Raw genomic sequence first — 56,608 nt, forward strand, 5'->3', positions numbered from 1 at the left:
CTGCCGGTGATCCTCAAGGGCGTCCTGACCGCCGAGGACGCCGAACTGGCCGTCCAGCACGGCTGTCATGTCTGGGTCAGCAACCACGGCGGGCGCCAACTGGACACCGCTGTCAGCAGCATCGCGGCCCTGCCCGAAATCGCCGACGCGGTGGCGGGCCGCGCCGAGATCTACCTGGACGGCGGCATCTCGCGCGGCACCGATGTCCTCAAGGCGCTGGCGCTGGGCGCGCGGGCAGTGTTCCTGGGCCGCCCCGCGTTGTGGGGCTTGGCAGCGGGCGGCGAGGACGGCGTGCGCCGGGTGCTGACGCTGCTGCGCGACGAGGTGCGGCTGGCGATGGCCCTGAGCGGCAAACAGAACATGCAACAGGTGGGCGCTGATCTGGTGAAGCTGTAGAGGCAACCCTGCAGAATGGAGCATGCCCAACGCCTTGCACCTGATGAACGCTGGCGGTCACCTTTCCCCCGTTCTGGAAGCCGAAGTGCGTGGGGTGGTGCAGGCCACTCTGGCCCGTCAGGCGGCCCGCCTGGAGCTGGATGGAGTGGACGTGGCCGTTTACGTCTCGCCCTGGGACCTGCCCGAAACGGGGATCTTTAGGTACGCGCCACTGGACCATCTGGTGGAGGTCAGGCTCAATCCTGACATCCGCATTTTGCCGCCAGCTGGCGCACCGAGCTGCCCGCCACCATGGCCCACGAACTGCACCATGCCCGCCGCTGGCAGGGCCCGGGATACGGTCAGACCTTACTAGAAGTGCTGGTCAGCGAGGGACTGGCGCAGATGAACGAGTTGGACGAGCGCGGCGGGCAACTGCCGCCCTACGCGCAGGCCGACGTTGATCTGGAAGCGTTATGGACGCGTGCCCTGCCCTTGCTGGACCGCAGCGATCACCGCTTTGAGGCGTGGTTCTACGGTTCTGAAGCTGACGGGCTGACACGCTGGAGCGGTTACAGCCTGGGGTACGAGCTGGTGCGCCGCCATCTGGCGCGGGTGGGCGGGAACGCTGCCCGCCATGTCCACACGGGGGCAGGATCGTTTCAGACCGCGTGGTAAACAGCCAAGGCGCCACCAATGTGCGGGGGCATGGACCGCCTTACCCTGAAGGCCATGCCCGTCTCAGCCCCTCCCCCGCATGAGGAACTCAAGACCGCTCGCCTGACCACCCTGGCCCACCTGGACGCCCTGCTGGAACGGCCCATGATCGTCCTGAGCTTCCTGTGGCTGGGCCTGCTGGTGTTGGACTTAGTGCAGGGGTTGCCGCCCTTCCTTCAGATCATCAGCAACGTGATCTGGGGGCTGTTTATCGTGGATTTCCTGCTGTCCCTGAGTATTGCGCCCGACAAATCCGAATACCTGAAGCGCAACTGGCTGACCGTCCTGAGCCTGCTGCTGCCCGCACTGCGGATCCTGCGGGTGTTCCGGGGCCTGCGCGCTCTGCGGGTGCTGCGGCTGACGCGTGGCACCAACCTGCTGCGGATTCTGACCAGCCTGAACCGGGGACTGCGGACGCTGCGGCGAACCCTGCGCCGCCGGGGTCTGGGCTTCGTGGTGGGCGCAACTGTTCTGGTGGCGCTGGCCGGGGCGGCGGGCATGGCGTCCTTCGAAGCAGAGCAGAGCAGTGCGCCGCAAGGTTTCGGGCAGTGGCTGTACTGGGTGGGCATGCTGCTGACCAGCCTGGGCTCCGAATACTGGCCGGTCACCGCCGAGGGCCGGGCACTGACCTTCCTGCTGGCCCTGTACGGGTTCGCCGTTTTCGGGTACATCACGGCGGCGCTGGCCAGCCTATTCGTGGGTGCGGATCAGGAGTGGCCGCCTGAGGATCACGAGGAGGTCAACGATGAAGTCTTGCGCCGCGAGTTGCGCGAACTGCGCGGCGAGATCGCGGGGCTGCGCGAGGAGTTGCGGCGCGCTCCATAATCGGGAGCATGACCTCACCTGTCGAAAGAATGCGTGCCGCCCTCCAGCCCACCGATCTGGACGGCTGGCTGATCTACGACTTCCAGAACCTCAATCCACACGCCCACCGCGTGCTGGACATGCCGGGCGGCGCTTTCCTGACCCGGCGGTTTTTCGTGTACGTGCCGCGCCAGGGACAGGCCGTGCTGCTGCATAACCATATCGAGGGCGGCACCTGGAGTGAGATCACGCGGGGCTGGGACATTGAGCGGCGGGCCTTCGGCTCCCACGCGGAACTGGACGCAGCCCTCAAAGAGGTGGTGAACGGGCAGAGAATTGCGATGGAATACAGCCCGAACGGAGCGGTGCCCTACGTCAGCCGGGTGGACGCCGGGACGCTGGAGCGCGTGCGGGCGGCAGGGGCGACAGCGATCCTGAGCAGCGCGGACCTGCTGCAATCGTTCCTGGCGTGGTCCGAAGAAGACCTGGCCGCCCACAGGCGGGCCGCCGCCCTGCTGATGCACGCCAAGGACGACGCCTTCTGGCTGATCCACGAGCGGCTGAAAGCGGGCGAGGCCGTGACCGAGCTGGAGGTCCAGGCCAAAATCATGGACGCCATCGCGGGCGCGGGGATGGACGCGGGGCATCCGGTCAATGTCAGCTTCGGCGTGAACGCGGCAGATTCTCATTACGAGCCGGGTGGGGACAAGAATGCCGTCCTGCAGGTTGGGCAGTGCGTGCTGATTGACCTTTGGGCGCAGGAGCCGGGCCGCCCCTTTGCCGACGTAACCTGGGTGGGGTACGCGGGCCAGCCGAGTGCCGAGTACCAGGAGGCCTGGGAAGCGGTGCGGGGCGCACGCGACACGGCGCTGGACGTCCTGAAGACCCGATTCGAGGCCGAGGGCTGGGGCAACCTGCAGGGCTGGGAACTGGACCGCGCCGCACGGGATGCGATGGGGCCACAGTGGGGGCGGTATTTCCTCCACCGCACCGGCCACGATCTGGGCGTACAGATCCATGGCTCGGGCGCAAATCTCGACGACTACGAGACCCACGACACCCGCACCCTGACGCCGGGCCTGGCCGTCACGGTGGAACCCGGCACCTACCCCGCCGCAAAAGGCTTCGGCATCCGCACCGAGGTCGACGTGTACCTGTCGCCAGACCGGCCCGAGGTCACCACCGATCTCCAGCGCCAGCCCTTCGTCCTGGGCACGGGCGAATGGGCGGCGGTTCGGGCGGCGGGATACGGCGAGGAATAGGTCTACTGGCACGCTTCTTTAGCGTTCCCACAAGCCCGCGCCGCCACCCCTGCGCCCCGGAGCGGTTAGGCTGAGGGCATGGCAAACCTCAGCTCCTCGACAGTAATGCTCACGGGGGCGGGCGGGGCGCTGGCCACCGCGATTGCCCAGGAACTCGACGATGCGGGCGCACAGATGGTGCTGGTGGGGCGCGGTGAGACCCTGGCCCGCGCCGCAGACCGTTTCCCCGCCACCGAAGTGATCGACACCGATCTGTCCGACCCTGCCAGCGTGGCACAACTGAAAAAAGTCAAGGTGGACATCCTGGTGCACACGGCAGGCGCGTACGCCATGCAAGCCGTGCAAAAGGCCACCACCGACGACCTGCGGGCCATGCTGGACGCCAACTTCCTGACCCTGTTCCACGCGGTTCAGGGCGTGCTGCCCAACATGCTGAAAAACAAGGACGGCATCATTCTGGGGGTCAGCGCGGCGCAGGCGGCCCGGGGCAGCGGCCCCGGCGCGGCGCTGTACACCGCCAGCAAGGCGGCGCTGGGCGCGTACCTGAACAGCCTGAACGACGAATTGAAGGCCCGGGGTGTACGCGGCTGCGTGCTGTACCCGATGGGGGCCATCGACACTCCAGCCAACCGCGACGCGGGCCTGAAGTGGGAAACGATGATCGACCCCCGTGGGCTTGCCAAGAGTGTCGCCCACCTCCTGACCCGTCCGGACCGCGCGCACATCACCGAACTGAAGGTCTACCCGGACGAGGAAGAGTAGGTAAGTCTCCTGTGCGGGGGCAGGGAGTAGCGCTTCACGCTACAGCTGCGACGAATCGCACGTAATCGGGCAAAGCTGAGCGCATCTAGGACCCAACTACTGCCTATGAACCCGGCTGGACAGCAGGCAAGAAGCCTGTACTCAGCGTGGCCAGCCACAATGTATATTCCTTCGGAGACATTGCGCTAATCCGGAGGCGCATGGAGCCAGAGTCTGAGCCCTGCTGTCGCTTGTCGCTATTCCAGTTTTCCCGTGAAATCCCCTTCCCAGGCGTTCAGGATGCGGTCACCCTGCACCAGCAGCACCGTAGGGTAGGCGCTGACCTTCAGGGCGCGTGCAAAGGCCGTGGCGCCGTCGCCACGCCAGGGGTTAAGGCCAGCCGGGGCGGGTGAAGGTGTGCCCTCGGCGTTCACGGCCCGGACGGGCAGATCGCTGTCCATCACGGCCTGCCACAACTCGCCCAGATCGCCGCAGTCGTGACTGTAGACGACCACCACCTCACGCCCCCCAGCGTCGAGGCTCGTGGCCCATGGGTGTGCAGGCAGCGTATCGCCCAGGCGCACACGGGCCTCAGCGGTGCTCAGAGACGGCACGGTGCCCAGTGCGAGAAGGAGCGTCAGCAGCGGGGCATGTCGGTGGCTCATGCACAGCATGATGCCGCGCCGCCCCGTCAAGTTGCATGACGGGGCGGTGAGGATCACTTTGGATGGACGGAATCCAGTCCATCCATGTGGCGATCAGGGTTTGGCTGGCGTCGCCGCCTTGTCTTCTGAAGCCTTGTCTTTCGGGTCAGGGATCTGCGGCACGGCGTTCTGGTTCCTCACGGCCTTCACGGCGGCAGGATCAGCCTTCTCGTCGGTCAACGGAGCCGGATTGTCATCGGGAGCGTAGGCGGGCAGTTGCTCAATGTACACCCGGCGCTGAACAATGTTTTCCGGCGGGGTGAACTCGGTGGCCTGCCGGTTGGTGGTGCGGTCCACATCGATCAGGACGGTGAGCGGGTCGTTGTAGACCGATGTGTAGCGGGATTCGGTGTACTGGACCGGAGGCGGGGTATTTTCCTGCAGATCTGTGTTGGCAGCGTCACTGTAGTTGGGGTCCAGCACCGCCATCCTCACGCCTGGCAGGAATTGCTGGTCCGGCGCGTCGACGTACTGGATGCCGGAGGGTTCGCTGAAGGCACGCACAGTCTGGCCCTGGTGCGCCAGTTCCATCATGCGCCGCCAGATCGGCCCGTTGATCAGGCCCGAGTAATAACCGCGCTCGGGCATGTCGCCACCCTGCTGCTTGCCTACCCACACGGCCCCGGTATACAGCGGAGTGGTCCCCACGAACCAGAAGTCCTTGGGACCATTGCTCGTCCCGGTCTTGCCCGCCACCGGCCAGTCCCCAAACTTGGCGGGCCAGGCCAGGCCGCCCTGTGCCGCAGTCATATCGTTAACTACACCCCGGATCATGTCCAGCCCCAGCCAGGCGATCTGCGGGGTCCACACGCGGGTGGGCTTGACCGGATTCAGACCGTCGTCGTACAGCACCTCGCCGCGCGCGGTGGTCACCCGCGTGAGGTACCGGGGGGCGCGGTACAGCCCGCCGTTGGCAAAGGGGGCGTAGGCCGCCGCCATCCTGACCGGGGTGGTCTCAACCGCGCCCAGGGCAGCCGCCAGCCCTGTTCCGTCGTTAGGTGGAACACCCAGTTCCCGCAGCTTGCCGAAAAAAGTCTGCAATCCGATTCGGTCCGCCAGCCGCACGGTCACCAGGTTCAGCGAGCGGTCCAGCGCCTCACGAATGGTCATGTTGCGGTAGGTGGTGTTGCCCTCGAAGTTCTCTGGAGCGTACACGCCCTCCTTGCAGGTGGGGCAGGGGAAGGTGATCGGCTTGTCGTCCTCGCGGTGATCCTGGGTCAGTCCGGTAGACAGCGCCGTGGTGTACAGCAGCGGCTTGATGGTGGAGCCGATCTGGCGCTGACCCTGCGCGGCGTTGTTCCACGCGGCGGGCGGTCCCGAACCGTTCAGTTTCTGGCCGATCATGCCCAGCACCTCGCCCGTGAAGGGGTCAATGATGGTGGCGCCCAGCGTCGCGCCGGGGGGCAGGCCGGTGGCCTCGCGGCTGGCGGTTTCCACGGCCGCCTGAATTCTGGGATCCACAGTGGTGTAGACCCGCAGGCCTCCGCTACCGTAGACCTTATCGCGCCCGAAACGCCGCACGAGTTCCTGCTCGACCTGGCCCATGAAATGCGGATAGCGGACGGTGGTCACGGCCTTCAGCTCTTTCTGGGTGCGGTCCACCAGTTTGGCGCTGGTGATGTTGCCGGCCTTGTCGTACAGCACTTTCCAGCCACGCGGCTGAAGGTCTTCCCTGAGCGCCGCGTCCATCTGCGACTGGGTGATCCACCGGTCCTCCACCATACGTCCCAGCAACGTTTTCATCAGGGGCCGCATGGCCTTGTAGTCAAAGTACCGCCCTGCACTGGGCACCAACACCGTCAGGTAAGCGCTCTGGGCCAGGGTCAGGTCCCTGGGGGTGGTGCGGAAGTAGGCCTGGGCCGCCGAGTAAATGCCGTACAACTCGACGGGGCCGCCGTCGCCCCAGTAAATGGTGTTCAGGTAGTTCTGGAGGATCTCGGCCTTGGTGAAGCTGCGCTCGACCTGCACGCTCAGCAGCCATTCCTTGATCTTGCGGTCCGGCGTGCGGGCCTGCTGGTACTCGTCCAGCAGCAGGGTGTTCTTGATCAGCTGGTTGGTCAGCGTGCTGCCGCCCTGCACGCTGTCACCCGCCGCCAGGCGCTGAAACTGCCGCCCCAGCCCGTAGGGATCGATGCCGTAATGCTCGAAGAAACGCCGGTCCTCGTTGCTGACCAGCGCGGCCACCATGAAGGGGCTGATCTCGTTCAGGTTGACCAGCGTGCGGCTGATGGCCTGCTCGCCGATCTTGGGAATCAGGCTGCCCAGCGGGGTGTTGTCGCGGGCAAACACCCGTGTTTCCGCGCCCAGCGACAGGCTGTCGAGCTGGCGATAATCGGGGAGCTCACGCCACCACTTCAGGCCGTAGGTGGCGGCCACCCCGGCCCCCGCGAACAGAGCGGCGATCAGGAACGAGGTCAGAAACTTCAGGAAACGGACGAAAAAGATCATGGGCACAACCTCGTGGAAAAACGGCTGAGGGCGGTCAGGGGCGGCGGGCCGCGACGAGCTGGTTCACGCGTCCGCGCAGATTCTTGCCGGAGAGTGGTTTGTACACGATGTCGTCTGCGCCCACCAGCTTGGCGTGGTCCCGCGTCTGATCGTCGTCGAAGCCGGTCAGCAGCAGCACGGGGGTGTCGCGCAGCCGCTTGACCCGCTTAACCCGCGAGCAGATCTCGAAGCCGTCCATGTGCGGCATCTTGATGTCCAGCAGCATGACGTCCGGGGTGTGGTCGCGCAGGTAGTCCAGCGCCGCCTTGCCGTCGGGCACCGCCACGATCTCGTGTCCATCGGCGGACAGAATGACTTCCAGCATGGTGCGGATGGCTGGCTCATCGTCGGCGACGAGGATCGTATACGGCATATGTCGGGCATGATAGTGCAGGCCGCATGAAAAAAAGAGAACCGAACGGGTTTTGCCCCTCCTGTCTGGCGCAATTGCCGTTCCCCTCACCGCGCTGGCTGAGGACAGCCTGTTAGTGTCTGTGGTTGGTATGACGGCCCCGACGATAGCGACCACCAACCCCACCACGCCCCCCACTGGCGAGCGCGTGCTGTGCGCCATGTCTGGTGGCGTGGACAGCAGCGTGACGGCGGCGCTGCTCAAGGACGCCGGTTACCATGTCGTAGGCGCGATGATGCGCTTCTGGCCCGACGACAAGCGCACGGACACCTTCGACAGCTGCTGCTCGCCCGACGCCGCCTACGAGGCCCGCCGCGTGGCCGAGCAGGTGGGTGTGCCGTTCTACCTGCTGGACTACCGCGAACAGTTCCAGCGGCACATCGTCGGCCCCTTTATCGAGGAGTACGCCCACGGACGCACGCCCAACCCCTGCGTGAACTGCAACACCAAGGTCAAATTCGACGAGCTGGTCAAGAAAGCGAAGATGCTGGGCTGCCGTTACGTGGCGACCGGTCACTACGTCAAGCGCGTGGACAACGGTGAGAGGGTTGAATTCCACCGCGGCGATGATCCGCGCAAAGATCAGACGTATTTCCTGTGGGGCACGCCGCGCGACGCCCTGCCGTACATCCTGTTCCCGGTGGGCGAGCTGGAAAAGCCCCGCGTGCGCGAGATTGCTGAGGAACGTGGTCTGCTGACCGCGCGCAAGCCCGAGAGCCAGAACATCTGCTTCGTGCCGGGCAAGGTGCAGGACTTTGTCGCCGAACACCTGCCGCAGGCCACCGGATTCATCCGCGAAATCGCCACGGGCGAGATCGTGGGCGATCACCTGGGCACGCAGTTCTACACGCTGGGCCAGAAGCGGGGGATGGGGCTGTACCAGTCGCACAAGGTGCGCCACATCGTTCACCTGGACCCGGCCACCAACACGGTCTGGGTCGGCGATTACGACGACTGCCTGTGGAGCGGCCTGAGGGCGTCGGAGGCCAATTACCTGTGCGATCTGGCAGAGTTGCCGCAGGAGGTGGAGGTCCAGGTGCGCTACCGCACGAAGCCGGTGCGCGCCACGGTGCTGCGCGCCGACGAACACGGCTTCGAGTTGCAGTTCCACGAGCCGCAGTTCGCTGTCGCACCTGGCCAGAGCGCTGTGCTTTACAGCGGCCCGCGACTGCTGGGCGGCGGACTGATCAATGACCACGCACGGCACCTGCCAGCACTCTGAGAAAAGAAAAAGTGAGGGGTCCAAAGAGTCTGCAATGGCTCTCTAGACCCCTGACCTTTAGTGCCGTTACCCCTTGACACTCCCCGCCAGCAGACCGCGCACGAAGTACCGGCCCAGCACGATGTACACGAGCAGGGTGGGCAGTGCCGCCAGAATGGCCCCGGCCATCGGCAGGTTCCACGACACCGCCTGTCCACCGGCCAGCTGCGACAGTGCGTAGGTCACAGGCTGGCTGCCCGTGTTGGTCAGGGTGGCGGCGAACAGGAATTCGTTCCAGACCTGTGTGAACTGCCAGATGATCACCACCACGAAGCCAGGGATGCTGATCGGGAAAATCACGCGGGCGTAGATCTCCCAGAAGCCCGCACCGTCAATCGTGGCGGCCTCCACCAGCGCGTCCGGCACGTCGGCGTAGAAGTTGCGGAAGATCAGCGTCGTGATGGGAATGCCGTAGACCACATGGGCCAGGATCAGCCCCCAGATGCTGCCGTACAACCCCAGCGCCTTGATGAACTGGAACAGCGGGATCAGCACTGCCTGGTACGGAATGAACATGCCGAACAGCATCAGCGCGAACAGGGTATTGGCCCCACGGAAGCGCCACTTGCTGAGCGCGTAGCCGTTCAGACTGCCCAGCAGAGCGCTCAGGAGCGTGGCGACAACGGCCAGAAACAGGCTGTTGAGCATGTTGCCGCCCACCTTGTCCCAGGCCTCGGAGAAGCTGGCCCAGTTGAGCTGCGCGGGCCAGTACCAGGCAGTGGCCAGTTCGATGGACTCGGGGGTTTTGAGAGCGGTGGCGAACACCAGATAGATGGGAATCAGAAAGAAGAGCGCGGCAACGATCAGCAGAAAATAGGTCAATACCCGCCCTGCCCCACCCACTCGCCGGGGGGGGGCTGCGACGGTCGGCTGTGGAACGGCAGTCATGGAAGCCTCCGGAACATCGAAAGAAGCGGCTTAGGGGCCACAGCCACCGGCCAGTCACGGGCCGCCCTCATGCGTGGCCCTCCTCGCCCCTGAACTGATTGGCCAGATACGGCACGATCACGAAGGCCACCAGGATCAGCAAGATGGTGCCGATCGCGGCTCCCAGCGCAAACTGGTTCTGGCGGAAACTGGTCAGGTACATGTTCAGCGCCGGGACGCTGGCAGCGACGTTGTCGGGGCCAGCCATCGCGTAGACCAGATCGAAGATCTTAAGGCTGATGTGCCCCAGGATGATCATGGCGCTCAGGGTAATGGGCGACAGCAGCGGGAAGATGACGTGGCGGTACATCTGAGAGTCGTTCGAGCCGTCCACCTTCGCCGCCTCGCGCAGCTCCTCGGGAATGCCGCGTAGCCCGGCCAGATACAGCGCCATGGTGTAACCGCTCATCTGCCACACAGCAGCGATGATGATGCCGATGATGGCGAAGTTGAAGCCGTGCAGTTCCGGCGTGGGCAACATCTTGACGCGTGGGCCGATCAACACCGCCCACCCGATCAGCAGCGCCGCACACACGGCAGCCACCAGCATGCGGGCGCGGTTGACCTCGCGGGCGGCGCGCACGGCCACCACGATCAGCACCACGCCCACCACCGACGCGGTGATCAGCGGCAGGGCGTTCCAGTCGAACTTCAGCGCGGAGTCGTTGCTGCTCAACCACGCGAAGGTGGAAGGCTGGCCGCCCAGCAACGTGGGGGCCTGGTTCACGCCGCCCTGTGGCTGCAGCATCCAGCGCCAGATGGTGCCGGTCACGATGAAAGACAGGCTCATGGGAAACAGGAAGATGGTGCGCCACAGTCCCTCACCTTTGGGGTTGCGGTCCAGCACCAGCGCCAAGCCCAGGCCCACACCCAGGCAGCCCAGAATAAAGAAGAGAGTGAAAAACAGCGTGTTCACCAGCTCCTGCCGGAAGCGGCCCTGCAGGAAGCCGCCGAACAGCTCAGAATAATTTTGCAGGCCCACCCAGCGGATAATCGGGTTCAGCGCCAGCGCCTGCGCCGGATCGTTGCCCCAGTCGGTCAGGCTGACGTAGATCGTGCGCCCGATAAAGTAGTACACGAAAATGCCGATCAGCAGAATGCTGGGGGTCAGCACAGCGATGGCCCACAGGCGGTCTTTGCTCAGGCGTTTCACAGTGGAAGGCCTCCTTTTGTGGGAACGCAGGAAACGGTACGCGGTACGCAGTCCTCACACCGCGTACCGCGCACCGCCCTCTGCGGCTCCCGGGTTGTTACTTGCCGAAGCCCGAGCGAACGGCCAGCGCCTGCGCGGCGGCGGCGGCCCCGGCGCTGTTCCTGGTGGCGACGAACTGATCGATCACGGCCCCGAAGGCGCTGGTGAAGGTCTCGGGCGCGACGGCGCCGTGGGCCATGCTGCCGACGATCTTGCTGTTCTTCCAGTCGGTGGCGGCGCTGCGCGAGTAGGTGTTGTACTTGCTCAGGTCACTGTCGATGCGGGCGGCGATGCTGCCCTTGAGGGGGTTGAAGGTGTCCTGACCTGCTTTGCTGCCCAGCAGCTTGAGCCAGTTGATGGCCTCGGCGCGGTCCTTGACCCCTTTGGGCAGTCCGAAGGAGTCGGCCAGCATCACGAAGGTCTTGGAGGTGCCCGGCGCGGTGGCCCAGGCGAAGCCCTTGCCGGGGGCCAGCTTCTTGGTGGTGGTGAAGTACCCGGCAGCCCAGTCGCCCATGATGTTGAAAGCACTCTGGCCGCTGACGATCCGGTCACTGGCCTGCTGCCAGCTCAGGCCGCTGGCGTCCTTGTTGGCACAATCCATGACCTTGCCAAAGGTGGTAAACGCCCCCACGACCTTGGGATCGGTGAACTTGAGCTTGCCCGCCCACAGGTTTTCCCAGTTCTGGGTGCCCAGCGTGCCGATCATCACGTTCTCCCACAGGTGCTGCTGGGTCCAGTTCTCGCCTACCACCAGTGGCGCGGCCACGCCCTTCTTCTTCAGGGTGGCGCAGGTGCTGATGAATTCGGGCCAGGTCTTGGGCACGCTCACGCCCCAGGCCTTGAGCTTATCGGGGTTGTACCACATGACGTTGCTGCGGTGAACGTTGACGGGCACGCTCCAGATGCCGCCCTTGGAGCTGATCAGCTTGACCACATCGGCGGGGAACGCCTTGGTCCAGCCCTCGGATTTGAACAGGCTGCTCAGATCTTCCATGCGCCCGGCCACCACCCAGGTGCCGATGAGTTCCTGTCCGGCGTGCACCTGGAAGGAATCAGGGGGAGTACCGCCCAGCATGCGGGTCTTGAGCACAGCCCGCGCGTTGGTTCCCGCGCCGCCCGTGACCGTCGCATTGTCCACGGCCACGCTTGGGTACTTCTCCTTGTACAGCTTGACCAGGGCTTCAAGGGCCGGACCCTCGTCGCCGGCCCACCACGAGAAGATTTCCAGCTTCCCGGCGGCCAGGGCGCTGGTGGTGGTGGCGAGGGCGGCGGCGATCAGAAAGGCTTTTTTGAGGGATGACGTCTTCACGGGTGCTTTGCTCATGTGTTCCTCCGGGGAGAATAGGGATGGGACCGAGGGGGCGACGGATGCGGGGTGTAAACCGCAGAAACGGCAGGGGGCGCACGGCTTGCCGCGTCCTGTGCCAGGGGGGTGGCCTCTGCCACCGGCTGTCCCGCGCGCCGCGCAATGCTGTACAGCAGCGGCAAACCGCGTGGCGTCAACAGGTGATCAACCATCATGGCGCCGGCTCCCAGCACGCCCACCTCTGCGCCCAGCGTCCCCAGGGCAATGTGGGCGCGGGCGGCATTGATGTGCATGGTGCGCCCCACGGCGCTGGCACGCACGGCGTCCAGGAAAACCTCGCCCGCCAGTGCCAGACGGCCCCCGATCACCACCGCCTGTGGATTGAACAGGTTGAGCACGGTGCTGACCGCCACCCCCACATGATGCCCGGTGGTTTCCCACACGGCGCGGGCCAGCGGGTCGTGGGCCGCGTGCGTCAGCAGGTCCTGCAGGCTGGCCGGATCGGGCAACCGGGTTTGGAGGCCTGTGGCCCGCAGCTGCGCGGCCAGTGCCGGCACCACCTGCGCGGCGGCGTAGCTTTCCAGACTGCCCGGATTTCCACTGCGGCCCACCGGTCCCTGCTCGTTGATGCTGATGTGCCCGATCTCGCCAGCCCCGCCACGCACGCCCCGGTGAAGCTGCCCACCCAGCAAAATGCCAGCGCCAATCCCGGTGGCCACCTTGATGTAGATCAGGTCACTCAGGCCCGCGTGGGCGCCAAAACGGGATTCCGCCAGTGCGCCCAGATTGGCGTCGTTGTCCACCAGCACCGGCAGCGCCACCAGCCGGCCCAGTTCAGCGGCGATATTCTCGCTGTCCCAGCCCGGCATGTTCGGCGGCTGAACCACACAGCCCGTATCGTGGTCTACCGGGCCAGGGACGCCGATGCCCAACAGTGCGATCTGGCTGCGGTCGATTCGGGTCTCGAGAAGCAGCTGCTCCAGCAGTCCGGCAAGCAGGCTGTACGTCGCGCCAGGACCCCGCGTGATGTCATGCGCCACGGTGCGCGTGCCCAACGTGCGGCAGCGCAGATCCAGCAGATCCATCCGCGCGTGACTGGCGCCCAGATCAACGGCCAGCAGCGCCGCAGCGCAGGCCTTGAGCCGCAGCAGGGTCGCGCGGCGGCCCACACTGCCGTCCTCACGCTGCCCCACTTCCTGCACCAGGCCCGCCGCCAGCAACTCGTTGACGATGTTGCCGGTGGCGCTGCGGGACAGACGCAACTCGTGAGCCAGATCTACCCGCGCGCGGTCCGCATCCCACAGCAGCGCCAGCAGCATCAGCGTGTGCCTGACGCGGATGGCTGCCTGATCAAGGGGGGCGGGAGCAGAGCACATAGCAACAAACCTCATACGGACTCCGGGGGCAAGGTTGACACATCAACCTGAACTCCGAGCCGACGTCAGGGCGGGGAAATCTGGGGCAGGAACACAGCGGATTGTGAGCGGCAGATGGAAACAGGACCATCCTGCACCTGCCCTATTGATTTGTCAACTGAGCGAATTAATGCCTGCGGCTCTTACCAGTGTGAATTCCATCACAGGACGTCGCGGCTCTCGCCCTGGTGTCGGATGGATTCCGGTAAGTAGGTTGATCCGTCAATTTGAACTCCGGGCGGACCTGCAAAGCCACGCTGCGGAGTGAACAGGAGAAGCAAGCAATTGGGGCGGCCCTCTCGTCTCAGAGGGCCACAAGTCGCGGTTGGATTGCGCCTTCCCGTTTACGTGTCTGCCCTCTCCTCTGCCCCATGGCCCTCTGGACGCAGCAGCGGGAACAGCAACACGTCGCGGATGCTGTCCGAGTCGGTCAGCAGCATGGCCAGCCGGTCCATGCCCATGCCCATGCCTGCCGCCGGGGGCATGCCGTATTCCAGCGCCAGCAGGAAGTCCTCGTCCTGCTCGTGGGCCTCGTCGTCCCCGGCGTCCCGCCGCGCGCTCTGTGCCTCGAAGCGGGCACGCTGATCCAGGGCGTCGTTCAGCTCGGAGTAGATCGGGGCCAGTTCGAAGCCGGCCACGAACAGATCGGCGCGCTCGCTCAGGTCGGGGCGGCTGCGGTGCGCCTTGACCAGTGGGCTGATCGCCAGCGGCACGTCCGCGACGAAGGTGGGCTGGATCAGGCTGTCTTCCACGTACTCGCCGAACAGTTTGTCCAGCAGCTTGTAATCCGGAACCTTGCGGAGTTCGGGGTGCTTCGCGTCGGTCCATTCGCGCAACCGGGCAAGGTCCGTCGGCTCGAAGTCCAGCCCTGCCGCCTCCTTGAGGGCGGTCACGAAATCCAGTCGCTTGAAGGGCAGCGCAAAGCTGATCTCGTGGCCCCCGTAGGTCAGCTTGTCGGACCCAGTGACCTCCTGAACCAACCCGGAGAGCATCTCCTCCACCAGCCGCATCATGTCCTGGTAGTCGCCGTAAGCAAAATAGGCTTCCAGCATGGTGAATTCGGGATTATGGGTGCGGTCCACGCCCTCGTTGCGGTAGTTGCGGCCAATCTCGTAAACGCGCTCGAAGCCGCCCACCAGGAGCCGCTTGAGGTACAGCTCCAGACTGATCCGCAGGCTGAAATCGTGCGACAGCGCGTTGTGGTGCGTCTTGAAAGGCTTGGCCTCGGTGCCGCCCGCCACGACCTGCAGCGTCGGCCCTTCTACCTCCATGAACTCGCGCTCGTCCAGAAAATTGCGGATGTAGCGGATGGCGCGCGAGCGGGTCCGGAAGGCCGCGCGGCGCTCGGGATTGATCATCAGATCCAGGTAGCGGCGGCGGGCGCGCAGTTCCTCATCCTGCAAGCCGTGAAACTTGCTGGGCAGTGGGTGCAGGCTCTTGACGAGGGGCTGCCAGGAGGTCACCCGCAGGGTCAGTTGCCCGGTGCGGGTCACGAAGGGCACGCCGCGCACGCCGATGATGTCGCCCAGGTCGATCTTTTTGGTGGGATCGAAGTTCTCGGTTTCCTGCCTGGAAAGATGCAGTTGCAGGCTGCCGTGTTCGTCGGTCAGGTCGGCGAAGGCCGCCTTGCCCATGTGCCGCAGCAGCGTGACTCGCCCGGCCAGCGCGTAGGTTTCTTCCGGCCACTCCTGACCGGCCTCCAGCTCACCGGGATGTGCCGCTAGCACGTCGCGGGTGGAGTGCGTGCGCGGATACGAGTACGGCGACGCCTCGAAACCCGCTGCCACCTGCGCGTCCAGGTTGTTCAGGCGGCTGACGGTCTGCTCGTGCAGGTTGTCGGGACGCGGCGGCGCGGCGCGGACAGCGGTGGGGGCAGGCGTGGCGGGAACATCAGACATGTGGGCGAGTATAGACGCCGCTGTGGAGGCCCACTGCGAGGAGCAGAGAGTTTGTGACCTCGCCTTCAGCTCCCTTCCCAGACGCAGGCCAATACTCCACCCATGAAACTGAGCGACGATCTGCTGATCCTGGAACTGACCACCGATTTCGGGACGGGCCCCAGCATTCTCCATGCTGCCCTGATCCTGGATTCGCAGGCCGGGCATACCCTGGTGGACACTGGCGTTCCCGGAATGGAGGGCGCGATTGAGGAGGCGCTGGCCGAGGTTGGCGCAACCCTAAAGGACATCCGGCAGGTGATCGTCACGCACCACGATCTGGACCACATTGGCAGTCTGGAAGCGGTGGTCAGAGCCAGCAGCGCGCAGGTCTGGGCCTCGGCACGCGAGACGCCCTTTATTCAGGGCGAGGAATGGCCCCAGAAAATGCCGCCGCAGAATCAGGTGGCCGCCCTGCTGGCCGATCCGCAGACGCCGCCCCACGTCCGCGCACGCCTGAGCCTGCCGCGGGTGGCCGTCAAAGTGGACCGCGCCCTGCAAGACGGCGAGGAACTGCCCCTGGCCGGAGGCGTACGTGTGATCATGACGCCGGGCCACACCCCCGGCCACCTGAGTCTATTCCTGGAGCGCACGGGAGCGCTGATCACGGGCGACGCCCTGACCTCGGACGCGGGGCAACTGCGCTCCCCAAGCGAACGGGTCACCCCGGACATGCACACGGCAGGGCAGTCGGTGGAAAAAATGGCCGGACTGGACGTGCAGACCATCGTGACCTACCACGGCGGCGTGGTCTATGAGGACGCGAACGGTCAACTGGCACGGGTGGCGTCGGAGATGACGGGCAGCTGAAAGGAAGGGCAGGGGCAGAGGGTGCGTGGTAACACCCTCTGCCCCTTAGTCCACGCCCTCAGTAATCGATGCTCTTGACCTTGTATTTCATCTGCTTGCCGTTGTCCAGATTGACCACGAAGGCCTCGCCCTTCTTGCGGCCCATCAGTTCCTTGCCCACCGGGCTGTCCTCACTCACGCGTGGCAGGCTGCCGCCCGTGACAGTGGCTTCCGGGGCGCTGACGACCATGACCTTCGTCTCTTTCTTAGTGGTCTCGTTGCTCAGGACCACGATGGCTCCGAGTTCCACCCGGCCGTCGTTCTCATGGTCCTCGATAATGGTGGCCAGGCTCAGGGTGTCTTCGAGCTCATCGATGCGCGCCTCAATGTTCATCTTCTCGCGCTTGGCGTCTTCCAGGCCGGTGTCCTCGCTGTCGGCACTGGTTTCCATCTGCTCCTGCAGGATGCGGGTGGCCTCCGCGAGGCGGGCCTGTTCCTGTCCCAGGGCGCGTTGCAGGCGCTCGTAGCCTTCACGGGTCAGTTTGACTGTCTTGGTCGCTTGCGTCATTGTGGGTCCTCCGTTACGCCGCTGGCCTTGGCCTGCGGGAGTGGAATAAATCGACGAATGTGAGAAGTAGCGCGCATTGTGGCATACCCCCTGCCAAGTGGCAATTCATGGTCATGCTGCGGACGGAGAAGCTGAGGCCGGACGGGTCACGCGCAGGGTTCCCCAGACCACCGCCACCAGCGCGGCGGCCAGCCCTGCCAGGGTCAGTGGAATGGCCTCCTGGCCGAAACGCGCCGCCAGCACGCCCAGCCCGTAAGGCGCCACGATGCCGCCCACGCTGCCGGATGTCAGCAGGAAGGGCACCCAGCGCGCGGGCAGGCTGCGGGTGGTCCACACCAGTGTGGTGCCGAACACCGGCCCCAGCGCCAGCCCCGCCAGAATGTACGCGGCGGGGGCCAGCGCCGCCTGGGTGGCCGCCAGTCCGCACAGGACCGTCAGTGCCGTGCAGACCAGCACCAGGCGTTCCGGACGCACCCGCGCGCCCAACAGGCCCGTCAGCACGCGGGCCACGGTCATGCCGCCCCAGTACCCCGCGACAATTACGGCAAACGAGGTGTAGCCCAGGCTTTGCAGGTGACGGCCCGCCCACGCACCGAAGCCCACCTCCAGGCCCACGTAACACGCGAGCAACACCAGGAAAAAGCCCACCTGCACCCCGGCCCGGCCCGGCCCGGGCGGCAGCGCCTGCTCGCGCATAGCCGGAAACCCCCAGATCCGCGCGCTCAGGAGCGTCAGGCCGCACAGCGCGGCGACGGTCAGGAAGGGGACCGACAGGTTGCCCCCGGCCCCGGCCACCAGCAGCGGCGACAGGATGCTCCCCAAACCGAAGACCGCGTTGACCAGATTCACCGCCCGCGTCCCAATACTGGCGTAAGCCGCGTTGAGGCCGCCGCTGACACCGCCCAGGCCAAAGCCGCCCAGCAGCGCCCCAGCAATGGCCAGCGGCCAGCTGGGAGCCAGCGCCACCAGCGTGACCCCCAGGGCCAGCATCAGCAGCGCGGCCACCACCACCCGGCGCAAGGTGAAGCGGATCAGCAAAATCCCCACCAACGGCGGGGCCAGCGCTGAGCCCACGAAATGCGCGCTGGCGATGAGCCCTACCCCCGCCGTGGACACCCCGAAGCGATCCTGAAACAGCGTGAAGGCCGGGCCGTACATCGCCTGAATCACGCCCAGCGTAAAAAATGCCGCCGTGCCCGCCGCCAGCAGAACCATCGTCAGCGGCGGCGAAGGGGGGGTGTGGTGGGCAGTCATAGGGGAATCACAGGGCCATCACGGGGGAGAAGGTAGCACGGCCCGCCCGCGCCCCTGCGCTTCTCTACTTGGGCAGCGCCACCAAGCTGATCATCCAGTGGCCGTCCTTGCCACCCGGCCCCCACCAGTAGCCGACGCTGGGACCAAGCATGCTAGGCAACGCAGAACTCCGCAGGAAGATGTCGCCGACCACCGAGGTGGTATCGCCAGTCCAGTTGCGGGCCACCCGGCTACGGACCGCCCCCAGCCGCAAGGCCGTCTCCGGGCCGGCCAGACGGTAGGTCACCGCGAAATTGCTCGCCTGCACCCGGCCCAGACCGAAGTCACCGATAGGTACGCTGCCCGCCACCCCGCGCTCCAGGTGTGACGCTTCCAACACCAATCCCGGCAGGGGCGAGTAATTGGCACTCAGGTTGAGATCGAAGCTGGCCTGGGCGTCCATCTGCAGGGGGAAGGTATACAGTCGCCCTGTCAGTCCCACCGCCGTGTTCAGCTTGCCAAAGGACCGGGGGGCGAAGTTACTGACTTCCGAGTAGCTGTAGGTGGCGTCGATGCCCGACACGGCGGCCAGACCCACTGCATTAAGGATCCGGAACCGCCCATCATTCTCGGTGTGGCTGTAGCCGAGGGCAAAACGCGACAGCGCCCCCTTGCCCTGGACCAGCCCGGTCCACTGGAAGCCGGACGGCAGGTACTGACTCATCTCGGCCCTGGGAACGCCGCCGAACACGCCCACCGAGACGCTGAGGTTGCCTATCTGTGTGCCCAGGCCGTAATTGAGCGCTGTGGGCGTCTTGACCAGCGTGACACGCAGGTCCGCCGCGATCGGCACCGGCAGATAGCGGGCCCCGTAGCCGTCCGTGTTGGAGGCCACCACCTCCATACGATCGAAGCGGTTGAAATAGCCGGAAGGGAATTTCAGACCGAACAGCGAGTTGTTGGCTGGCGCGGCCTGTGCTCCGGCAACGGAAACGACCCCCAGGCTCAGCAGACAGGTACCGAGCAACGTGCAGGAGACGCGGGACCGCAGAGCGGCGAAGGTTTTGAACATGGGGCGGTGAAGGCTCACCTCCCCATCTTGCCGAATTTCTATTTCGGCTGCATGACACCTTGCGTGCTCCGGGCGCAAAAGCTCACAGCCAGCTGCTGGATCATTCGTCAGAACAGCGGCCCCCTTGTGGCCCAAAGGCGTAAAGAAAGTTCAGCGGTTCCCTCAGGGAATAACAGTGTCAGGAAGAGATTTCCGCCGCATCACCCAGACGAAGACTTTAAACCCGGATATTTACCACGGTGACCCCGTGCCCACCCTGGTTGGGTTCGGCGTCGTGGAAGGATTCCACCTTCTTGTCGTTCTTGAGGTACTCACGCAGCAAGCGGCGCAGCACCCCCTGACCCTTACCGTGGACCACCCGCAGCGGCGTTTCTTTAAGCGCAGAAGCTTCCAGGATGGCCGTCCGCAGTTCCTCGACGGCTTCCTCCACCCCCAGGCCGCGCAGTTGCAGCTCGGCAGCAAAGTTGTTGGGCGTGGTGCCCGCAAACGCCGTACGCTGGCCGCGGCTTTTTGGGGTCGTGACCTTAGGTTCGGGACGCAGCCTCACGTCGCGCCGCTTGACGCCCACCTTCATGACACCCAACTGCACCACCAGATCGTCGCCCCGCAGTTCCAGAACCTGGCCCCCGGCGTTATAGGCCGGCACATCCACCATGTTGCCCACCCGGATCGGATCACCGCGTTCCTCGCGCACGGCGGGGGCGGGACGAGCCTTCTGGGCGGCGGTTCGCAGCTCGCGCAGTTCCTGCATCACGCGGGGGCGGGCGCTGTCCTCCTGGGCGCGCGCACGCAGTGTCCGGACACGCTCCACTGCGTCTGCGTACAGGGATTCGGCCTTCTGCGCCGCCTCGGCCAGCATTTCGTTGCGGCGAAGGTCCAAAGTCTCGCGCTCCTGACGGACGCGGCCCAGTTCGGCCTCGGCCTCACGGCGGGCGGAGGCGGTGCCCTCAAGCTGAGCCGCCAGTTCGGCCCGTTCGCGTTCCAAGCCCTCCAACATCCGTTCCATGATCCCGGCGTCCTCGCCCAGCAGCGAGGTGGCCCGCTCCAGCACCTCTTCGGGCAGGCCCATGCGCTGGGCTATCGCCAGGGCGTAGCTGCGGCCCGGCTGGCCCACCTGCAGGGCGTAGGTGGGGGCCAGCGTCTCCAGATCGAAGCCCATGCTGGCATTCTTAAGACCGGGGGTTTCCAGCGCAAACAGCTTCAGCGGCGACAGGTGAGAGGTCACGATGCCGCGCGCGTCCTGCGCCAGCAGCGTCTCGATGATGCTCTGCGAAAGGGCGGCCCCCTCGTTGGGATCGGTGCCGCTACCCAGCTCGTCCACCAGCACCAGGGTGTCCGGCGAGGCGTAACGCAGCACGTAGCGCAGGTGCTTGAGGTGAGAGGCAAAGGTACTCAGGGACGCCTCAATGCTCTGCTCGTCGCCGATGTCCACCAGGACGTCGCTAACGATAGGGAGTTTGGCGCTGGCAGCGCCCACGTACAGCCCACACTGGTGCATTAGCACGGCCAGTCCCAGCGTTTTGAGGGTGGCCGTCTTGCCCCCCATGTTGGGGCCGGTGATCAGCAGCACCTTGGTGTCGCCCAGTTGAATATCGTTGGGAACAGGGTTATCGATCAGCGGGTGGCGCGCCTCACGCAGGTCATATGTGCCGTCCGTCACGGCTTCCGGGCGGTTCAATCGCCAGTCGCGGGCCAGCCGGGCGCGGGCGGCAATCAGATCCAGCTCGCCGACCGTGGTCAGGGTCATCGGCACGTCGGCGTCGGCGGCCAGCAGGCCCGACAGCTCGATCAGGATGCGGCGAACTTCGGCCTCCTCGTCAAGAATCAGGCGGGTCAGCTCGTTGTTCAGCTGCGTCACCGCGGCCGGTTCCACGAAGTAGGTCTGGCCTGTCGCGGAAGCGTCCACAATGATGCCCTGAACCTGCCCCACCCGGCTGGCCTGCACCGGCAGCACGTAGCGGTCCCGGCGAATGGTGACGATGTTCTCCTGAAGAATGTCGGCCCATTTTTCCAGCGTGGCTGCCAGCCGCTCGCGGATGCGCCCCCGGAGCGGCTCAATGCGTTTGCGCAGGTCGCGCAGGCGGTGGCTGGCGTCGTCGCGGACGCCGCCGTCGCGGTCCAGGGCCGACAGGACGCGGCGAATCAGTTCGGAGTGTTCGCCCAGGCCCAGCGCCACCTCGCGCAGCGGCCCGCGCGAATTGGCGTTGATGGCCCGCTTGACGGTCATCGCGCCGTCCAGCGAGTAGGCGGCGGTCAGCAACTCCTGGCCGCTCAGGACCCGGCCCTCCTGCGTGCGGGCGTGCAATTCACGGATGTCCTGAATGCCGCCCAGGCTCAGGCTGACGCCGAACAGGGCGTCTTCCACTTCATCGAGTTCGCACGCAATCCGACCCGGATCGGCGGAAGGAGACAGACTACGTGCCCGCTCCGCGCCCAGCGAGGTACTGCTGCGCTCCGCGAGGGCTTCACGAATACGGGGAAAATCCAGGGCGGTCAGGGCGCGGGCATCGAACGGCATCTCACTGGGGAGCATAACAACGCGGGGGGGGGAAAATCGTGCGCGTTGTGGCTTAGGCCAGCACAACGCGCTTTACCATGCCGTCATGAAACTGGTCTAGGCACTGATCGAACGCGCCGACCTGCAAAAACGCGCCGCTCAGCTTGAGGAACGGATCGTGCGGAACATGCTGGTGCACGAAGGCGAGGAACCCGCCGAGAATCTACAACAGTTGCTCTGAGAGTTCATGGCCGTGACATGCTGGACCTGTGCGCCGCGCCGCAGATATTGTCTCACAGCGGCAGACGCGCTACAGCAACAGCGAGGTACAAATTCTGCCGGTCATCCTCAGCCGCGACTTGCAAAAACAGGTGGAGCGCTGGCAAAGGCCGCCGGGAACTGGAGACAGAGACTCAGCAGGCCAACCCGTTGACCGAACTGCCCGCATAGGCCGCCATAACGGCGGGGGCGCACCTGCGCGGGTGGAAACCTACCTCATAGCAGGGAAAAGGCTGCGCCTTGTGTAGACGGACAGGGCGGCATCTGGGGTTTGGCTCCCCAACCCCTCACCGGGCATTCTCAGCACCTAACACCTCTGAGACCGCCCATTTCACCTTCCTACGGCTTCGACGGACAGCGCCCCATGCACGCCCCTTCTCCGGAAGTGGCATCGTGGTTTTTCAGGTCTTCAAGCGCTCCACCAAGCTGAAAGGCCCCCCCCGGATCTCGTCTGCCCCCGGCGCACGCCCCAGCCGCAGCAATTCTTCAAAGGCGGCGAGATCCTGATCCATGCCCATGCCGCTGGCGGCCACCGCTTCGCCCTCCTTGAAAGCGAATTCAATGAATTTCAGCTCGTCCGGGTTGCCCCAGATGTGGGTGTCGTCCAGGCTCGCGGCGTGACCCACGTAGCGCAGGCTCTTGCCGTACTGCTGGGTCCAGAAAAAGGGCACCCGCCGATTCATGGGCTCCAGATCGGGGGATTCCAGAATGCTCTGAGCGGCGGTCATACCCTCCTGCAGGGCCACGCGCCAGTGCTCCACGCGCATCTCGCCCAGCGCGGTGGGTGCCAGGGCAATGTCTCCCACGGCATAGACGTTCGGCGCGGCCTGCAAGTGGGCGTCCACCGGCACGGCTCCCTTCTGATTGGCGAGATCAGCCAGCAGATCAGAATTGGGGCTCACGCCGATGCCCAGCAGGATCAGGTCGGCGTTGATCCGCTCGCCACTCTTCAGGCGCACCGCCTCGGCCTTCTCCGAACCCTCTATGGCCTGGACCTCTGCGTCCAGATGGAACTTCACGCTCTGATCCTGGTGCAATTGGCGGAGGGCGCGGCCCACCCTCGGGGTAACGGCACGGCTCATGATCTCGGCGTCCTGCCCGATCACCGTGACCGATCTGGCCCCCTCGATCAGGCTGGACGCCGCTTCCAGCCCGATGAAGCTGGAGCCGATGATGACGATGTCCTTGTCCTGCGCCGCAGCTTTCAACCGTTGAGCGTCATGGAGGGAGCGCAGTTGATACTGTCCGTCCAACTCCGCGCCGGGAAGGTCCAGGGTGTGGGGTGTTGCGCCGGTCGCCACAATGACTGCATCAAAACCCAGAGCCTCGCCGTCCAGATGCACTGTGCGGGCGGCCCGGTCCACCTCCGTGACCTTTGTACCCTCGCGCAGATCGATCTGATGGTGCTTGGCCCAGTCGGCACCGCCCAGCGGTAACCCATCGGCGGGCTTTTTACCACTCAAATACGCCTTGCTGAGCGCGGTGCGGTCATAGGGAGCGCGGTGTTCGGCAGTCAGCAGGGTGACCCTGCCCGCGTAACCGCCGTCGCGCAGCGTCTGCGCCGCCATGAAGCCGGAGGCACCGCCGCCGATGATCACGGTGTGGTGACCTTCGTGCTTGGGCTGGGGAGGCTGAGCTTTGATCTCGTCGTTCAGATCGACGCTTACATCCTCGCCGTCGCGCTGGACCCGGTACTGTTTCAGACCTTCGAGCGCGGGCGGTTCAATCAGGGAACCGTTGTCCGCGTGGAAAGTCGCGTGGTGCCAGGGACAAACGATGCGAGAGCCGCAGCGCACACCGTCGCCTAGATTGGCCCCGGCGTGCGGACAGATGCCCTCGAAGGCGCGAAAGTCGTCGCCGTCGCGGGTCACGAGAATTTTCTGATCGCCCACCTCAAAGGTGTGCATGCCACCGTCCTGCACGTCGCCGGGCTTGAATTTCAGGCTCATGGTCTGCCCTCCGTTGTTTGAAGGAGAGCCACGACCGCTTCCGGCTGCTCCAGGGGAATCAAATGGCCACTGCCCTGAAGAGGAAGTGCTCTTGCCTCCGGCAGTCGCGCCAGCACCTCTGAGCGGATGGTGGTGCGCGAAATGGCAGGGTCATCCTCCGAATACAGGACCGTGATGGGCAGCCTCAGGCCGTGCAGCTCTCCAGAAATGTCCTCCCGACTGCCCACGTCCGTCCAGGCGGTCCAGGCCTCGCAGCTGGCACGCAGACCGTCCTGAATCAGTTGCTCGAAATCCTGCTCGGGGATGGGCTGGCGGGTGATGTCCTGGTACTGCGCGCCCAGAGCAGCGGGCGTCCCGTAAGCCGCGCGCAGCGTGGCGCGGCCCTCCGGTGTCATCGGCTCAGGGGTGGGCGGTGAGGGCGCGAGTAGGAACAGTTCGGACACCAGCCCGGGATCCCGGGCAGCCAGGAGCAGGGCCACCTTGCCGCCCATCGAATGCGCTGCTATACGGTAGGGCGCGTCTCCCGACTCGCGCAGCATGTTCGCCAGCGCCCGCGCCCCGTCCCCCACCGTCTGTCCGGCCCGGCCCATCTCCGCCGCGTCGCCAAAACCGGGAAGGTCCACCGCCCTCGCCTCCACATCCTTCAGCACCCGCCGCCAGACGTGGCGTGAGGTGCCGAAGCCGTGGACGAGAACAGTGGCCGTCACCTGGGGCCCGTTCGCATCTCAGGCCCTCCCGGCGAAATCCTGGCTGGGCAGCGAACCCCGGAAGGCGTCCTTTTTCCCTTCCCCCTCCAGCTTGATGGGCTGGCCCTCACGCGCGGACTGGTAGATGGCGGCCATCAGCCTTTGATCCTGCAGGCCCTCCTCGCCGGGGGTGAACGGCTCGCGGTCTTCCGCGATGCAGGCCGAGAAATGGTCAATTTCCAGCGCGAACTGATCGGTTTCGGGCAGGCGGTGTTCGGTGAGGGTTGCGGGCGTCTGAACGTTCAGGCGCAGGTTGGTGTAGTCGAAGGCCGGGTCCAGCGTCAGGCGGGCCTCGGCTCCGAATACATCCAGCGTGCGGGCCTGCGCCGTGCCGTAGGAGCATGAACAGTGGGCGATCACGCCGCTGGGGAAGGTCATCTGCCACGCCACCGTTTCCTCCACCTCCTTGAAGCGCGCGTCACCCGGCGTGCTGAAGGTCTGGGCGTAGATGGACGACGGTTCCTCGGCCAGCAGGAAACGGATGGTGTTCAGGCAATACAGGCCCACATCCAGCAATGAGCCGCCACCCGCCAGTTTGTCCTTGAGGCGCCACTGGCCCTCGTCCGGCTCCACCTGCACATTGACGGAGTGAATCAGCTTGATGGGTCCCAGATCGCCGTTCTGGATCAGGTCACGCGCCCGCCAATGGTGTGGGGTGTACTGGCAGCGGTAGGCGGTCATCAATTTGACGCCGTGTTCGGCGCAGACCCTCACCATCGCCTCGGCGTCTTCGGGATTCGCCGCCAGCGGCTTCTCGCACAGCACATGCTTGCCGATTTTTGCGGCCCGCTCGGTGTATTCGCGGTGCAGGCTGTTGGGGAGCACGATATAGACCGCGTGCACGTCGTCACGGGCCTGAAGTTCCTCGAAGCGGTCATAGTCGTAGGCGTCCGCGTCGGTCAGGCCGTAAGCCCGGGCCGCCGCCACCGCTTTCTCGTGGTCATCGCTGACAACCGCCGCCAGTCTGGAGCGCTGACCCACCGCGAAGGCGGGCAGCAGTTCGTCAATGGTCAGTGTGCCAACCCCCAGCACGGCGTACCCAATCTGCTCCTTCCGGGGCTCAGGCAGGGGTTGAAGATCTTTGCGTTCGGCAGCGTTTTGCTTGGTCATGGAACTCCTTGGGGTGCACGGTGGCTCGGAGGGGTGTCTGAGATTCACATTTCAACGCAACCGGCGCGTTCAGTGACTTCAGACTCGCTTTAACTCTTTCAGCAGCGCGTCCGCTGTCCGCAGGCTCAGGGCCATCTGGGTCAGCGCGGGATTGACGCTCAGAGAGCTGGGATAGGTGGAATTGTCGCAGATCCACAGGTTTTCAATGTCGTGGGTGCGGCCAGAAGGATTGACCACACTGGTTTCGGGGTCCGCGCCCATGCGGGCCGTCCCCAGCGTGTGCGCGGCGCGCGGCAGCGCCCACACGTCGCGCGCGCCAATCCGGTCCCACAGGTCACGCATCAGCGCCTCGGCGTGATCGGCCATCTTCCGCTCGTTCTCGCCGAAGGAAAAGTGAACGCGCGGCTTGGGCAGCCCGCGCCCGTCGAGTTCGTCGGACAGTTCCAGATAATTGTGCTCGGAGGGCAGGCACTCGCCCAGCATGTTGATTCCGGCGACGTGGCGGTAGCCGCTCAGGTGCCGCACCAGTTCGGGCCCCCACTGGTGCGTTCCACGGGCGTACTGGACGGCGTAGGTCACGGGCATCACGCCCAGCGACTGCAGCAGGTAGCCGCCAATCAACCCCGGCACGCGGTGCGTATCCTCGCTGATCAGGCCGCCGGGAATGCCCCTGTAGGGTCGCAGATCGTCTTCTACCTGCCCCCAGACCTGCACGCCCACATGCGCCATGAAATTGCGCCCCACCTGTCCGCTGCTGTTGGCTAGGCCGTTCATCAGCAACAGGCGCGGCGTCTCCACGGCTCCGGCAGCAAGGATGACCGTCTTTGCGCCGAGGTGTTCAACCTCTCCCCCACGCATGAATTCTGCGCCGGTCACGCGTCCGTCCTTCATGGTCAGGGCCGTGGCCTGCGCGCCGTCCACGATGCGCGCACCGTGCGCCTCGGCCAACGCCAGGAAGGTCACGTCCATGCTGGCCTTCGCGCCCACGGAACAGCCCGCCTGGCAAAAACCCCGGTTGGTGCAGGCATGGCGGATGCCGTAGCCGGGTTGATCCTGCGGACGGCTGAGGGCAGCGTTGGCTGCGGGCGAGGTGCGCAGACCGATCTCGGCGCAGGCACGCGCCATCAGCCGCGCGGCCCCATTCAGCGGCAGCGGCGGGTGGCGGTAGGCCCGCCTGCGTGGCGGCCCCCACGGATACTCGGCAGGGCCGGAAACGCCCAGAAAAAACTCCAGCTCATCGTAATACGGCTCCAGATCAGCAAATTCCAGCGGCCAGTCCTGCCCTACCCCGAACTCGGTTCGCAATTTGAGGTCGTCGGCCTGGGCACGCGGGGTATAAGCGGTGTAGTGCAGGGTGCTGCCCCCCACGCCGCGCCCACTGTTGTTGCGCCCAAAGGACACCGGATTCTGGCCCGCTGACAACCGCTCATCCATCCAGAAAATCCCCGCCTGGGCGATCTCATCGGTGGCGATGCCCCCCGGGGGATGCCGCACCCCGGCCTCCAGCGCGGCCACCCTCAATCCGGCCTGTGCCAACCGCGCCAGCAGCGGTGCTCCGCCTGCACCGGTGCCGATGACCAGCACGTCCAGATCAGTGGGCAGGAGGTCAGCGGGGACCATACGCTTCCTCCTGGGCCTCCAGTTCGTTCGGGCCGGCGTACAGCCAGTTCAGCGCGTCCGCGAAGCCCACGTAGCCGAAGCGGTACTGCGTCAACGGATGAGCCATGAAGGCTTCGGTCAGCTCGGCCAGCAGGTCTTCAAAAGCGTGAGGATGGGAAATCCCCACAGCATGAATGGCTGCGTCCTGGGCCACGCTTTCCAAGGTCTCAAATCCAGCTGGCAGGGCGCTCAGCAGCGCCTGATACGCCTCCCCATCCGGCGGCGCGGCGTCGTAGCGCCAGCCGTCGCCCACGCCAGAGTGCAGACGGTGATCGACCGTCCCGGTCAGGTCCATCTCGTCGGGATCGTGGGGAACAAGACGAATGGCCACAGCCCTGAGCACGGCAAATTCTGCCTCATCAAAAAATTGCCGTTCATAGCGTGCGTCCAGGCGTTCCACCAATGCCCGTCGCGTCGGTTCCGTGACAGACGCCGAATTCAGCAGGGCGAGGATGGCGTTTCTTTCCCCCGGCGTCATGGGAGGAGCTTCTGACCAGCAGTCGTGTTGAACATCCCGGCAGTCTATGAAGGCGGTCTTCGCGCTCATGGGTGAATGCCTACGGGGTCGTCTTTAGAAAGTGTCAACAGTACGGGAAAGAAAAAGCCCTCTCCCACGCGGAGAGGGCTGGAAAGGAGACTCCCTTAGCGTCCGGCCAGAAAGCTCCAGATAGCCGGGTTCGCCACCCAGCTGTACCACACGTTCGGCAGGATGCCCAGCACCGTGATGCCCGCCACGCCCAGCCCCACCGTGAAGGTGGTGGGGAAGCGCTGGCCGTGCGCGTATTCGCGCGCCGGGGTGCGGTCGGGCATGAACATCAGCATGGCGGGGCGCAGGTAGTACACCAGCGCGGCCACACTGGTGATGGCGGCCAGCACACTGATCCAGACATAGCCGTTCTGGAAGGCGGCCTGGAAGGCCAGGTACTTGCCGAAGAAGCCCGCAAAGGGCGGCAGGCCCGCCAGCGACGCCAGGCACACCGACAGCGCGATGGCGTAGCCCGGATGGCGGTAGTACAGCCCGCGCATATCGTTGATCTCGAAGCCCGCCTCGGTGCGTTGCAGGGCCGCCACCACGGCCGCCGCCGCGCCAGTCATCAGGGTATAGACCAGCAGATAGTAACCCAGCGCCGCGCCGCCCAGTTCCGGGGTGCCCAGCAGGCACATCGCCAGGAAGCCGGTGTGGGCCACCGCCGAATATGCCAGCATGCGCTTGAAATTGGTCTGGAACAGCGCCGCCGTGTTGCCGATGATCAGTGTTGCCGCCGTCAGGATCTGCAAGGTGCTGGCCCAGCCGGGAGCGTCCGTCAGCGCGCCGCCGAACACCCGCAGCATGCCGGCAAAGGCGGCCACCTTGACCACGGTGCTCAGGAAAAGGAAGGTGGTGGTGGGCGCGCCGCTATACACGTCCGGCGTCCACTGGTGAAAGGGCACCAGGGCGATCTTGAAGCCGAAGCCGGCCAGCAGCAGCAGACTGCCGCCCACCAGAATCCCCACGTTCTCGGGGGTCAGGTTGCTCACACTGCCTACCCTGGCGGCAATGGCGGCGTAATTCAGGCTGCCTGTGGCGCCGTACACGAAGGCGATCCCGTAGATCAGGATGGCGCTGCCGACCGCGCCCAGCAGGAAGTACTTCAGGCCCGATTCCTCGGCGCGGCGCGAACCCTGGAAGGTGGCCAGGACATAGCCCGCCAGACTCATGATTTCCAGCCCGATCAGCATGACGATCAGGTCACCGGAAAAGACGATCAGCAGGCAGCCGGTGACCGCGTACATCAGCATGGCGTCGAATTCGGGAAAGGACACCCGCTCGCGCCACGCGGTGTCCAGGGAGACCAGCAGGGTCATCAGGGTGCCCACCAGCACGGTCAGACCCAGCAGGACGGCGGCGTTGTCGGCCTGCAAGCCGCCGGCAAAGGAACTCAGCCCTCCGTTCCACAGGGACACCATGCTCGCGCCTGACAGGAGCACGGCGACGATGTTGATGGCGGTCAGCGTGCGGCGGCCCACCCAGAAGCCCAGCAGCGTGCTGAGGAGTGCGCCGGCCAGCACGAGCAGGATGGGCAGCATGGGCAGAAAGGCGACGTCGGGGGCGACGAGTTGAGGCATATCAGTTGCCTCCCAGGGCAGCGAGCACAGATTTCACGGCGGGTTGCATCAAGTTCAGGGCCGGGGCGCTGTAGACCCCGAAGAAGATGGCGATCACCAGCGGCAGACCCAGGATCAGCCACTCGGTGTGGATGAGGTCGCGCACCATGACCCCCCCCAGCGGCCGCGCCTGCCAGAAGGTGGTCTGGAAGGCGGTGAGAGCGTAGGCGGCGGCAGCGATGGTGGTGATGCCCGCCGCGAAGGCCAACCAGGGCGAGACCTGATACGCGCCCAGCAGCACCGAGAACTCGCCGATAAAGCCAGCGAAGCCCGGCACGGCGATGGAGGCGAACCACAACGCCATCGTCAGGCCGCCCAGCGCCCCGGCGCCGGTCATCAGGCCGCCCACACGAGTGTCCAGGCTGCCGATGCGCTCCTGCACCATGCCCACGCTCAGGAACAGCGCCCCGGTGTACAGGTTCTGAAAAGCCAGCAGGTACATCGCGCCGATCACCGCCGTTTCGTTCAGGGAAAAGACGCCCAGCGCCACGAAACCCATGTGAGACAAGCCCGCATAGGCCAGCAGCCGCTTCCAGTCCTGCTGCCCGAAGGCGATCCAGGCGGAATACAGCGCCGTGAAGGCTGCCAGCCCCATCAGAATCGGGCGCAGTTCCAGCGAGGCGTCGGGGAACAGCGGAATGGCGAAGGTGAAGAGGCCGTAGCCGCCCACCTTGTACAGCGTGCCCATCACGTCGGGGATGCCGCTGTCGTGGTTCTGCTCATGAAAATCGGGCAGCCACGCGTGCAGCGGCCACAGCGGCAGCTTGACCGCCATCGCCGTCAGGAAGCCCAGGTACAGCCACGTCTGCGCCGGGCCCGTCACCAGATTCTGCTTGAGGTCCACCAGCGCGAACGTCGGGCTGCCGCCCAGGTAGCGCACGCCGATGATGCTCACCAGCATCAGCAGGCTCCCAAACAGCGTGTAGGCCGCGAACTTGACCAGCGCCCGCATCCGGTGCGCCTTGCCGTAGATCGCCAGCATCAGCAGCGAGGGCAGCAGGGCGTCCTCGAAGAACACGTAGAACAGGATCAGGTCACGCGCCGCGAAGATGCCCAGCAGCCCGGTTTCCATGGCCAGAATCAGCGCCAGCATGGTCCCAGGGTTGGGAATGCGCCGTGCGGCGTACAGAATGGCGATAAACGACATGAAGGCCGTCACCATCGCCAGCGCGAGACTGACGCCCGACAGTTCCACGCTGTAGGTAATCCCAAGAGCGGGAATCCAGTTCAGGCTCAGGAGGCCGGAGCCGCCCGCGTACCAGATCATCAGGCCCAGCCCCAGCGTCACGGCGGACATGAAGCCGGCCACCTCGTCGCGCCAGCGGTCGGGGAACAGGAGGATCAACAGGCTGCCCAGCAGCGGCAGGAAGATCATGATGGTGGGAAGCCATTGGGGGTCAAACATGCAGGGCCTCCGGGACATGAAGATCGGCGCTGAAGGTCAAAAGGGCTGAAGCTCTGAAAGGAATGACCCGGTTCGCTGCTTCCCACATTGGGAAGGGACGCTGCGAGGGCAGAGGGGGGCAGGGGGCCACTGCACAGGTCGCAGAAACAGGCACGCCCTTCACGCCCCACTCCCGATCATCTTCAGCGCCCAGTAGCCGATGATCCCGGCAGTGCCCAGCAGCATGCTGACCGCATAGGCCCGCACGAAGCCGCTCTGCCACAGGGTGAACAGGCCGCCTGGAGCCGCCGCGTTGCGGGACACGCTGCCGATCAGGCCATCCGTGCCCCGGTCCACGGTGTCCAGCGCCCCAGCAATCGCCTTGCTGGGGGCGCCCACCAGCCCGTCGTACACGTTGTCCAGGTACAGAGCGCTGGCGCTGAACTGGCCCAGTGGCCCGTTGTCCAGACGCTGCTTGCGGTGCTGAAGGTAGGCCCAGCCGAGCCCGGCCACCCCGGCCAGGACGGCGAAGACGGTCAGGGACCACTCGGTGGAGGCTGCGATCTCGTGCGCCTCCTGCGGAATGGCGCGGCCCAGGTAGGTGTCGAAGGCGTGGCCGCCGCCCAGGAAAGTGGGAATGTTCAGGAAGCCGATCAGGGTGGCGCCTGCGGCCAGAATACCCAGCGGAATCTTGGTGATCGTATCGGCCTCGTGCGGGTGGGCAACGCCAGTGGCCGCGGCGCCCCGGTACTCGCCGCGCCACACCAGGAAATACCAGCGGCCCATGTAGAAGGCGGTTAGCAGCGCCACGATCAATCCAATCAGGTACAGCAGCGGCTGGCTTTCAAAGGCGGCGGCCAGAATGGCATCCTTGCTGAAGAAGCCGCTCCAGATGGGAATGCCGCTGATGGCCAGGACGCCTGCGATGGACACGAGGTGCGTAAACGGCATGAATTTCCGCAGGCCACCCATGCGCCGCACGTCCTGTTCGTCGTGCAGGGCGTGGATCACTGCGCCCGCCGCCAGAAACAGCAGGGCCTTGAAAAAGGCATGACTCAGCAGGTGGAACACCCCTGCCGAGTACGCTCCCACGCCCACGGCCAGGAACATGTAGCCCAGCTGCGAGACGGTGGAGAAGGCCAGAATTTTCTTGATGTCGTGCTGGTTCAGCGCCGCCAGCGCGCCGTAGAGCGCCGTCAGGCCCCCAACCCAGGCCACCCACAGCGAGGCGTTGGGGGCCAGTTCGTACAGAAAGTGGCTGCGGGTGATCAGATACACGCCCGCCGTGACCATCGTGGCAGCGTGGATCAGCGCGGAGACGGGCGTGGGGCCAGCCATCGCATCGGGCAGCCAGGTGGTCAGCGGCAACTGACCGCTCTTGCCAATCGCGCCCACCAGCAGGAACAGGCAGGCCAGCTCTACCCCGGCGGTGGCCACCGACACGCCCTCCACCCGCGTCGCCAGTTCGGGAATGCTCAGGGTGCCGTACAGCTTGTACAGCAAAAACATGCCCAGCATGAAACCCAGATCGCCGATGCGGTTCATGATGAACGCCTTGCGGGCCGCGTTGGAGTTGTTGACACCCTCGCGCTCGCCTGCGGCGCGCAGGTCCCCGTCGGAAGACTCGCTGCCGCGCCCGTTAAACCAGAAGCCGATCAGCAGGTAGGACGCCATACCCACGCCCTCCCAGCCGACGAACATTAGCGGGTAGGAGTCGGCCAGCACCAGAATCAGCATCATGGCGACGAAGAAGTTCAGGAAGGCGAAGAAGCGCGTGAATTTGGGGTCATGCCCCATGTAGCTGATGGAATACAGGTGGATCAGGAAGCCGATGCCGGTGATGATCAGGGCCATCAGCGCGCTCAGTTGATCCAGATAGAAGCCGACGCTCAGGTTGGCGTTCAGCGCCATGTTGGGCAGCCACGTCCACAGCGTTTCCTGCGCGGGCGTGTCGGTCTGGCCCAGGTAACGCAGCACGGCGACCACGAAGGCCGCGCCGATCAGGCCAGTCGCCAGCCAGCCGCCCGTTTTGCCGGGAAACACGCGCGGAAAGACCATCAGCAGGGCAAAGCCGATCAGAGGCAGCAGGGGAAGCAGATACAGAAGGGGCAGCATGCTCGCCACTCAGCCTTTCATCGCCGCGAGATCGTCCACGTTGGTGGTCTCGCGCTTGCGGAAGATGGCGACGATGATTGCCAGGCCGATCGCCACCTCGGCGGCGGCCAGGGTCATCACGATAAACACGGCCGTTTGCCCGGTCAGGTCGCCCCACGAGCGGGCAAAGGCCACCAGCGCGATGTTCGCGGCGTTCAGCATCAGTTCCACGCTCAGGAAGACCATGATCGCGGTGCGGCGGGTCAGCACGCCGATCATGCCCAGTGCAAAAAGAATGCCCGACAGGGCAATGTAGTAACCGGTGGGCACCATTACGCGCGCACCTCCCCTTCGTCGTTTCGGTGCTGCAACACGGGCTGCGGCCCGCCCCTGGACGCTGAACCCACCTGCGGGGCCAGCGGCTCGGTCTCGCTGTCCGGCACGTTGTCTGGCTGCGGTGCGGGCCGGTTGACCAGCGCCACCGCGCCCACGATAGCGACGAGCAGCAGGATGCTGACCGCCTCGAAAGGCAGCAGGAAACGGGTCAGCAGGGTCTCCCCCACCACCGACGCCGAGCCTCCACCCAGCGCCACCGTCGCCTCGGCCACCGGACGCGGATCCTTGTACGAGAAGGCCAGTACCGTGAACGATCCGGCCAGCACCACGCCCCCCAGCCCAGCCAGCTCACGCACGAAGGGAATCGGATCGCGTCCGGTGATGGGCGAGTTGGCGTTGAGCAGCATGATCACGAACAGGAACAGCACCATGATGGCCCCGGCGTACACGATCACCTGGGTGGCCGCCAGGAACGACGCGTTCAGGGTGGCGAACAGCCCCGCCACACTGATCAGCGTGCCCACCAGCCCCAGCGCCGCGTGCACCGCGTTCCTCGCCGCGATGGTGATGACGCCGCCGACCAACGTGAGCGCGCCGAGGAGGATAAAGGCGATCATCATGGCGCGTCACCTGGGGCGTGCCTGAGCACCGAGGGAGCGTTCAGACGTCCTGTCGTTTTGACCTTTTGACCCTTGTTCAAGCACATCACCTGTACTCCACCCCTTCCAGTTCGGCGCGTGGTGGGCCGTCAAGCTGGAACCCCAGGCGGACAGGCTTGCCCGTCTTGGCGGCCTCGCGGCGCTGGGGCATGCTGCCGGTCACGCCCACCAGCATGTCTTCCTTGGCGTACACGAAGTCGCCGTAACGGTAGTCGGCCATCTCGAACTCGTTGCCCATTACGACGGCGCCGGTGGGGCAGGCCTCCTCGCACATGCCGCAGAAAATGCAGCGCAACATGTTGATCTCGTAGACCTTGGCGTAACGCTCGCCGGGGCTGTGGGGCGAGGCCGGATCGTTCTCGGCGGCCTCCACGTAGATGGCGTAGGCCGGGCAGGCGGCGGCGCACAGCGAGCAGCCGATGCACTTTTCCAGTCCCGTGCCGGGGTGACGGGTCAGGATGTGCCGCCCCCGGAAACGCGGCTGCAACGTGGCCCGCTCCTCCGGGTAGCTGACGGTCACAGGCTTCTGGAACAGCTTGCCCAGTGTCAGGCCCATGCCCTTGGCAATGTCAAGAACGCCCATGTGGAACTCCTTTGCAGGGTGAGTGAGGGGAAATCAGCAGTGCGGGCAAGCGAGAGAGGGAACGAACGACACCGTGCATGTCAGTCGCCCCCAACCGGCCGTGCACCCTTCTCGGCCACTTTCGGCGCGGCGGGCGCACTCCACAGCCCCCGCACGCGGTCGCTCATCAGGAACAGGCCCAGCAGGGCGGCCAGGCTCAACAGGCCCAGGAACCAGTAGCCCAGGCCAGCGGGCTTCAGGAAGGCCAGGTAAAAGGCCACCAGCATGGTGTTGCCCAGGGCCAGCGGCAGGATCAGCTTCCAGCCCAGACGCATCAGCTGGTCATACCGGAAGCGGGGCAGGGTGGCGCGCACCCAGATAAACACGAACAGGAAGAAGGCGATCTTGACCACCAGCCAGATGATCGGCCAGCCACTGATGCCGGGAATCAGGCCGTCTAGGAACACCGGCCCGCGGTAGCCCCCAAAGAACAGGGTGGACATCAGCGCGGAGGCGGTGATCATGTTGACGTATTCGGCCATCTGAAACAGCGCCCACTTGATCGCGGTGTACTCGGTCAGGTAGCCCGCCACGATTTCCTGCTCGGCTTCGGGCAGGTCAAAGGGCGTACGGTTCACCTCGGCAAACGAGCTGACCAGGAACAGCGCGAAGGCAAACACCTGATACAGCACGGTCCAGCCCGCCAGCGCCTGCCACTCCACGATCACCCGGAAGTTGATGGACCCGATCAGCATCAGGGTGCCCAGGATGCTCAGGCCCATGCCCAGCTCGTAGCTGATCATCTGCGCGCTGCTTCTCAGGCCCCCCAGAATCGGGTACTTGCTGCCCGAGGCCCAGCCGCCCAGAAAGATGCCGTACACGCCCATAGAGGTCAGGGCCAGCAGCGCCAGCAGTCCGGCGTCCAGGTTGTAGACCCAGGGATCGGCGCCGAACAGGCTGCCCGCCGGACCAGCCGGAATGCCCCCGAAGGCGGTCAGGGCCATCCCGATGGCGACGATCGGGGCCAGGGTGTAGACCAGCTTGTCCGCCATGCTGACCTGCAGGTCTTCCTTGAAGATGCTCTTGATGGCGTCCGCCAGGGGTTGCAGCAGGCCCATCGGCCCCACCCGGTTCGGTCCCCAGCGGATCTGCATGCGGGCCAGCAGGCGCCGCTCAATCAGGGTCATGTAGGCGAAGGTGGTCAGCAGTGCGAGCGCCACCAGCACAGCTTTGAGCAGGGTAATCAGAGCGGCGATCAGCCAGTCGGGCATCAGTCATCCCCTCCTGCGGGGGCCGCGCCCAGCATCGGCAGCGGCTGGAGACTGGCGGGAACCAGGGTCTGGATCGAGGGTTGCATGCGCTCCGTCCACAACTGTGGGGTGTGGATCTGCTCGGTGGGAGCGACGTGGGCCGTGCGGAAAGGGTGGATCACACCGCGCTCCGGCTGGCCACCGAGCTTGAGGCCCAGCTTCTGAGCCGCCAGCGCCTGCGCTCCCTTCAGGCCGCGCACCGGGGCGCGCAGACCCAGCGCCTCGGCCACGGCGGTCAGCGTGCGGATCAGGTCCGCGGCCTCGCCCGCACTCAGGGCGGCCTGCTCCAGTTCCAGGAGGCGGCCTTCCAGATTGACGGTGGTGCCGCGCTTCTCGTAATTGGTCACGGCGGGCAGCACCACGTCCGCCAGCCGCGCGGTGGCGGTCAGGTGCGAATCGTGAACGACGGTCAGGCCGCGTGCCCGCACGCCCGGATCGAGGCGGCTGATGAAGGCGGCGGGGGCCTCGGCCACGCGCGCATACGGCAGGCCACCCTCACGCGGCACCAGCCTCAGCGCGGCCAGCCCCTTGCTGTTGGCCCCGGCGGGAATCGCCATGACCTTCGCGCCCGTGCGGGCAGCCAGGGTGCTCAGTTGCGCCGCAAACGATCCCGAAGCGCCGTTCAGCACGTCTGCCCCCAGCACGATGACGGCTTGCTCGGCGTCCGTGAGCAATTTCAGCGCGGCCTGCAACTCGGCGGTGTCGGGGCGGCTCAGGCGTTCCAGAGCGTTGTACCCGTTAGACGACACCCGGATCCCCGCATGTGCCCACAGCCGCGACTCCCTGCCGATGACCGCCAGTTTTTCCGGCTTGCGTGCCGGGCGTTCCACCAGCCGCAGGTCGGCAATCGCCGTGCCGTGCGCGTACTCGGGTGGAAGGAGACCGCCGCGCAGCATTTCCAGAATGCGGAGTTCCAGCACCGGGGCTTCCTCGCCCAGATCCGCGCCGATCACCACCACGGCGTCGGCGGTGGCCACGTCGCCGAGGGTAGCGGCGCCATTCGGCATGGCGTCCAGCGCCACCTCGTAACGGGGCCAGTGATCCACATGGACGCTGCCCAGCGCTTCCGCCAGCGCTTCGAGCGCCACGCCTTCCTCCAGCGTGCTGTCGGCGTTCAGGTACAGGGCCAGCTCTGCGGTGTTGTGGCGGGTCATGCCCGCGCGGATGGCGGCAATCGCCACGTCCCAGCTCGCCTCCTGCAATTCGCCGTCCACGCGCACCAGAGGCACGGTCAGCCGCCGCTCAGAGGCAAAAGCGTGACCGAAGCGGCCGGCGTCGCAGATCCACGCCTCGTTCACCTCGCGGTTCTCGCGGGCCACGATGCGCTCCAAGCGCCCGTTGCGGGCGTCCACCGTGATGGAGCAGCCCACCGGGCACAGGGTGCAGGTGGTGGGGGTGTGGTCGTACTCCCAGTTGCGCCCCCGGAACCGCGCCACGTTGTCCAGCAGCGCCCCCACCGGACAGATGTCGGTGATGTTGCCCTGAAAGCCGGTGGGCAGACCGCCCTCTTCCGTGTCGATAAAGGTGTGCCCGCCACGCTCGATAAAGTCCAGCACTTCCTGGCCCGGCACTTCTTCGAAATAGCGCACGCAGCGTTTGCAGTGAATGCAGCGTTCCTGATCGAGAATCACGAAGTCCGAGAGTGGGTAGTGCTTGTCGGCGTGTCGGCGGTCAAAGCCGAAGCGACTGGCTCCGTAGCCGTACTCGAAGGCGCGGTCCTGCAATTCGCACGCGCCGCCCTTGTCGCAGGTGGGGCAGTCCAGCGGGTGGTTCAGGAGGGTGAACTCCATCATGCCTGCCTGCGCCTTGGCCACCACCTCGCTGCTGCGGGCGGTCCTGATATGCATGCCGTCGGTGGCCTGCATGGTGCAGGAGGCCATCGGCTTGGGGAACCAGAAGATCTTGGGTTGTCCCGTCGCCTCATCCAGCACGAACGAGCCGTCCTTTTCCTTGCGCGGCGAGCCCGTTTCCACCAGACACATGCGGCACGCGCCCACCGGACTCAGGTATTTGTGCGCGCAGAAATACGGCACGTCCCCGCCCGCCCCGAAGACCGCGTCAATGGCGGATGTTCCAGCGGGGAGGTCGAGTTCTACGCCGTCTACATGAACTTTCATGCGTCTCTCCAACGGTTGCGGGGCGGGTAGGTGGGCGTCTGGAACTGGGCCAACGAGTCGTACTCCTCGCGGAACAGCGCGATGCTGCTCAGCACTGGACCCAGGCAGGCGTCGGCCAGCGCGCAGAAGCTGCGGCCTCCGATGTTCTCGGACATGTCCAGGATCAGTTGCACGTCGCCGGGCTGACCGTGACCGCGCACCAGCTTCTCGTACATGCGGGTCATCCAGCTCGAGATCCCCTCACGGCACGGCGTGCATTTGCCGCAGGACTCGTGGCCGTAGAAGCGCACCATGTTCCAGGTGGCGTTCACGATGCAGTCGGCCTTGGGAATCACGGTGACGCCGCCCGTGCCGAGCATGGAACCGGCGGCGGCCACGCTCTCGTAATCCATCGGCGTGTCCAGCGTCTTGTCGTCCCAGCGCAGCAGCGGGCAACTGGAGCCGCCGGGGATAATGGCCTTCATCTCCTCCAGCGGGCCGCCCGCCCAGTCGTAGATCAGCTCGCGGAACGTGGTACCCAGCGGCAACTCGTACACGCCGGGCCGCGCCACCGGCCCAGACACCTGAAACAGCTTCATGCCCTTGCTCTTCTCGGTGCCCATTTCCGCGTGCCACTCGGCCCCGAACTTGAGGATCTGGGTGGCGGCGCAGAACGTCTCCACGTTGTTGATGGTGGTGGGCAGCCCGTAAAGGCCAGCGGCGGCGGGAAAGGGCGGCTTCAGTCGGGGGTTGGCGCGCAGCCCTTCCAGGCTGTTCATCAGGGCGGTTTCCTCGCCGCAGATGTAGGCCCCGGCTCCCCGGTGCAGGTGCAGCTGGAAGGCGAAACCGCTGCCCAGGATGTTCTGACCCAGCAGTCCGGCCCCGCGCGCCTCCTGAATGGCGGCCTCAATGCGCTGGGCGGCGTGGACGTACTCACCCCGGATATAGATGTAGCCCACGCTGGCGCGCATGGCGTACCCGGCGATGATCATGCCCTCAATCAACTGGTGCGGGTCTTCCGAGAGCAGGTAGCGGTCCTTGAAGCTGCCCGGTTCGGACTCGTCCGCATTGCAGATGATGTAGTGGGGCTTACCGTCGTTGAGCGGCATGAAAGACCACTTGAGACCGGTGGCGAAGCCCGCCCCGCCGCGTCCGCGCAGGCCGGATTTCTTGACCTCGTCGATCACGGCGTCCGCCCCCATGCCGAAGGCGCGCCCCACGGCCTCGTAACCGCCGTTGCGGCGATAGTAGCCGAGCGTCCAGCTGTCTGGCTGCCCGACGTGGGCGTAGAGGGTGGGGGCAAAGCGTGGGTCCTTGCCGCTGGTGATCGGCTTGGGCGGCGTGGGGGCAGTGTCTGGAAAGGTGGCGGTCACGCTTCACCTCCGTGGAAGGGCGGAAGCTGATTGAGGCCGGTGACGCTGGCCCCCACCGCCTCACCGCTCGCCAGCACCTGACGGCCCTCGGCGTTGACGGTCACAGGCACGGGGTTGTCGGGCAACGGCTGAAGATCGGCGCGCAGGGCTTTCAGAATGCTGGCGCACTTGCCCGGCGTCACTTTCTCGTAGTAGCCGTCGTCGTTGATCTGTATTAGCGGCGCGGTGCCGCAGGAGCCCAGGCATTCCACCTTCTGCACGCTGAAACGTCCGTCAGGGGAAACCTCGCCCGGCTGCACGTCCAGCTCCGAGACCAGGTGATCCCACAGTTCGTCCGAACCGGCCAGCGAGCACATCACCGTGCTGCACACCTGCAGGTGGTACTTGCCGGTGGGCAGCGTGTGGTAGGTGGAATAAAAGCTCATGACACTGCGGACTTCCGTGGCGGTGGTGCCGCACAGCGCGGCGATCTCGTCCATGCGCGAGCCGCTTACGAAGCCCTCGGCATCCTGAACCTCGCGTAGCAGGGGCATCAGCGCGCTGCGGCGGCCCTGCGGTGAGTCCGGGTAGCGCGAGAAGATATCGGCCACCAGCGTTTGTTTATCGGCGAAGTAACTCAAGCTTTGGCTCCCTTACCGGTCCACGTCCCCAAGCACGGGGTCGATGGTGGCGAGAATGGTGATCAGGTCTGCAAACTGCGCGCCCACGCAGGCGTACTCCAGCGCCTGCAGGTTGACGAAACTGGGGGCGCGAATCTTGACCCGGTACGGCATGCTGCCGCCGTCGCTGACGATGTAGTAACCCACCTCACCGCGCGCCGACTCGGTGGGCACGTAGACCTCGCCGACGGGCGGGTGAAAGCCCTCGGTGACCAGTTTGAAGTGGTGGATGACTGCCTCCATGCTGGTTTCCAGCTCCTGGCGCGGCGGCAGTGAGATCTTGCGGTTAGGATCCTTGACCGGGCCGGGCCTGAGCCGCGCCAGCGCCTGCCGGATGATCTTGATGCTCTCGCCGAATTCCCACAGGCGCATGTTGAAGCGCGCCAGACTGTCGCCGTCCTGGCTGGTCACGACGTTGAAGTCGTAGGTCTCGTAGCCGCAGTACGGGTTGTCCTTGCGGTTGTCCAGCGGCACGCCCGAAGCCCGCAGATTCGGTCCGGTCAGGCCCAGATCCAGGGCAACCTCGGGCGGAATGATGCCCACGCCGCGCGCCCGGTCCTGGAAGATAGGGTTCTCGGCAAATAGCGTGGTGTACTCCTGCACGCCCTTTTCCATCTGGTCCAGAAAGCGCGACACCATGGCAGGCCAGCCCTCGGGAATGTCACGGCTCAGGCCGCCCACACACAGATAGCCCTGGTTCATGCGGTAGCCACAGACAGCCTCGAACAGGTCCTGGCAGCTCTCCTTCTCGCGGAAGGCGTAGAAGAACGGCGTCAGCGCGCCGAGGTCCAGCAGGCCCGTGCCCACGAAGACCAGATGGCTGTGGATGCGCCCCAGTTCGTGCAGGATCACGCGGACGGTGGTGGCCCGCTCGGGCACCTCGGCCGAGAGCAGTTTTTCTACACTCAGCACGTACGCCAGCTCATGGCCGAAGCAGTGCAGGTAGTCGGTGCGCGGCGCGTAGGTCACGCCCTGCTGGTAGGTGCGGTGCTCGAAGGTCTTCTCGAAGCCGGTGTGCAGGTAACCCATGTGCGGCGTGACCTTGACCACGTACTCGCCGTCCATGTCCACCACCAGCCGCAAGACGCCGTGGGTGCTGGGGTGCTGCGGCCCCACGTTCAGCGACATGATCTCGGTGTGCAGCAGCGCTCCAGTCTGCCCCTGCATCCGCTCTCCGGAGATGGATTCCTGGTGGTCCGGGGTCATCTGGCGGCGCGGCAGGGTGCCCGAATCCGGGTTCTGCCTCAGGTCACGCAGGGTCTCGCGTTCCTTGACGGTGGTGCGGTCCTTGCTGCTGGTCATGCGAACCCTCCTTCACGCGGACAACAGGTCCGGAACAGAACCTCGCCCATCACTTCGGCCCTCCCTCCGGCATCACCGGGGGCAGGCGGTCCTCGCCGCGCCCGCGCCTCAGCTCACCCCGGTAGCCGGTCAGGCCGGATTGCTGCCCGGTGACGCCGGCACGGAAGGCGGCAGGGTCGAGGAAACGCCCGTCGCGGAATAATGTGGGCGTCTCGCCCAGCGGGAAGTCCTTGCGAAGAGGGTGACCTTCCAGATCGTCGGGGGTCAGCACCTTGCGCAGATCGGGGTGGCCGGCAAATTCGACGCCCATCAGGTCATAGACCTCGCGTTCCAGATAGTTGGCGGCCTTCCAGACCGGGTACAGGCTGTCCAGCGTCTCGCCCTCGTCCAGCCACACACGCAGGAACACGCGGCGGTGGTAATGGGGATGGTAGATGTTGTGCAGCACGGCAAAGCGCTTGGGCCGGGGCTGGTTGTAAGCCAGGTAATCGACGCCCACCGAGTCCATCAGCATGAAGCCGCGCTCCTTGAGGGCCTGCGCCACCTCACGCAGCCGCTCCGGGGGGACGAGGGCCGTGGGTTCCGCCGAGTCGTCCGCGGTCAGGCCAAGTTCGGCGATCAATCCGGTCACGTCGCGCGGATCTGCGGGTGGCGCGGAGACCGGCGCAGGCTCCACCGCGGCGGGACTGACCGTCACCACCGGGACCGAGTCCGGCGTGACCGTGATCGCCGGCGGCTGGCTGCGGACGACGGTCTGGGCCTGTGGGGGCTGTCCCTGCGACTGAGAGGACTGCATCCCTGCGTTCCGCCCGGTCAGGCGTTCAGGCTCCGGGGTGGTCCTGTCACCCTTGTCGCCCGTCATCTGGTCCACGCATCCACCATTGGGAGCTGGTGGCCCAGTTGATCGAAGGCCTCGCCGCGCACCTTCTTCTGAAGCTGCATCACGGCGTAAATCAGGGCTTCGGGCCTCGGCGGGCAGCCCGGCACGAAGATGTCCACCGGCACCACGCTGTCTACGTTCTGGACGATGGCGTAGTTGTTGAACATGCCCCCCGAACTGGCGCACGCCCCCATGCTGATCACCCACTTGGGATCGGGCATCTGGTCATACACCCGGCGCATGATCGGGGCCATCTTCTTGCTCAGGCGTCCGGCGACGATCATCACGTCGGCCTGCCGGGGGCTGGCACGGAACACCTCCGAGCCGAAGCGGGCCATGTCGTTGCGGCCGTTGGTACTGCTCATCATCTCGATGGCGCAGCACGCCAGCCCGAAGGTGGCGGGCCACAGGCTGTTGCTGCGGCCCCAGGCCACCAGTTTCTCCAGACTGGAAAACAGGATGCCCTCGGATTCCAGTTCCTGCCAGTCGCGGTCAATCAGTTCCTTGAGTGCCATGATCGCACCTCCGTTGTCCTGCTTTCCAGGTCCGGTGCAGGGCTCAAGATCCGCAGCCCTGAAGCCCACGCTGGCTCGTCGCCGCGCCTCAAACCTTTAGACGGGCCACCCTTTTGGCGGCACAGGGCGCCATTTATGCCCATTCCAGCACCCGCTTTTTCAGCACATAGACGTATCCCACCAGCAGCAGCAGCACGAAGGTCAGGGCCTCGAAGAAGGCAAAGGGAATCAGCTTCTGGTAGGCCACGGCCAGGGGATAGAAAAAGGCCGTCTCAATGTCGAACACGATGAACAGCATCGCCACCAGGTAGAAATGCACCGGGAAGCGCTGCCCGGTCCCCACGCCACCGTGTTCCGGATCGTTGCCTGATTCGTAGGCCATCAGCTTAGCGCGGCTGCCCTTCTTCGGCCCCAGGATGGCGCTGACGATGACGGCCAGCACGCCAATGCCCACGGCCACCAGCAACATGATTACGAAGTTGAGGTATTCGATAACGGCGCTCCTTTCTGCCCCGAATCTTCTCCTGATTCTCAACGACTCGTGAAAAACGGCACGAGAAGCATCAAAAAAAGAGAGGCAAATGAATAAAACGGATGGGTTGTGTTACCCCTCCGTTTTATCACGTTTGTGCTTACCGGGCGCGTTTCTGGCCCCTCACTCTCCGCGCTGCTCTAGCTGATCTGAGGGGCAATCTGCGCGTGTTCTGGCGACGACGATCCGCTCACCCAGGGAACTGCAGAGCAAGGCGGCGCGTCAGGCGCTTCCGGTGCCGTCGTCATCCCAGATTTATGGCGCTGACATGGGAGAGTGGCCCCTGAATCCACCTCGATTTCCTAGGGCCGCAGTTCTACCCAAGTTCCATGGCCTATGTCGACCGTGGACTGGGAGAGGAACGATCAGTTCAGCAGTTCCACGAAATCGTCATCGGCGTCGTCGTGGGCCAGGGGGAGGGTGAAGGCGAAGGTGGCCCCGTGGCCGCGCTCGGAATGCACCCCGATGCTGCCGCCGTGCTCCTCGACGGCCAGTTTGCAAAAGGCCAGACCCATGCCGGTGTCGAAGCGGCCATGCAGGGTCAGACGCGATTGCTCGAAGGCGGCGAACAGGTTGGGGATGTCGTCAGCGGGAATGCCCTCGCCGTCGTCCTGCACGCTGATCTGAACTGCGTCTCCCACCAGACGGACGGCGACCAGAATGTGACCGCCACCGGTGGTGTGCTTCATGGCGTTGCTGATCAGGTTGGCCATGACCCGGCGCAGGATTTCCGGATCGACGCTGGCCGGACTGAGATTGCTCTCGACTTCGATCCGGACCACGCGGTCGCGCAGGCCGCTGCCCACATCGCCACAGGCCAGGGCGATGACCTCCTGAAACATCGGCGAGAACATCAGTTCGCGTCTCAGGTTCATCTTCCCGGCCTGAATCTTGCGGATATCGAGCATGTTGACGGTCAGGTGCAGCAGATGCTGGGTCTCGTCGCGGGCGACCTTCAACAGCTCGCGCGAATCGTCGGGCACGCGGGCATCGTCCTGCACGATCTCCAGCAGGCCCATCACGGCAGCGATTGGGTTCTTGAGGTCATGCACCAGCATGTGGATCAGCTGGTCCCGTACCCGTTCCTCGTGGTCCCAGTCATCGCTGCGGCGTTGTAGGGCGGCCACCCGGCCCTGCAGCTCATGGTGCTGGTGGGCGCGGGCCAGCATGTTGGTCACCTGCAACGCCAGCGCGTCGGGCGCAGTGGTGTCGCTGATCAGGGCATCGGCCCCTGCGGAAAGCAGGGTCCCCAGGCCGCGTGAGCCCACCGCCAGCCACTGGGTTCCGGCCAGTTCAGCGCGCTGGCGCAGAATAGGCAACACCTGGGACAGCGGCACGCCGGGCAGATCGGTGTACAGCAGCGCCACGGCAGGCGGCTGGACATGCGCCTCGCGCAGAAGGGTCTCGGCGTCGCTGATGTGCACGACGGCGGCCCTGGTCAGCAGGGGCGCAAGCTGCGAGGCGCGGGCACGGTCTGCGCAGACCACGAAGACAGTTTGGGCATCAGGGATGGACATTGACTGAGGGGCAGTGTACTCCGGATACCGGGAGCGGAAGTTGGAAGTGGGAGACAGTTTTCAGGCGGCGCGCCGCCGGAGGCGTTGCGGGACAAAAGGGGGGCGTCACCTCAGACAGCCAGCAACTCGCGCGCCGCCCGCGTCAGATCGCCGCTGCCCGCCAGACTGCTGCCCACCAGCACGGCGTCGGCCAGACCGCGAATCTGCGCGATCTGATCGGGGCTGCGGTAGCCGCTCTCGGCCACCAGTACGCCGGTAAAACCGCGCTGCCGGGCCAGCCGGATCAGGCGCGGGCTGACGGCCAGATTGATGTCCAGCGTCGTCAGATCGCGGTTGTTGACCCCGATGATGCGCGCCCCACTCTCCAGCGCCACGTCCAGCTCGGTCTCATCGTGAACCTCCACCAGGGCATCCAGACCCAGGTGGTGCGCCGCTTGCAGATACGCGCCCGTCGCCTCCTTCAGCACGCTGACCATCAGCAGCGTCGCCGACGCGCCCCACTCGGCAGCCTCAGACAGCATGGCGGGATGCACCACGAAATCCTTTCGCAGCACGGGCAACTCCACAGCGCCCACCACGCTGTGCAGTGCTTGCGGGTTACCGTCGAAGTGGCGGGGTTCGGTTAGCACGCTGATGGCCGCCGCGCCCCCTGACTGGTAGGCGCGTGCCGCCGCCGCCGGGTCCAGCGGGGCAATCGCTCCCTGACTGGGACTGGCACGCTTGACCTCGGCAATCAGGGCGAGATCCGGGCCGCCCAGGGCCGCCTCGAATAGGCAGGCGGCAGGGCGGGCGGGGCCGAAGTCTGGGCTGGCTTCCCGGTAATCCCCGGCACGCTCCTGAACGATGCGGCCCAGCACACCCGGCACGCGACTTGGATCAGGGAGGGGCAGGCCATTCACGCGCCGGAGTATAGGGGCTCACCGTTCTGAGGGGAACGCGAAGTCAGGGAAACGCATGTTAGCCTGAACGCCATATGAGTCCTGCCCCTTCTGCCTCTGTTCCCGGTTCCGGCCCCGTGCAGATCAACGCCGAGCAGCTTCAGGCCCGTATCGGTGAGCTGGCCGCCCGCATCCGTGAGGACTATGCGGGCCGCGAGCCGCACCTGATCTGTGTGCTGAACGGCGCGTTCATGTTCCACGCCGATCTGGTGCGCGCGCTGGACATGCCCTGCACCATGGATTTCCTGCAGGCCAGCAGCTACGGCAACGCCAAGCAGAGCAGCGGCGAGGTGCGCCTGGTCAAGGATCTGCAATTCCCGATCAGTGACCGCCACGTGATTCTGGTGGAAGACATCGTGGACACCGGCATCACCATGAACTACCTGCTGCACTACCTGGAGGGGCGCGGCCCCGCCACCATCAAGATTGCCGCGCTGCTGAGCAAACCCAGCCGCCGCAAGGTGGAGGTGCCGGTGGAATACCTGGGCTTCACCATTCCGGACGCCTTCGTCTACGGATACGGGCTGGACCGTTCGCAATACGACCGCAATCTGCCGTTCATCACCAGTCAGGAGTAGAGGGGGCTCTGGGCCCTGTCTGAGTTTCCCGGCGCCACGCCCTGACGGCGGCGTTACCCTGGGGCATGACCGATACCGCCAACAAGCGCAAGCTCAACTGGAACTCTCACCATGTCACTCAGGGCGACGAGCGCGCCCCCAACCGGGCCATGTTGCGGGCGGTGGGATTTCAGGACGGCGATTTCGAAAAACCGATCATCGGTGTGGCACACGCGCAGAGCAACATCACGCCGTGCAACAACGGGCTGGGCGAACTGGCCGGGCACATCACCGACGCCATTCACGAGGGCGGCGGCATGCCCCAGGTCTACGGCACGATCACCGTGTCGGACGGGATCAGCATGGGCACCGAGGGCATGAAATGCAGTCTGGTCAGCCGCGAGGTCATCGCCGACTCCATTGAGACCGTCTCGCGTGGTCAGTCCCACGACGGCGTGATCGTGGTGGGTGGCTGCGACAAGAACATGCCGGGGGCCATGATCGGCATTGCCCGCCTGAACATTCCGGCCATCTTCGTCTACGGCGGCACCATCAAGCCGGGCCACTACAACGGCAAGGACCTGACGATCGTCAGCGTGTTCGAGGCGGTGGGCGCGCTGGGCGCGGGCAAGATGAGCCGCGAGGACTTCAACGAGATCGAGCGCCGCGCCTGCCCTGGCAACGGTTCGTGCGGGGGCATGTACACCGCCAACACCATGTCTTCGGCCTTCGAGGCGATGGGCATGAGCCTTCCCTTTTCCAGCACCATGAGCGCCGTGGACGCCGAGAAGGCCACCTCCAGCGCCGACAGCGCCCGCGCACTGCTGAAACTGATTGAGGCCGACATCCGCCCGCTGGACATTCTGACCAAGCAGGCCTTCGAGAATGCGATCACGGTGATCATGGCCGTGGGCGGCAGCACCAACGCCGTGCTGCACCTGATGGCAATTGCCCATGCCTGCGACATCGACCTGACGCTGGAGGACTTCGAGCGCATTCGCGAAGCGACCCCGGTCTTCTGTGACCTCAAGCCCAGCGGACAGTACGTGGCCACCGATCTGCATGAGGTGGGCGGCATTCCCCGCGTGATGAAGATGCTGCTCAAAGAGGGCCTGCTGCACGGCGATTGCCTGACCGTGACCGGGAAAACCGTCGCCGAGAACCTGGCCAACGAGAAAGAGGTGCCGGACGCCGGGCAGGACGTGATCCGTCCCTACTCGGAGCCGCTGTACACGCAAGGCCACCTTGCCATTCTGCGCGGCAACCTGGCCCCGGAGGGCTCCGTGGCCAAGATCAGCGGCCTGAAAAGCATCAAGATCACTGGCCCGGCGCGCGTCTTCGAGTCCGAGGAAGAATCGATGCACGCCATCATGGCCGATCAGATTAACCCTGGCGACGTGCTGGTCATCCGCTACGAAGGGCCGAAAGGTGGGCCGGGCATGCGCGAGATGCTCTCGCCCACCAGCGCGATCATCGGCAAGGGCCTGGGCGACAGCGTGGGGCTGATCACCGACGGACGCTTCTCGGGCGGAACCTTCGGACTGGTGGTGGGCCACGTTGCCCCCGAAGCCTACGTAGGCGGCCCGATTGCCCTGGTACACGAGGGCGACACCATCGAGCTGAACGCCGAGACCTGCGAGCTGACGCTGCATGTGGACGAGGCCGAACTCCAGCGCCGCCGCGCCGCGTGGGTGCAGCCCGAACCACGTTACAAGCGCGGGGTGCTGGCGAAATATGCCAAGCTGGTGAGCAGCGCGGCGGTGGGCGCCTACACGGACTGAGATGACCTCCTGGCATGGGTGGCCTAAACCTTTGACTCGCCCTAAGTCAGAACAGTTCTCGACTTCCAGAGCTTTTTTCGTCCAGCGCTCGAAGCCCTCCAGGGCAGACGGGAGTTTCGGAGAGATCTGGTCCCCAGCCATGCAGAGCCGGCGTTTCTCCAATGGAATTTAACGTCGCCCCCACCCTAACCACCCCGCGCCTGCGCCTGCGTCCCCACCGGACCGATGATCTGGCCGCCTGTGTGGAGCTGTGGCAGGATCCGGTGGTCACGCGCCACACGTCGGGTAAGGCCCTCTCCCGCCAGGACGTGTGGACGCGGTTGCTGCGGCATCCAGGCCACTGGGCGCTGCTGGGATTTGGCTACTGGGTGCTGGAGGAACGCGGCTCAGACCGCTTCGTGGGCGAGGTGGGCCTGGGCCATTTCAAACGCGATGTGCTGGCCGGACACCCGGAACTGGCCGCCCTTCCTGAAGCGGGCTGGGTGCTCTTGCCCTGGGCGCATGGGCAGGGCTACGCGCACGAGGCGGTGAAGGCCGTGCTGGACTGGCGGGACGAGCATCTACCGGGCCACCAGACCTTCTGCCTGATTCAGCCGGACAATGCGCCGTCGCTGCGTCTGGCCGCGAAAGTCGGCTTTGTCGAGTGCGGGAGTGTGGGAGAGGACGTGGATCAGGTTCGGCTCCTGACGCGACAAACCCGCTGAACGCCAGGCTGAAGAAGAGGCATGTCTCAGGAGAGGGTGATCCCCTCTGGAGATCCGGATTCAAATTTTCTAGAAAGCGCCCAAAGCCTGACCGTTGATGCTGGCCTCGCCGCCGCCGAACGCCAGATTGCTGATCAGCTCATTGTCCTGGCGCTCCAGATAACCGATCTCGACCAGAGACTCGAGACTGGTGGCCGCCTTCGGGGAAAGCGTCGCCAGCAGTTCACGCAGGGCTGGCTCGGCGGCCCTGAACTGCGCCTGAACCTTGATTAACCCCAGCGCAAGTTGCGGGCTGGACGCCAGCATGTGTGCCGTTTCAGCGTCCAGCTCACTGGCTCCCGGCAGTTCGGCCTTGCCCGTCAGCACAATGTCGCCGCCCGGCTGCGTGAAACTCAGGCGGTCGATGGCGAACACCGGCCCGCCCTTCAAGACAGCCAGCGCGTCGTCGGTCAGGGCCTGTCGCTGCGCCTCGGTCAGGTCCTCCGCTTCGGGAACAGTCCCGGTCTGCTGGCCCAGGGTTTGCAAGGTCTTGACCAGTCGCGCCAGCGGCTCGCGGCTCAGGTGGCCCAGGCTCAGATGAAGCTGCACGTTCGTCAGGCTCTGCAGGCCACCCGGAGCCGAGAACCCGAGCTGCCCGATGTTGTACTGGACGCCGCCGTGGTAGAAGTCGTCCCGCAGCGTGCTGGAACTGCTGACCTTGAGGTCTTTGAGAGTCAAGGCATCCCGCGACGATCCGGAGGGTCCACTGTACGCGGCGGACCCCAGCGTCAGCACCTGCTCACCCACCCCCAGCGGGTCCTCCGCGTTCTCCCTGGCCGCGTTGCCATTCAGGGCCATACTGCTGAGGGTCAGCGTGCCCCCTTCTGAGGTGATCTTCAATTCTGGCCAGTTCAGACGGGTGCTGGACTTCAGGCCGCCGCTCTGGATGTCGCCGCTCATGGCCTGCCAGCTCAGCGCGGCGCCGTCGTCGCCCTCCTCGGTCAGGGTTCCGGCAGGAATGTCGAGATGGGTGGACGTGTCGCCGCCCAGCCCCACGACGGTCCGGATCGTGGGCCTGCGGTTCCCCAGGGCCTGCTCGGCCCTGGCCTGAAGGACCGGATCGGCAAAGCGGATCTCGGTCTCGATCACCGCGTTGCCCACCGCCCGCAACCCCGGCAGCGGTCCGTGCTGGATATGGTTGACCACGATCAGGGCCACGTCCTGCGTTCCCTTGCCTAGGCTCACATTCATGGTCTGGGTGCTGCTCAGCAGTCCGCGCTGGTAGGTAGAGGACTTCACCTGGGCATAGCCGGTGGCTTCCAGTTGCGCCTCAAGCGTCTGGGCCAGGGTCTGCTAAGTCTGGGCGGTCTGGCGGCTGGTGTATACGGTCGCCCCCGCCAACGCGCCGAAAACGAGCAGAACACCCACGCCCAATGCAGGCAGGCGGGAACGGCGGGACGCAGAAGGGGGCTTGGCCATAGCTCCAATCCTAGGCTGCGAGACCTGGGCCGCAGAACGCAAATCTTCTAACGCCCACGTTCGCGCCGCTCCTGGCGCCGCATGGGCATGGTGTCGATCAGCGCGGCCACCGTATTCAGGACCGGGAAGGTCTGGTACCGCGCCTTGATACCTGTGTCCTTGCCGATCAACGCGGCCCGGCCATACTGCGCGCCCACCTTGCCACCAGGATCGGCCAGCAGCGTCAGCATCAGACTCTGGGGGCCGTTCAGCCGGGCGTCGCCAGGCGGCAGCAACGCCACCACCCGCAGATCACGCACCTGCAGATCGGTGTCCTGTCGGCGCACCTCGGCCAGATAAGCGGCGGGCGGGTTGCTGACGATCAGGATGCGTTCCCTGCCCAGCACGCTGGAGAGTGACCACGACTGACCCTGCGGGGTCTGGAGGGTAAACGGTGCGGCGTCCGCCAGCCCGGCGCTCAGGGCGACAGCGGCGGCCAGGGGTTTCAGTGCGGCCATTCCTAGAGTGTGGCGGGTGGGGATGGGACGGGGATGGCGGCGCCCTCAAGACTCCAGCAGACTTCAGCGCCCGGAGGTCTCAATTTGCGCCACCTCGTCCCAGCGCCAGCCACCGGACTGGGCCATGTCATGCAGTCGGCGGCGCAGGGTGTGATGATCCTGCAGGTAAGCGGCAAATTCGGCGGCGGGACGCAGGGACAGCCCCGCCTCCGCTAGCGGTCGCAGATCAGGGGGCGGCGGAACGGAAGCGTCCGGGCCACTGTGAACGCGCCCATACGAACGGGTCAGGCTGTCCACGCTGTCCAGGCTGCGGCGCAGGCCCCGTGGAGGGTCCATGTCCAGCGCGCCGCCAATGATCAGCAGGGCCTCGCCCAGCTTGGGCAGGGCGGCGTCCAGGGCCTGCCGCTGCTCATGCTCGTGGAAGCGGTGCAGGTTGGGTGTGCTGAGGTGCTGGGCGTCGAGCGTATTGAGCTGGGTGTGCAGATCGTCCAGCAGCCCCTGGAGGCCATCCGGATACCCCCGCGCAGCGTCCACGACGAGCGTCTGAGCATCGGGGCCGGCGCGGTACAACAGCAGGGCGAACTGACGACGGGCGCTCCGCGCCTGGGAGACCGGAACAATGAAGGTGATGGCGAAGGTCAGCAGAAAGAAGCCCGAAATGGCCGTGACATCCGTCAGCACCCGCCACAGGGTATCGGTGGCGATGATGTCCCCAAGGCCCAGCGTGCTGATGCTATAGCCCACGAAATACATCACCTCGCCGAAGCTGGCGGGCTGTCCTGTTTTGGCCACTTCCAGTGCCCCAGGCCACGCCCAGAACACCAGACCCCAGCCCAGCCATAACAGCGCCGTCCAGATGTTCAACGTCACCGAGATCAGCGCCAGCGTGCTCCAGGCCAGCACTGAACGGCGGCGGGTGACGCGAGCCAGCCATTGAACCGCGGCATAGACTGGGCGATGAATCCAGCGGCTCAGGGTGCCCTCGCCAGCCTGCAGCCCCGACAGCAGGGCGTCGAGCAGGACGGCCAACACCAGGGCAGCGCCGGGTAGCCACAACAGCTGCCGCACGGTGTCCATCACTCCATCACCGGCACGGGGGGCTCAACTCCGGGGAAAGCCGCTCAGCCTTCCAGTTCCGCGAACACAGCCCGGCTGATCACCAGTTGCTGAATCTCGGAGGTGCCCTCGTAGATCTCGGTCACCTTGGCGTCGCGGAACAGGCGTTCCACCGGGTAATCGCGGCTGTAGCCGTTGCCTCCAAAGATCTGGATGGCGTCGCGGGCACAGTCCACCGCCGCCTCGGAGGCCAGCAGCTTGGCCATGCTGGCCTCCTTGCCGTACGGAACCCCCTGATCCTTGAGCCACGCGGCCTTCAGCGCCACCAGGCGCGCACTCTCGATGCGCGCGGCCATCCGGGCAATCTTGAACGACACGCCCTCAAACTCGCGCAGCTTCTTCCCAAACTGCTCGCGCTCGTTGGCGTACCTGCTGGCATGTTCCAGCGCGGCGCGGGCAATCCCGATGGCCTGCATGGCAATCCCGATGCGCCCGGCGTCCAAGCTGGCGAGGGCCACGATCAACCCCTGACCTTCCTCGCCCACCATGTTCGCAGTGGGTACGCGGACGCTATCGAAGGTCACGGTGGTGGTATGCGCGGCGTGCAGCCCCAGCTTTTCCTCCGGCTTGCCGAAGCCCAGGCCCTCCATGCCCTTTTCGACGATAAAGCAGCTCACGCCGCGCGCGCCGGGACCGCCAGTACGGGCCATAACAAGGTACGTCTCGGCCTGACCCCCGCTGGTAATCCAGGCTTTAGCCCCGTCCAGCACCCAGCCGTCGCCGTCGCGGCTGGCTTTCAGACGCAGGCTGGCGGCGTCACTGCCGGCGCTGGCCTCGGTCAGGCAGAACGCGCCGATCCTTTCCCCACTGGCGAGGGGTTTCAGGTATTTCTCACGCTGGATGTCGCTGCCGTAGCGCAGGATCATCTGTTCGGGCAGGCCATTCTGCACGCTGACGATCACGCCCACGCTGGCGTCCGCCGCCGAGATCTCTTCCAGGCACAGAGCGTAGGTCACGCTGTCCAGGGCCGCGCCACCCCACTCTTCCGGCACGGTGGCCCCCAGCAGACCCATCTCGGCCAGCCCGCGCAACTGCTGGTGGGGAAATTCACCGCTACGGTCATATTCGGCAGCGTACGGCGCGATCTCGGAGCGGCAGAAATCACGGACGTGTTGCAGGATCATGCGGCTGTCATCGCTCAGGGCGAAACCCATGCCACTGACCATCCCGCTCTCGGCGGGAACGGGCGCGTCGGTAACGGTCATGCTTCAGTTTACCAAGTGGGGCCCGGGCCAAACGCCCGTTAGGCTGACGAGGGCATCATCTGTCCTTGATCAAGAATTGTATTCTCAGACGTCTTCAACAATGCTGTCATGTTTTGTATCGATCCGCTCTTACTTAATTGATGTGTCTCACTCCCTGTGGAAGCTTATGCAAATAGTATGGAGAAAGTCGACTGTTTCGAGAAGTACCACGCCACTCAATCGGTTTCTCAGGAGAGTTACAGGTATACCGTGGCCGAGTTCCTGGAAGATCACGTCGAAATAGAAGATGGTCAGGATCGCATGTTGTACCTGATCACCTGGACACGTAACAATCATTGAAAAGAGTCCGCTGTGGAGCTCCTGAATACTCTCCTCCAGTCTAAAAGAGTGAGCGGAGCAGCTCAGACGGTAGAAGACCTTTTATGACGCTCGCCCCCGTTCGATTTCATCAATAGTTAGGGGAGCCCATCGCGCTCAGCAGGTTTTCTGCAACACGCCTCTTGGAGAGAACTTTATTTCTATTTTAAGGTTTGAGATCGACGTTTCTCACAGTTGCACCGCGCATTGGCCCGTGCAACGGCTCGAGTGCTTTTCCGGTACCTTGTCCGGACCCCGCAGACTGTGCCTCTCCTTGCGCCACACCCTAACAACCGTTTGTTAGACTGTGCGCTACAGATGACCGACACCGACACCAGCGCCCCGGCGCAGTCTTCCGCCAGACCAACAGCAAGCAGTTCCGCTTGGGCTGACGCCCTGTCACGCCTTCAGGCGGATCAGGACAAGGTTCATGCAGGAGGCGGCGCAAAGGCGCAGGCCCGGCAGCACGAGAAAAACCGTCTGACCGCCCGCGAACGTATCGCCAGCCTGACTGACGATGGCACCCCTTTCGACGAACTGATGACCTTCGCCGGGTGGGAGATGTACACCGATGTGGGCGGCTGTCCCAGCGGCGGTGTGGTCACGGGCATCGGGACCGTGGCGGGCCGCCCCTGGATGATCATCGCCAACGACGCCACCGTGAAGGCGGGGGCCTTCTTCCCCATCACGGCCAAGAAGGTCATCCGGGCGCAGACCATCGCCCTGGAAAACCACCTGCCGCTGATCTACCTGGTGGACTCGGCGGGCGTCTACCTGCCCATGCAGGATGAGATCTTCCCCGATCAGGACGACTTCGGGCGCGTGTTCTACCTGAATGCCCGCATGAGCGCGCGCGGCATTCCGCAGATTGCCGCGATCATGGGCAATTGCGTGGCGGGCGGCGCTTACCTGCCCGTGATGTGTGACACCCTAATCATGACCGAGGGTTCGGGCCTGTATCTGGCCGGGCCCGCACTGGTACGCGCCGCAATTGGGCAGGTGGTGGACTCCGAGGAACTGGGTGGGGCCGCCATGCATGCCGCAATTGCTGGAACCGTGGATTACAAGGAGCCGGACGACGAAGCGGCCATTCAACGGGTGCGGGCGCTGGCCGACCTGTACGCTCAGGGTGACGTTGCGCCGTGGGCCAGACGGCGTGCAGCGGTCAGAGAGGCATCGGGCCGTGACCTGACCGAGTTGGTGGGCTTCGAAAGCGGCAAGACCTACGACGTGCGCGACCTGATCACTGCCATCACCGATGGCGGTGAGTTCCACGAGTTCAAGCCCGAATACGGCGAGACCATCGTCTGCGGCTTCTCGCGGTTGGGCGGCTATCCGGTGGCTTTCGTCGCCAATCAGCGCACTGTGATCAAGAAGAAGCTCAAGTCGGGCGGCGAGCCGGGATTGAAGACCCGCATCGAGGTGGGCGGCGTAATTTACGGCGACTCCGCCGATAAGGCGGCCCGCTTCATCCTAGACGCCAATCAGGCCGGTGTTCCCCTCGTTTTCCTGTCTGATGTGACTGGCTTCATGGTGGGCCGCGACTCCGAGCAGGAGGGCATCATCCGCCGGGGCGCCAAGCTGGTCAATGCCGTGAGCAACAGCGTGGTCCCCAAAATCACCATCATTACGGGCGGCTCCTTCGGCGCGGGCAACTACGCCATGAACGGCAAGGCGTTTGGCCCGCGTTTTATCTTCGCCTGGCCGAGTGCCAAATACGCCGTGATGAGCGGCAATGCGGCGGCCAAGACCCTACTCGACATTCAACTCGCGGCCCTCAAACGTGCCGGACACGAACCCGACGACGAGGAACTGCAAAGCCTGTACGACGAGGTCAAGTCCAAGTACGACACCGAGCTTGATCCCCGCTACGCCGCCGCCCGCCTGTGGGTGGACGAGATCATCCTGCCCAACGACACCCGTGACCGCCTGATCCGCGCCCTGGAGGCCTGCGCGGGCAATCCGCAGCAGGACGAATTGCGGGTGGGTGTGTTCCAGGTTTAGGAAAACCAGTGCTCGAATCTTGAAGACGCCCAGAACCCACCCCTAAGCCCGCCAGATCTTCCCGGAGGTAACACCCATGACCAGCACCCTTGATCGCACCACCCAGTCCGCCAGCCCCAACGTCCAGCCCATGAACGACGATCAGCGGACCATCGTCAGCGCCCTGAAGTCTTTCCTCAAGAACAAGGTGGAGCCGGGCGCTGCCGAACGTGACCAGACGAGCGAATTCCCCATGCAAATCGTCAAGGAACTGGGCGAGATGGGCATCATGGGCGCTCAGACGCCCGAGGCATACGGCGGGTCAGCTCTGGACACCGCCACCTTTGCCATGATCATTGAGGAAATCGCGGCGGTGGACGGTTCGCTGTGCCTGACCGTCGCCAGCCACAACTCGCTGTGCCAGGGTCACATCCTGATTGGCGGCACCGAGGAGCAAAAGCAGAAATTTCTGCCCGATCTCGCCAGCGCCACCAAGCTGGGTGCCTGGGGCCTGACTGAGCCAGGCAGTGGCAGCGACAGCGGCGGCCTTCAGACCAGAGCGGTGGAGCAGGCTGACGGCAGCTGGATTCTCAACGGCTCCAAGAACTTCATCACGCAGGGCAGCGTGGGCGGCACCTACGTCATCCTGGCGCGCACCGACGCCCCCCGCGAGGGCAAGGGCAAGAATGACGGCATCAGCGCCTTCGTGTTCAACCGCGACGAGGTTCAGGGCTTCAGCATTGGGCGCAAGGAAGATAAGCTGGGACTGAGGAGCAGCGACACCGCACAACTGATCTTCGAGGACATCCACCTGCCTGCCGACGCCCTGCTAGGTGAGCGCGGCAACGCCTTCAAGGACGTGATGAAGGTGCTGGACGGAGGGCGTGTAGGCATCGCCGCCATGGGCCTGGGCCTGGGCCGCGCCGCCTTTGAGTTCGCAGCGAAGTACACGCTGGGCCGCGAGCAGTTTGGGAAGCCGATCGCCTACAACCAAGACATCTCCTTCCGGCTGGCGGACATGGACACCAAGCTGGAAGCCGCCCGCTTGCTGATTCGCAAGGCCGCCGACCTCAAGGATGCGGGCGAGAACTTCACCACGCCCGTCGCCCGTGCCAAGCTGTTCGCCACCACCGTGGGCGTTGAGGCCTGTGACGAGGCCATTCAGATGTTGGGCGGCTACGGCTACGTCAAGGAGTACCCCGTCGA

The 56,608-nt window shown here is 65.3% G+C and carries 52 protein-coding genes (2 of these 52 only partly in view); 14 read left to right on the forward strand and 38 right to left on the reverse strand.

Going from position 1 to position 56,608, the window contains the following annotated elements:
* The 6 genes from HNQ08_RS11450 to HNQ08_RS11470 form a co-directional block, all read left to right on the forward strand.
* Window positions 1-396, forward strand: the end of a protein-coding gene (locus HNQ08_RS11450; RefSeq protein WP_184131808.1) for an alpha-hydroxy acid oxidase. Its footprint begins 717 nt before the window's first position; the window shows 396 of its 1,113 coding nt (coding positions 718-1,113); its start codon lies beyond the left edge, outside the window; it ends in the stop codon at window positions 394-396.
* A 22-nt stretch (window positions 397-418) separates the two neighbouring features.
* Window positions 419-751: a hypothetical protein gene (locus HNQ08_RS27335; protein ID WP_229789931.1), complete on the forward strand. Its 333-nt coding sequence runs from the start codon at window positions 419-421 to the stop codon at window positions 749-751.
* A complete protein-coding gene (locus tag HNQ08_RS27340) occupies window positions 688-1,053 on the forward strand; it encodes a DUF2268 domain-containing putative Zn-dependent protease (RefSeq protein WP_229789930.1) in 366 nt (121 codons plus the stop codon). The genes HNQ08_RS27335 and HNQ08_RS27340 overlap by 64 nt, the downstream gene beginning before the upstream one ends.
* 54 nt (window positions 1,054-1,107) lie before the next feature.
* On the forward strand, window positions 1,108-1,917 hold the full coding sequence (locus tag HNQ08_RS11460) for an ion transporter (protein ID WP_184131812.1): 810 nt from the start codon (window positions 1,108-1,110) through the stop codon (window positions 1,915-1,917).
* Window positions 1,918-1,925: 8 nt separating this feature from the next.
* Window positions 1,926-3,158 carry a M24 family metallopeptidase gene (locus tag HNQ08_RS11465; protein WP_184131815.1) on the forward strand — a complete coding sequence of 411 codons (1,233 nt, stop codon included), beginning with the start codon at window positions 1,926-1,928 and terminating at the stop codon, window positions 3,156-3,158.
* A 78-nt stretch (window positions 3,159-3,236) separates the two neighbouring features.
* Window positions 3,237-3,920: an SDR family oxidoreductase gene (locus tag HNQ08_RS11470; protein WP_184131818.1), complete on the forward strand. Its 684-nt coding sequence runs from the start codon at window positions 3,237-3,239 to the stop codon at window positions 3,918-3,920.
* Window positions 3,921-4,156: 236 nt separating this feature from the next.
* On the opposite strand, the gene HNQ08_RS11475 is transcribed toward HNQ08_RS11470, so the two are convergent.
* The 3 genes from HNQ08_RS11475 to HNQ08_RS11485 all read right to left on the reverse strand — a co-directional run bounded on the left by HNQ08_RS11475 (window position 4,157) and on the right by HNQ08_RS11485 (window position 7,463).
* A complete protein-coding gene (locus HNQ08_RS11475) occupies window positions 4,157-4,564 on the reverse strand; it encodes a penicillin-binding protein (RefSeq protein ID WP_184131821.1) in 408 nt (135 codons plus the stop codon).
* Between the two features lie 93 nt (window positions 4,565-4,657).
* Window positions 4,658-7,051 carry a transglycosylase domain-containing protein gene (locus tag HNQ08_RS11480; protein WP_184131824.1) on the reverse strand — a complete coding sequence of 798 codons (2,394 nt, stop codon included), beginning with the start codon at window positions 7,049-7,051 and terminating at the stop codon, window positions 4,658-4,660.
* Window positions 7,052-7,085: 34 nt separating this feature from the next.
* Complete coding sequence (locus HNQ08_RS11485; RefSeq protein ID WP_184131827.1) at window positions 7,086-7,463, reverse strand: response regulator; 378 nt, start codon at window positions 7,461-7,463, stop codon at window positions 7,086-7,088.
* A gap of 130 nt (window positions 7,464-7,593) precedes the next feature.
* On the opposite strand from HNQ08_RS11485, the gene mnmA reads away from it, so the two are divergent.
* A complete protein-coding gene (gene mnmA, locus HNQ08_RS11490; RefSeq protein ID WP_184131830.1) occupies window positions 7,594-8,724 on the forward strand; it encodes a tRNA 2-thiouridine(34) synthase MnmA in 1,131 nt (376 codons plus the stop codon).
* 66 nt (window positions 8,725-8,790) lie between these two features.
* On the opposite strand, the gene HNQ08_RS11495 is transcribed toward mnmA, so the two are convergent.
* From HNQ08_RS11495 to lysS, 5 genes are all read right to left on the reverse strand, one after another.
* Window positions 8,791-9,651: a carbohydrate ABC transporter permease gene (locus HNQ08_RS11495; protein WP_184131833.1), complete on the reverse strand. Its 861-nt coding sequence runs from the start codon at window positions 9,649-9,651 to the stop codon at window positions 8,791-8,793.
* 67 nt (window positions 9,652-9,718) lie between these two features.
* Window positions 9,719-10,843: a carbohydrate ABC transporter permease gene (locus HNQ08_RS11500; RefSeq protein WP_184131836.1), complete on the reverse strand. Its 1,125-nt coding sequence runs from the start codon at window positions 10,841-10,843 to the stop codon at window positions 9,719-9,721.
* Window positions 10,844-10,940: 97 nt separating this feature from the next.
* On the reverse strand, window positions 10,941-12,206 hold the full coding sequence (locus tag HNQ08_RS11505; protein ID WP_184131851.1) for an ABC transporter substrate-binding protein: 1,266 nt from the start codon (window positions 12,204-12,206) through the stop codon (window positions 10,941-10,943).
* Window positions 12,203-13,579, reverse strand: coding sequence for an ROK family transcriptional regulator (locus HNQ08_RS11510; RefSeq protein WP_229789921.1), 1,377 nt, complete (start codon window positions 13,577-13,579; stop codon window positions 12,203-12,205). Before HNQ08_RS11510 ends, HNQ08_RS11505 begins: the two co-directional genes overlap by 4 nt.
* Before the next feature lie 368 nt (window positions 13,580-13,947).
* Complete coding sequence (lysS, locus tag HNQ08_RS11515; protein WP_184131854.1) at window positions 13,948-15,501, reverse strand: lysine--tRNA ligase; 1,554 nt, start codon at window positions 15,499-15,501, stop codon at window positions 13,948-13,950.
* 102 nt (window positions 15,502-15,603) lie between these two features.
* Here lysS and HNQ08_RS11520 point away from each other — a divergent pair, with 102 nt between their 5' ends.
* Window positions 15,604-16,350, forward strand: a complete 747-nt coding sequence (locus HNQ08_RS11520; protein WP_184131857.1) for an MBL fold metallo-hydrolase — start codon at window positions 15,604-15,606, stop codon at window positions 16,348-16,350.
* 58 nt (window positions 16,351-16,408) lie between these two features.
* On the opposite strand, the gene HNQ08_RS11525 is transcribed toward HNQ08_RS11520, so the two are convergent.
* The 4 genes from HNQ08_RS11525 to HNQ08_RS11540 form a co-directional block, all read right to left on the reverse strand.
* Window positions 16,409-16,897, reverse strand: a complete 489-nt coding sequence (locus HNQ08_RS11525; RefSeq protein WP_184131859.1) for a GreA/GreB family elongation factor — start codon at window positions 16,895-16,897, stop codon at window positions 16,409-16,411.
* Between the two features lie 111 nt (window positions 16,898-17,008).
* The gene (locus tag HNQ08_RS11530; RefSeq protein ID WP_184131862.1) at window positions 17,009-18,151 is read right to left on the reverse strand and encodes an MFS transporter; all 1,143 of its coding nucleotides are present in this window, start codon (window positions 18,149-18,151) and stop codon (window positions 17,009-17,011) included.
* 64 nt (window positions 18,152-18,215) lie between these two features.
* Window positions 18,216-19,202 carry a hypothetical protein gene (locus HNQ08_RS11535; protein ID WP_184131865.1) on the reverse strand — a complete coding sequence of 329 codons (987 nt, stop codon included), beginning with the start codon at window positions 19,200-19,202 and terminating at the stop codon, window positions 18,216-18,218.
* 217 nt (window positions 19,203-19,419) lie between these two features.
* Complete coding sequence (locus HNQ08_RS11540; RefSeq protein ID WP_184131868.1) at window positions 19,420-21,720, reverse strand: endonuclease MutS2; 2,301 nt, start codon at window positions 21,718-21,720, stop codon at window positions 19,420-19,422.
* 157 nt (window positions 21,721-21,877) lie between these two features.
* On the opposite strand from HNQ08_RS11540, the gene HNQ08_RS28100 reads away from it, so the two are divergent.
* Window positions 21,878-21,940, forward strand: coding sequence for a hypothetical protein (locus tag HNQ08_RS28100; RefSeq protein ID WP_342355694.1), 63 nt, complete (start codon window positions 21,878-21,880; stop codon window positions 21,938-21,940).
* A 439-nt stretch (window positions 21,941-22,379) separates the two neighbouring features.
* Here the strand turns inward: HNQ08_RS28100 and HNQ08_RS11545 are convergent, their stop codons facing one another.
* The 21 genes from HNQ08_RS11545 to trpC form a co-directional block, all read right to left on the reverse strand.
* Window positions 22,380-23,927 carry an FAD-dependent oxidoreductase gene (locus tag HNQ08_RS11545; RefSeq protein ID WP_184131871.1) on the reverse strand — a complete coding sequence of 516 codons (1,548 nt, stop codon included), beginning with the start codon at window positions 23,925-23,927 and terminating at the stop codon, window positions 22,380-22,382.
* Window positions 23,924-24,634 carry an alpha/beta fold hydrolase gene (locus HNQ08_RS11550; RefSeq protein ID WP_184131874.1) on the reverse strand — a complete coding sequence of 237 codons (711 nt, stop codon included), beginning with the start codon at window positions 24,632-24,634 and terminating at the stop codon, window positions 23,924-23,926. The genes HNQ08_RS11545 and HNQ08_RS11550 overlap by 4 nt, the downstream gene beginning before the upstream one ends.
* An 18-nt stretch (window positions 24,635-24,652) precedes the next feature.
* The gene (locus tag HNQ08_RS11555) at window positions 24,653-25,783 is read right to left on the reverse strand and encodes a Gfo/Idh/MocA family protein (RefSeq protein WP_184131877.1); all 1,131 of its coding nucleotides are present in this window, start codon (window positions 25,781-25,783) and stop codon (window positions 24,653-24,655) included.
* 78 nt (window positions 25,784-25,861) lie between these two features.
* On the reverse strand, window positions 25,862-27,403 hold the full coding sequence (locus tag HNQ08_RS11560) for a GMC family oxidoreductase (protein ID WP_184131880.1): 1,542 nt from the start codon (window positions 27,401-27,403) through the stop codon (window positions 25,862-25,864).
* A complete protein-coding gene (locus HNQ08_RS11565) occupies window positions 27,390-27,920 on the reverse strand; it encodes a gluconate 2-dehydrogenase subunit 3 family protein (protein ID WP_184131883.1) in 531 nt (176 codons plus the stop codon). Before HNQ08_RS11565 ends, HNQ08_RS11560 begins: the two co-directional genes overlap by 14 nt.
* 164 nt (window positions 27,921-28,084) lie before the next feature.
* The gene (locus HNQ08_RS11570) at window positions 28,085-29,548 is read right to left on the reverse strand and encodes an NADH-quinone oxidoreductase subunit N (protein WP_184131886.1); all 1,464 of its coding nucleotides are present in this window, start codon (window positions 29,546-29,548) and stop codon (window positions 28,085-28,087) included.
* A 1-nt stretch (window position 29,549) separates the two neighbouring features.
* Window positions 29,550-30,992 (reverse strand): NADH-quinone oxidoreductase subunit M, encoded by a 1,443-nt coding sequence (locus HNQ08_RS11575; protein WP_184131889.1) that lies wholly within the window; start codon window positions 30,990-30,992, stop codon window positions 29,550-29,552.
* Window positions 30,993-31,151: 159 nt separating this feature from the next.
* Window positions 31,152-33,086 carry an NADH-quinone oxidoreductase subunit L gene (nuoL, locus tag HNQ08_RS11580; RefSeq protein WP_184131892.1) on the reverse strand — a complete coding sequence of 645 codons (1,935 nt, stop codon included), beginning with the start codon at window positions 33,084-33,086 and terminating at the stop codon, window positions 31,152-31,154.
* Between the two features lie 9 nt (window positions 33,087-33,095).
* Window positions 33,096-33,398: an NADH-quinone oxidoreductase subunit NuoK gene (gene nuoK / locus HNQ08_RS11585; protein WP_039682061.1), complete on the reverse strand. Its 303-nt coding sequence runs from the start codon at window positions 33,396-33,398 to the stop codon at window positions 33,096-33,098.
* Window positions 33,398-34,021 (reverse strand): NADH-quinone oxidoreductase subunit J family protein, encoded by a 624-nt coding sequence (locus HNQ08_RS11590; RefSeq protein ID WP_184131895.1) that lies wholly within the window; start codon window positions 34,019-34,021, stop codon window positions 33,398-33,400. The genes nuoK and HNQ08_RS11590 overlap by 1 nt, the downstream gene beginning before the upstream one ends.
* An 85-nt stretch (window positions 34,022-34,106) precedes the next feature.
* Complete coding sequence (nuoI, locus tag HNQ08_RS11595) at window positions 34,107-34,643, reverse strand: NADH-quinone oxidoreductase subunit NuoI (RefSeq protein WP_184131898.1); 537 nt, start codon at window positions 34,641-34,643, stop codon at window positions 34,107-34,109.
* Window positions 34,644-34,723: 80 nt separating this feature from the next.
* A complete protein-coding gene (nuoH, locus tag HNQ08_RS11600) occupies window positions 34,724-35,893 on the reverse strand; it encodes an NADH-quinone oxidoreductase subunit NuoH (protein WP_184131901.1) in 1,170 nt (389 codons plus the stop codon).
* Window positions 35,893-38,049, reverse strand: a complete 2,157-nt coding sequence (gene nuoG, locus HNQ08_RS11605) for an NADH-quinone oxidoreductase subunit NuoG (protein ID WP_184131904.1) — start codon at window positions 38,047-38,049, stop codon at window positions 35,893-35,895. The genes nuoH and nuoG overlap by 1 nt, the downstream gene beginning before the upstream one ends.
* Window positions 38,046-39,401 carry an NADH-quinone oxidoreductase subunit NuoF gene (gene nuoF / locus HNQ08_RS11610; RefSeq protein WP_184131907.1) on the reverse strand — a complete coding sequence of 452 codons (1,356 nt, stop codon included), beginning with the start codon at window positions 39,399-39,401 and terminating at the stop codon, window positions 38,046-38,048. The genes nuoG and nuoF overlap by 4 nt, the downstream gene beginning before the upstream one ends.
* A complete protein-coding gene (gene nuoE, locus HNQ08_RS11615) occupies window positions 39,398-40,021 on the reverse strand; it encodes an NADH-quinone oxidoreductase subunit NuoE (protein WP_184131910.1) in 624 nt (207 codons plus the stop codon). Before nuoE ends, nuoF begins: the two co-directional genes overlap by 4 nt.
* A gap of 12 nt (window positions 40,022-40,033) precedes the next feature.
* Window positions 40,034-41,227: an NADH dehydrogenase (quinone) subunit D gene (nuoD, locus tag HNQ08_RS11620; protein WP_184132454.1), complete on the reverse strand. Its 1,194-nt coding sequence runs from the start codon at window positions 41,225-41,227 to the stop codon at window positions 40,034-40,036.
* A 184-nt stretch (window positions 41,228-41,411) separates the two neighbouring features.
* Complete coding sequence (locus HNQ08_RS27895) at window positions 41,412-42,224, reverse strand: NADH-quinone oxidoreductase subunit C (RefSeq protein WP_280527580.1); 813 nt, start codon at window positions 42,222-42,224, stop codon at window positions 41,412-41,414.
* Window positions 42,221-42,757, reverse strand: a complete 537-nt coding sequence (locus HNQ08_RS11630; protein ID WP_184131912.1) for a NuoB/complex I 20 kDa subunit family protein — start codon at window positions 42,755-42,757, stop codon at window positions 42,221-42,223. The genes HNQ08_RS27895 and HNQ08_RS11630 overlap by 4 nt, the downstream gene beginning before the upstream one ends.
* A 133-nt stretch (window positions 42,758-42,890) precedes the next feature.
* Entirely contained in the window at window positions 42,891-43,226 is a 336-nt protein-coding gene (locus HNQ08_RS11635) for an NADH-quinone oxidoreductase subunit A (protein ID WP_039686449.1), read from the reverse strand.
* Window positions 43,227-43,654: 428 nt separating this feature from the next.
* Window positions 43,655-44,806: an ATP-binding protein gene (locus tag HNQ08_RS11640; protein ID WP_184131914.1), complete on the reverse strand. Its 1,152-nt coding sequence runs from the start codon at window positions 44,804-44,806 to the stop codon at window positions 43,655-43,657.
* Between the two features lie 110 nt (window positions 44,807-44,916).
* Window positions 44,917-45,705 (reverse strand): indole-3-glycerol phosphate synthase TrpC, encoded by a 789-nt coding sequence (gene trpC, locus HNQ08_RS11645; protein WP_184131917.1) that lies wholly within the window; start codon window positions 45,703-45,705, stop codon window positions 44,917-44,919.
* 74 nt (window positions 45,706-45,779) lie between these two features.
* Between trpC and hpt the strand changes: the two genes are divergently transcribed.
* From hpt to HNQ08_RS11660, 3 genes are all read left to right on the forward strand, one after another.
* Complete coding sequence (gene hpt / locus HNQ08_RS11650; RefSeq protein WP_184131919.1) at window positions 45,780-46,322, forward strand: hypoxanthine phosphoribosyltransferase; 543 nt, start codon at window positions 45,780-45,782, stop codon at window positions 46,320-46,322.
* 65 nt (window positions 46,323-46,387) lie between these two features.
* Entirely contained in the window at window positions 46,388-48,082 is a 1,695-nt protein-coding gene (ilvD, locus tag HNQ08_RS11655; protein WP_184131921.1) for a dihydroxy-acid dehydratase, read from the forward strand.
* 161 nt (window positions 48,083-48,243) lie between these two features.
* Window positions 48,244-48,786 carry a GNAT family N-acetyltransferase gene (locus HNQ08_RS11660; RefSeq protein WP_184131923.1) on the forward strand — a complete coding sequence of 181 codons (543 nt, stop codon included), beginning with the start codon at window positions 48,244-48,246 and terminating at the stop codon, window positions 48,784-48,786.
* 69 nt (window positions 48,787-48,855) lie between these two features.
* Here HNQ08_RS11660 and HNQ08_RS11665 read toward each other — a convergent pair whose 3' ends face one another.
* From HNQ08_RS11665 to HNQ08_RS11680, 5 genes are all read right to left on the reverse strand, one after another.
* Window positions 48,856-50,112 carry a YdgA family protein gene (locus HNQ08_RS11665; RefSeq protein ID WP_342355695.1) on the reverse strand — a complete coding sequence of 419 codons (1,257 nt, stop codon included), beginning with the start codon at window positions 50,110-50,112 and terminating at the stop codon, window positions 48,856-48,858.
* Between the two features lie 6 nt (window positions 50,113-50,118).
* Window positions 50,119-50,244 (reverse strand): hypothetical protein, encoded by a 126-nt coding sequence (locus HNQ08_RS27900; protein ID WP_268240005.1) that lies wholly within the window; start codon window positions 50,242-50,244, stop codon window positions 50,119-50,121.
* Window positions 50,245-50,291: 47 nt separating this feature from the next.
* Complete coding sequence (locus HNQ08_RS11670) at window positions 50,292-50,741, reverse strand: DUF4174 domain-containing protein (RefSeq protein WP_184131940.1); 450 nt, start codon at window positions 50,739-50,741, stop codon at window positions 50,292-50,294.
* Between the two features lie 63 nt (window positions 50,742-50,804).
* Window positions 50,805-51,818 (reverse strand): potassium channel family protein, encoded by a 1,014-nt coding sequence (locus tag HNQ08_RS11675; RefSeq protein ID WP_221284140.1) that lies wholly within the window; start codon window positions 51,816-51,818, stop codon window positions 50,805-50,807.
* Window positions 51,819-51,862: 44 nt separating this feature from the next.
* Window positions 51,863-53,062, reverse strand: coding sequence for an acyl-CoA dehydrogenase (locus HNQ08_RS11680; RefSeq protein ID WP_280527572.1), 1,200 nt, complete (start codon window positions 53,060-53,062; stop codon window positions 51,863-51,865).
* Window positions 53,063-53,737: 675 nt separating this feature from the next.
* On the opposite strand from HNQ08_RS11680, the gene HNQ08_RS11685 reads away from it, so the two are divergent.
* A complete protein-coding gene (locus HNQ08_RS11685; protein ID WP_184131944.1) occupies window positions 53,738-55,423 on the forward strand; it encodes an acyl-CoA carboxylase subunit beta in 1,686 nt (561 codons plus the stop codon).
* Window positions 55,424-55,499: 76 nt separating this feature from the next.
* A protein-coding gene (locus HNQ08_RS11690) for an acyl-CoA dehydrogenase family protein (RefSeq protein WP_184131946.1) crosses the window boundary here: on the forward strand, window positions 55,500-56,608 show its 5' portion. Its footprint extends 103 nt past the window's final position; only the first 1,109 of its 1,212 coding nucleotides appear in the window; the start codon lies at window positions 55,500-55,502; its stop codon lies beyond the right edge, outside the window.

This window comes from Deinococcus humi, assembly GCF_014201875.1.
In the GTDB taxonomy this organism is placed as follows: Bacteria; Deinococcota; Deinococci; order Deinococcales; family Deinococcaceae; genus Deinococcus; species Deinococcus humi.

Excerpts from the sequence above, each read along its gene's own strand:
- HNQ08_RS27335 (WP_229789931.1), top strand. The coding sequence starts at position 419 with ATGCCCAACGCCTTGCACCTGATGAACGCTGGCGGTCACCTTTCCCCC.
- HNQ08_RS27340 (WP_229789930.1), top strand. The coding sequence starts at position 688 with ATGGCCCACGAACTGCACCATGCCCGCCGCTGGCAGGGCCCGGGATAC.
- HNQ08_RS11460 (WP_184131812.1), top strand. The coding sequence starts at position 1,108 with ATGCCCGTCTCAGCCCCTCCCCCGCATGAGGAACTCAAGACCGCTCGC.
- HNQ08_RS11465 (WP_184131815.1), top strand. The coding sequence starts at position 1,926 with ATGACCTCACCTGTCGAAAGAATGCGTGCCGCCCTCCAGCCCACCGAT.
- HNQ08_RS11470 (WP_184131818.1), top strand. The coding sequence starts at position 3,237 with ATGGCAAACCTCAGCTCCTCGACAGTAATGCTCACGGGGGCGGGCGGG.
- HNQ08_RS11475 (WP_184131821.1), bottom strand. The coding sequence starts at position 4,564 with ATGAGCCACCGACATGCCCCGCTGCTGACGCTCCTTCTCGCACTGGGC.
- HNQ08_RS11480 (WP_184131824.1), bottom strand. The coding sequence starts at position 7,051 with ATGATCTTTTTCGTCCGTTTCCTGAAGTTTCTGACCTCGTTCCTGATC.
- HNQ08_RS11485 (WP_184131827.1), bottom strand. The coding sequence starts at position 7,463 with ATGCCGTATACGATCCTCGTCGCCGACGATGAGCCAGCCATCCGCACC.
- mnmA (WP_184131830.1), top strand. The coding sequence starts at position 7,594 with ATGACGGCCCCGACGATAGCGACCACCAACCCCACCACGCCCCCCACT.
- HNQ08_RS11495 (WP_184131833.1), bottom strand. The coding sequence starts at position 9,651 with ATGACTGCCGTTCCACAGCCGACCGTCGCAGCCCCCCCCCGGCGAGTG.
- HNQ08_RS11505 (WP_184131851.1), bottom strand. The coding sequence starts at position 12,206 with ATGAGCAAAGCACCCGTGAAGACGTCATCCCTCAAAAAAGCCTTTCTG.
- HNQ08_RS11510 (WP_229789921.1), bottom strand. The coding sequence starts at position 13,579 with ATGAGGTTTGTTGCTATGTGCTCTGCTCCCGCCCCCCTTGATCAGGCA.
- lysS (WP_184131854.1), bottom strand. The coding sequence starts at position 15,501 with ATGTCTGATGTTCCCGCCACGCCTGCCCCCACCGCTGTCCGCGCCGCG.
- HNQ08_RS11520 (WP_184131857.1), top strand. The coding sequence starts at position 15,604 with ATGAAACTGAGCGACGATCTGCTGATCCTGGAACTGACCACCGATTTC.
- HNQ08_RS11525 (WP_184131859.1), bottom strand. The coding sequence starts at position 16,897 with ATGACGCAAGCGACCAAGACAGTCAAACTGACCCGTGAAGGCTACGAG.
- HNQ08_RS11530 (WP_184131862.1), bottom strand. The coding sequence starts at position 18,151 with ATGACTGCCCACCACACCCCCCCTTCGCCGCCGCTGACGATGGTTCTG.
- HNQ08_RS11535 (WP_184131865.1), bottom strand. The coding sequence starts at position 19,202 with ATGTTCAAAACCTTCGCCGCTCTGCGGTCCCGCGTCTCCTGCACGTTG.
- HNQ08_RS11540 (WP_184131868.1), bottom strand. The coding sequence starts at position 21,720 with ATGCCGTTCGATGCCCGCGCCCTGACCGCCCTGGATTTTCCCCGTATT.
- HNQ08_RS11545 (WP_184131871.1), bottom strand. The coding sequence starts at position 23,927 with ATGAGCCTGAAATTCAAGCCCGGCGACGTGCAGGACGGTGGCATGCAC.
- HNQ08_RS11555 (WP_184131877.1), bottom strand. The coding sequence starts at position 25,783 with ATGACCAAGCAAAACGCTGCCGAACGCAAAGATCTTCAACCCCTGCCT.
- HNQ08_RS11560 (WP_184131880.1), bottom strand. The coding sequence starts at position 27,403 with ATGGTCCCCGCTGACCTCCTGCCCACTGATCTGGACGTGCTGGTCATC.
- HNQ08_RS11565 (WP_184131883.1), bottom strand. The coding sequence starts at position 27,920 with ATGACGCCGGGGGAAAGAAACGCCATCCTCGCCCTGCTGAATTCGGCG.
- HNQ08_RS11570 (WP_184131886.1), bottom strand. The coding sequence starts at position 29,548 with ATGCCTCAACTCGTCGCCCCCGACGTCGCCTTTCTGCCCATGCTGCCC.
- HNQ08_RS11575 (WP_184131889.1), bottom strand. The coding sequence starts at position 30,992 with ATGTTTGACCCCCAATGGCTTCCCACCATCATGATCTTCCTGCCGCTG.
- nuoL (WP_184131892.1), bottom strand. The coding sequence starts at position 33,086 with ATGCTGCCCCTTCTGTATCTGCTTCCCCTGCTGCCTCTGATCGGCTTT.
- nuoK (WP_039682061.1), bottom strand. The coding sequence starts at position 33,398 with ATGGTGCCCACCGGTTACTACATTGCCCTGTCGGGCATTCTTTTTGCA.
- HNQ08_RS11590 (WP_184131895.1), bottom strand. The coding sequence starts at position 34,021 with ATGATGATCGCCTTTATCCTCCTCGGCGCGCTCACGTTGGTCGGCGGC.
- nuoI (WP_184131898.1), bottom strand. The coding sequence starts at position 34,643 with ATGGGCGTTCTTGACATTGCCAAGGGCATGGGCCTGACACTGGGCAAG.
- nuoH (WP_184131901.1), bottom strand. The coding sequence starts at position 35,893 with ATGCCCGACTGGCTGATCGCCGCTCTGATTACCCTGCTCAAAGCTGTG.
- nuoG (WP_184131904.1), bottom strand. The coding sequence starts at position 38,049 with ATGAAAGTTCATGTAGACGGCGTAGAACTCGACCTCCCCGCTGGAACA.
- nuoD (WP_184132454.1), bottom strand. The coding sequence starts at position 41,227 with ATGCAGGGGCAGACTGGAGCGCTGCTGCACACCGAGATCATGTCGCTG.
- HNQ08_RS27895 (WP_280527580.1), bottom strand. The coding sequence starts at position 42,224 with ATGACGGGCGACAAGGGTGACAGGACCACCCCGGAGCCTGAACGCCTG.
- HNQ08_RS11630 (WP_184131912.1), bottom strand. The coding sequence starts at position 42,757 with ATGGCACTCAAGGAACTGATTGACCGCGACTGGCAGGAACTGGAATCC.
- HNQ08_RS11635 (WP_039686449.1), bottom strand. The coding sequence starts at position 43,226 with ATGTTGCTGGTGGCCGTGGGCATTGGCGTGCTGGCCGTCATCGTCAGC.
- HNQ08_RS11640 (WP_184131914.1), bottom strand. The coding sequence starts at position 44,806 with ATGTCCATCCCTGATGCCCAAACTGTCTTCGTGGTCTGCGCAGACCGT.
- hpt (WP_184131919.1), top strand. The coding sequence starts at position 45,780 with ATGAGTCCTGCCCCTTCTGCCTCTGTTCCCGGTTCCGGCCCCGTGCAG.
- ilvD (WP_184131921.1), top strand. The coding sequence starts at position 46,388 with ATGACCGATACCGCCAACAAGCGCAAGCTCAACTGGAACTCTCACCAT.
- HNQ08_RS11660 (WP_184131923.1), top strand. The coding sequence starts at position 48,244 with ATGGAATTTAACGTCGCCCCCACCCTAACCACCCCGCGCCTGCGCCTG.
- HNQ08_RS27900 (WP_268240005.1), bottom strand. The coding sequence starts at position 50,244 with ATGGCCAAGCCCCCTTCTGCGTCCCGCCGTTCCCGCCTGCCTGCATTG.
- HNQ08_RS11670 (WP_184131940.1), bottom strand. The coding sequence starts at position 50,741 with ATGGCCGCACTGAAACCCCTGGCCGCCGCTGTCGCCCTGAGCGCCGGG.
- HNQ08_RS11675 (WP_221284140.1), bottom strand. The coding sequence starts at position 51,818 with ATGGACACCGTGCGGCAGCTGTTGTGGCTACCCGGCGCTGCCCTGGTG.
- HNQ08_RS11680 (WP_280527572.1), bottom strand. The coding sequence starts at position 53,062 with ATGACCGTTACCGACGCGCCCGTTCCCGCCGAGAGCGGGATGGTCAGT.
- HNQ08_RS11685 (WP_184131944.1), top strand. The coding sequence starts at position 53,738 with ATGACCGACACCGACACCAGCGCCCCGGCGCAGTCTTCCGCCAGACCA.